Raw genomic sequence first — 57,671 nt, forward strand, 5'->3', positions numbered from 1 at the left:
TAAAAGTGCCTGTTACGTCTTTTGCCGCCCGCTCTTTGCTCACGTACTGTGCGGGTTCCCTATCCAGCCTATGCAACGGTGTTTTCATGTCAGATGAAGTTCGGCTTGTCGTGATTATCCATACCCAGCCCGGTAAAGGTTCGCAGCAGTTGGCCGCATTCGAAGGGCTGGCGCCCAAGGTCAGGGCCGAGCATGGCTGCCTGCAATATGATTTGCACCCGGTTGCGGGCAACCAAGACAGTTTTGTCCTGATCGAAACGTGGGCTTCCAGGGACGCACTGGATGCCCATCATCTGGCCGCCCATATGGTGGAAGCGGCCAGGCACAATCCCTCTTTTCGTGCCGGGCCCGCTACCGTTTTGATGTTAGACGCTGCGGTCTTGCCTGCATAAGGCGGCGTTCAGAGCTGCACCCGGCGTAACCGCCCACTCAATGGCACCACCGTGTTGTCGGGTGTGGGTATGCGCCGGCCGGCCAGCCCCATGCCTTCGCTCACTAACACCGCGCCTTGCACCACACACAGGTTGGACGGCGTATCCAGCCCGCGCGCCAATACTTCGACCGGCCCGGTGTGCAGGTTGCAACGCAACAATCGCCCACTGAATCGAGTAAAACCGCCATGCAGCGGCTCGCCGCTCCAGTCCGGCGGCAAGGGTTGTTGCAGGTGGTTGCATAGCTCCAGCACCAGCAGGTTGCCCTGCGGGCACAGCGCCAGGCCCGTGGGCAATTGCAAGCCGCGTATTACCACCTCAATCTGCCCGCTGGCCGGGTGCACTCGGACCACTTGGCCTGCGAAGTCGGCAAAGTCGATGCCCTTGCGCGCCGGGTCGCCGTGCAGCTCCCCGGAGAACAGGCTGATCAGCACCGCGTCTGTCTGCGGTTCATACACCAGGGTCACGGGGACGGCTTCCTGGCCCATGTCCAGTTCGGGCAATTGCACCAGCACCTGTTCGTCCTGGCCGTCGCGAAACTCCACCAGTTGGTTGGTATCGGGCTTGACCGCCAGCCAACTGTTGCGGGTCGGGTGATAACACAGCGCATTCAAATTGCCACGGCTGTGAAACACCGGTTCGGGCGGGCTGTATTGCAGGTCGAGCAGTTTGGAGCCGCCGACATAATCGGTCTGGCTGGCCAGGCAACGGCCGCCGCCGCAGGCAATGTCCGACAACCCCATGATTTCATCACGCAGCATGCGCGCCTGCATGTTCATGGCGCGAAAGCCTTGTGCGAGGGTCTCGCTGGGCAGATAGGCACCGGGCTGCAACGGGTCGGGTCGTAGCCGACTGACGCGGCCGCTGAACGGCTGGTCCGCCAGGCCTGAGCCGGCCTCGGCCAGTAGCAGGCTGCCATCGGCTTGCACGCACACACCGCGTGGGTTGAGCAGGCTCTCGGCGATCAGTGTACTGGGGCGCAGGTTTTCGATGGGCTGCGCCGGGATATGCAGGGTCATGGGCGTTGCTCCTATTGCGGCGGCTGCCACGGGCTGCCGGTGAGATAGGCGCGCAGCAGCGCCCGTTGGGCCGGCGACATCGAACGCACCACCGGCATGAACAGTGTGGTGCCTTTGTAGGCGTCCGAAGTGCGCGCGAGGATGGCGTTCTTCGCGCCCATGATCGCGTCGGGTTGGTTCAGCGGGATGTAGCGCGACATGGCGGGGAAGGCCAGATAGTGAAAGCGCAGCACGTTCGGGTACATCTGCTGCCAGGTGATGATGCTGCCCTTGGGAATGCCGAAGTCGGTCTGGGCATATTTGCGCAAGTTGGTGAAGAAGGCGCCGTCGTCCACGCCATTGGCCGTGCAGGTCAGCGCGACAAAGCCTGCCTGGCTGGCGCTGCCGGGTTTGAGGGTGACCGGAAAACTCACCGTCTGTTGGCCGGCATTGACGGTCAGTGACGTCGGAAAGTTGAGGAAGTCGGTGTATTGCTTTTGATCATAAACCCCAGGTGCGCTGGCCCCCAGGCTGACCTTGGTGGCGTTGGGCACCGGCCCGCCCAGGTAGCTGACCTGTAACGTGATGGTCAGGCCATTGGGGTAATCCTCCAGGTACACATTGCGCTGATCGGCGTATACCCGATAGGTCGATTCGGTCGCGTTGAGTTTTTGACCGTTCACCGGGTTGGGCGCGGTGATGTTCAACGCGGTGGTCTTAACGGCTTGCTGCTGGCTGGCATTGAGCGCCACGTCGACGATGCCGCCGTACACGTAGTAATTGACCAACGGGCTGGTGGTTGGGTTGAGGGTCATCAACGCGGCCGCGCCAGCGGAAATCGTCACCGGCCCGTAATTCGCATTCGGCCCGATAGGGCTGGTGATGTCGTCCCGCACGGCCCGGAAGGTTTGCTTGGGGATGACGTTGACCATATCGAGGCTCAGCAAGCCATTGTTGCCCAGGGCTGCATAGGCGGCATTGCCCGTGACCTGGTTGACCAGTTGCCGACCTGGCTGGCAGCCCGACGGCTCGCCGGCAAACGCCGGGGCCAGGGTACCGATCACGCGGCCGATGCTTGGGTTGGGCGTGTATTTGCCCGCCGCGTAATCGGCGTCCAGTTGCGCGGTGGTCATCTGCGGGCACATCTCGAACATCACGAAACGCAGGACAATGCCGGTCGCCCCCGGGGCCTGGATGATCGCCTTGAGGCCGCTGCTGTTTTGGTTCCAACTGACGATGCTGCTCAGCGGGAAGGTCAGCTGGAACGTGCCGCTGGCATGGAACGAGCCCGGCGCGTCCATCTTCGCCGGGTCGAGCACACGGCCGGTCACGTCGAAACTGCTGCACACCGCATTGCAGCGGATCAGCAACTGGATATTGTCACTGCTGCCGATTTGCAGGCCGCCGACGAATATCTGTGTGGTGGTCGACGCGCTGGGGTCGAGGTCTACCATCATCGGGCCGGACACCGGGCCTTGTCCGGTGACCGGGTCCACCGAGCCCAGCAGGTACACGGGCTGGCCGACCTGGTCGCCGGTGGTGCTGATGTTGCCCGGCGCACCTTGGGAACTGATCAAGGCGTTCTGCATGTCCACCACATGCTGGCCATAGTGGTTCCAGCCGCCAGCGGTGTAGTAGTTGCCGGCCGGCGCGTTGATCATGTTGTTCAACTGGTCATCGGTATACGGCTGCGCACCCGGCGCAAGGGTCGACGTGGTCAGGTCGAACAGCGGCCAGTTCGGGTTGCCGTTGAAGGGAATGGTCGGTGAGTTGTTCGGCAAACTCACGTCCGTGCGGATGCCGCCCCAGAAATTCAGTCGTGGTCCGTTGAGGATGCTCATGGTCTATTCCTTGTCCGTGGCGTGTGGGGTGACAGGCGAATTGGCGAATTTGAACAGGTAGGAGAAGTCGGATTTGAACGGGCTCTTCACCGGTGTCGCCATGGAGTGGCAGTTCATGCAACTGCTGTTGGGCTGGATGTAGCTTTCCATGGTCACGTTGGCCGACAGTGCCGGTGTCGGTTGGCCCAGCGGGTTACTCGGGTTGTTCGGCATCAATGGGCGCTGGGTGGTGATGAGCTGGTAGTACTTCAATACGCTGCGTTGCAGGCCGGGGTTGGCCTGGTAATTGGCGTTCACCCAGCCTGTGGCATCGGCAATCGGTGTCACGCGGTTCAGAGGGTTCGGCGTCTGGAACGTAGTGCCGGGTTTGGGCACGCAGACCAGTTGCGTGCCCTGGGTTTGCCAGTTGCACGGTGACTGGTTGAGCGTCGCGGCAGGCGCGAGCGGGCTGTAGTAGGAATAGGCGGTGCCGGTGACAGGCTGGTCGACCCATTGGCCATTGACCTTGGCCTTGGGCGGCACGTTTTCGATTTGCTCGAAGGTCGACCAGATCCACTGCGGGTAGCCATTGACCTTGGTGATGATATGCAGGCCCACCAGCCCGAGGTAAGCCTCGGTCACCCCGGTGCGTTGGCCCTGATTATTGAAGGTGGCCACGCGCGCGAACTGCGTCAGGTAATGGCTGGCGTTGTCCTTGGGCGTAAGCATGCGCCAGCTCGATTTGATCTCGATGACCCCGTTGGGGAAGCTGATGTTGCTGGCTTTGGACACCACGTTGGCGTTGTAGAAATTGTTGCCCACGATGTAGTTATAGGAAGCCAGGTTGGCCGAGATGTCGTAGTAGGTCGGGTTGCCCGCCTGGTCGATCAACCAGCCGCCGACGGCCTGGTCGATGGAGTTGACCAGTGAGCTGTTCTTCAGCGCAGCGATGTTGATGATGCCCAGGCTGCGAGCGGTCAGCGGGCTGTTCCAGGGCCCCGGGTTGGCGGCTCCCGGCAGGAAGATTTCGCTGACGGTTTTGTAGGTCTGCCACACCGTGTAGCCGGCATCGCCCGGTTGTTTGTTGCAGTTGGGCGTGCCGCGTTGCCCGTCCTGGGCAGGCCAGTTCAAGGCGATAAACATCTGCCAGCTGTATTGATCGAACTGGTCCTGCGGGGCAGTGGCGGCCGGTGCGCTGCTGGGCGGCTGGCAATTGAGCTGCGTGGCCAGCGTCGACGCCTGAGGCGCCTCCCGGGCCTGGGCCGACAGGCTGACCAGCCCGAGTAACATCACACTGAATAACGTTTTCATGGCGATCCGTCCTTGTAGGTCAGGGTTTGCGCTGCATGAGCTGGTTCCACTGCGCCTTGTGGCCGTTGCTTTGGGACGCCGGCGGTTCGAACAGCTGGCAAGGCGGCGGGTTCGACGGGCACATCGCGGCCACTTGGTCCCAGGTCTGTTTCGGGTCGGGTCTGGCGATACGGAAATTCGTGTAGTTCTGGCTCACGATGGGTGCATTCGCGACGCTGGCGTCCCCCGAAAAGAAGAATGACTGGGGCAAACGGTAGGGCGGTGACCCCGACTGTTGTTTGTTGAAGGCATACCCGAACAGGATCGGCCCCGCCGGTGATTGCAGGTCCAGCGCATAGGCCTGCACGCTGCCGTTGAGGTTTTTGCTGCGCGCGGCGCTGTACGGCAGGTGTTCGATAAAGCTTTGGCGTGGCGGATGATTCATCGGTGAAAACATGCAGCAGGCCGGCATGTCTTTCGGGCGGTCCTGCGGATACGTCAGGAAGTACGCCTTGTTGCCCAGGGACACGAACGAGCAGGTGTAGTTGTTGTTCTTGATCGGGAAGATCGGCAAGCAGTACTTCTCGTAGTGCTCCATCATCGCGCCGAAGCCGAAGCCGTCGCCGTCCGCTGGGATGTAGGCGGTGTCGTAGTAGCTGGTGCCCTTGGAAACGGTGTAATCCGCAGGCGTGAGGGTGGAAGGTGGATTGCTGTAGGGCGGCGGGTTTTTCTCGTAGTTGTTCATCACCCGGTACATTGTCCAGTCGCTGATCCATTGCGCCGGAAAAAACGGATCGGACGGGTCGCCGGGCGCGCGCTCGGCAATGCAGTTGCCGTTCTGTTGATTACATCCCTCGCTGTTGTGCACCCCGTTGGTGAAGTACACGGCGCCGCTGTCATCTGCGGCAAACGCGCCAGGGCTGAGCAGCAGTATCAGCAGCAACAGTCGGCTTAAGAGGCTGGTGTTCATAGGACACTCCTGTGGTGTGCCGGGTGATTGTTTCGCCACCCGGCGATCCTGTGTGTGGCTTAGTCGTAGTCGCTCATGCTGAGTGGAATGGGCGGGTAATTGCGTTTCACCAGGGCTTGCGCCCACAGCTCCAGCACCGCGCGACGGCTTTGCGGCATGTCCCGTGTGATGGGCATCGCCAGGGTGCTTTCCTCCTGGTATTCCTTACTGATCAACACAATCAATTGGTCGACGGCGCCCTCGATGCGCGTCAAGGAGTTGAGTGGCATGAACTTGCTCATGATCGGGTACAGGTAATAGAACGGCTGCAGGATGAAGGGGTAGATGAAGGTCTCCCAGATCACGGTGCCCGCGTCCTTGTTCATATAAATGCGGTTCCACGCATTGACGAAATCCTGCTGCAGCTGCGGCTCCAGCGGCAGTACGCGCAGCGGTGCGAGGAAGTCGGTGAAGGCCGTCGGGAGCGGGAAGCTGAACGGAATGGTGGGTGTTTGCTGACCTTCCTGCAGGAAAAAACGCAAGGTCGGAAACCCCGGTGCCAAGCCCGTGACGGTCAGGTTGGCGATGCCATTGGCGTCGGTCTGAATCTTGGTCAGGCTGTATTGCACCGTACTGTTGAGCGGGTCCTGCAACGTGCCCTGCATCGCGATCGGGTTGGCGAACTTAAGCGTCGGGCTCAAGGCGACAGCGGCGGGTGTCGGCAGAAATTGCTGATAGGTCACCGGCGTCATTTGATCCGCCGCCACCGCGAGCCGCGTAGCCATGAGCTGGCGGCCCGTGCCCTCGGTCACCTGGCTGAGCAGCGTCGATGCACCCTGGAATTGCGGCAGGTTCGCGCTGTTATTGGCCGGGTTTTGCGGGTCATTGTTGAAGAGCGTGAAGTTGGCCGGATTGCTGAATGCCAGGTAGTAATCGGTGGTGCACAGCATGTAGGCGTTGCCGTATTCCGCCACCCACAACGTGGTGCCGGCCGGTGCGGGCAGGCCGTCGTATTGCACCATGACCTGCAGCGTCCGGGTGTCGCCCACGTCGATAAAGCTGGCGCTCTCCACCACTTCGGCGGTCCACATCTGCTGGGTCGCGGCGGTGACGGCGGTGGCGCCCTGCAGTTGCAGTTCCAGGGTGCCGGTTTGCAGTTGCGTCTGTGCTTGTGCCGTCAGCGTCAGGTCGAGGATGCCGGAGCGCTTGTCGAACGCCGCCTGTTGATAGTCGTCATAACCGAAGCTGGCCAGCGGGCTGAACTGGCCATTCTGGCGAGTGCCAATCTGGTAGTTGCCGGCCTGGTACTTGGCGGCTACCGGTATGGCTGCGTTTCTGTCGATCGGATAGAACGGGAAGGCGTTGCTCAGGTCCAGCGACAAGGTCGCGCCATGGGCCTGGGCCGAGATCACACCCAGTTGCGCCGGTGTTGACTGAGCCGGCGTGGTTTTGTAGATGGGCACGGGGCTGGCGGGCAACAGGCGTCTGCCAGCGGGGGCGGTGGGGAACTCGTCTTCGAACCACAGGCCCAGGGTGCCCACCGTACGGCTGTAGGCGGGGTTGAAGAAAATATCGCCGACGTTGTCCAGACCCTGCTGATACATGGCCTGCACCTTGGCCTGGGCTGCCGCACTGGAACTGTGGGTGTCGATGGGCGGGTAATTGTTGAGGATGCCGTTCTTGTCGTAGCAGGTCAGGTAGGTGGAAAAGCGGAACATCAGGCCCTTGGCGTTTTGTTGCGCCATTTGCGTTTGCAGGTTTTGCAGCAAGGCCGAGTTGCCGATCACCCACTCCAGGTTTTCCTTCGGGAAACAGGTTTGCCAAGTGGTGGTGACATAGGCCAGGCCGCCCAGGTTGGCCCAGTTGAAGTTCAGGAAGCGGTCGAGCATGCGGAACTGGCGATTGAGCGTCAGGCCGCACTGCGCATTGCCCAGCACCAGCTTGTCGAAATACAGCGCGGTGAAGGTGTTCTGCCAAGGGCTCACGTCCACGAAGCGCGCCGGGGAGGAGGGGGCGCCGCCGAAGGGGTTGCCGAGCAACTGGAAGCTCTGGTTGATCAGCGGGTCCTGGCTCACATAGCCACCGTTGGGCAACTCGCCGCCGGTGACCACCGATTGGGTCTGGTTGTAGCTGACGGTGCCGCACGCGTTGTCGCCGAACAGGTTCCATTCGCCGGGAATCATCGGTGTGGTCAACTGCCCGGCATTGCCCGGCACCTGCATGACGTAGGGCGGTACGCTGGCGGGTGACAGCGGCGCGATTGTCCACGGCAGCAAGGTGCTGATGGCGTTTTCCGGGGTGATGTTGAAGGCCTTCAAAAACGGCCAGTTCATCTGCATTTTTACCGCGTCATAGAGCGGGTACATGTCGTTGTTGTTGGCGGTCGGCGGGTTCCAGAACATATGGCCGCCCAGGTAGATACGCGGGAAATTCAATACGCTCATGTGAGGCTCCTTAGCGTTGCCACTGGGCGCGTTTGAGCGACCAGACAAAGTCCAGTTTGTGGTAGCCGACAAAGTCTGCGGGCGGCAGTTCGGCCGTGGGGTACACGATGCCGCCCTGTTGTTTGAGGGCGAAATTGAAGTAGCCTTTTTTCGCTGAATACGCGGCGGTGCTGTGGCAGGCGAAACACGAAGACTCGCTCTGGAACGCCGACTCCAGCTGGGAGTTGGCGAGCAAGGTCGGCAGCGTGTTGGATTGCACGCCGATCAACTCGTACTGCGCCAGGGCCGGGAAGTTGGCCTGAAACGTCGTGTTCACCGGCTGCGCCGCCTTTGTGGGCCCGGTGCTGTTGGTCATCGGCGTTGCAGGCGTCGCGTTGGTCACCGTGTACTTGCTGTTGTTGCGGTTTTCGAAGGTGGTCCACACCCAGTCGGGGTTAAGTTTGTTGATCACATGCAAACCGCTGAGCGCGGCGTAGCCGACCAGGTATTTACCGTCCTGCTGATAGTAGGCCTGGGCAATGTAGTAGCCATCCTTGATCAGTTGCTGCTGATAGGTCGGGTTGTTGCCGATCCACAGCCAGGCAGCCTTCAACTCCCAGGCGGTGGAGGGGAACGACAGGTCGCTGGTCAGCGCGGCCTGGCCATTCACGTTGTAGACGTTCTGCTGCACGATGTAGTTGAAGGTGTCCTGGCCCATCAACAGTTGGAAACGTACCGGCTGGCCTTTTTGCGCCGCCGGCACCTGGCCGCCCATCTGCAGGATCAACCCATCCACTTGCTGCGTGGCATTGAGGTTGTGAAAGGTACGGTTGAGGTTCATGCCCAGTTTTTGTGCCTGTGCAATCACCTCGATCGGTACGCGCTCGCGCTCGGCATACGGCAGGGGCTGAGCGCCATTGCTCAGGTAGACCTGATCCGAAGGCTTCATGGTCTCCCAGACCCGATCCGGGCTTTGCGCGGAGACGTTCTGGTTCAGGCAGGCAAACCAGTTCCAGGCGAGCGTGTCGCGGCTTTGCACGAAGGCCGCGCGGGTCTTGTCGAGGTTGCCTCCAAACTGCAGGAACTGGGTGCAGTCGAAGGGGGTGGTGCCTTGGGCATGGGCCAACCCGGCCAATGCACTCAGGACAGTTATAGATAAGGCTCGCCGCATGGAAGCTCCTTGGCTGTGGCCAGTTCGAGGTGTGGGCGCCCCAGGAAGTGTTCCAGGAGCAGTTGCTTCACTGTCGTCGCCGCAAGGTGTTGCGGTAGCGCCAGTGCGCAATTGGTGATCAGCAGCGGGCCGGTCTGTACGCTGCTGGGTAAGCGACCATGGCTGCCGCGTACCAGGGTGGTGTCCAGTGGGATGAGGTCCATGTAGTAGCGAAAGCCGAGCTTCTTTTGCAGCAGGCGGCGCGCCACTTTCAATGTGGGGAAACGAATCGCCGGGTCGATAAACAGCTCGGCCGGGTCGTAACCGGGCTTGCGGTGGATGTCCACGGTGCGCGCGAAATCCGGTGCGTTGCGATCATCCATCCAGTAGTAATAATCGAACCAGAAACCGGCGGCGGCCACGGCCACCAGCTCGCCGCTGCGCGGGTGGTCCAGTTGCCAGGCGCGTTGTTCGGCCTTGTCCAGCACCTGCTCGATGCCGGGCTGGCGTTGCAGCAAGGCTTTGACCCGCGGGATGTCCTGCGCCTGCTTCACGTAGACATGCGCGACCTGATGGTCGGCCACGGCAAACGCCGCGCTGGCGCCGGGGTCGAGCAATTCCCAGCTCAGGGACTGGCGCACCTGCAACAGGCCTTCGGCGCGCAACACACGGTTGATCGACACTGACTGCTCGACGGCTTCGATGCCATATTCGGACAGCAGCATCACTGCCGCGCCTTGCGCTTGGGCAAAGGTCAGCAGGCGACCCACTTCACTGTCGATGGCCCGTACTTCACCAGCAATCGAGGGATGATCGGGCCCCACGCGCTGCAAGCTGTAATCGAGGTGCGGCAGGTAGATCAACTGCAAGTGAGGCCGGTTGATCTGGAACTCGACCATCGCGCAATCGACGATCCAGCGGCTCGATGCAATCCCTGCCGCCGGGCCCCAGAACCCTGGAAACGGAAACTCGCCAATCTGCCGTTCGATCTGTTCGTGCAGCCCGGGTGGCGACGAATACAGACCGAATTGTTTGCGACCATCCGCCGGGTAGTGCGGGCGCGGGGTGATCGCGGCGTCCACGTCGGCGTACATGTTGTACCACCAGAACAACTGGCTGCAGCGAAAGCCCGGGAGCTCGCGCTTGAGCGTGTGCCAGACTTTTTCACCCTCGATCAGCGCATTGGGTTGCAGCCAGAACCGCACTTCGGCCTGGTCGCGAAAGTACCAGCCATTGCCGACGATGCCGTGTTGCGACGGCGGCGCGCCGGTGAGGATCGAGGCTTGTACCGTCGAGGTGACGGCGGGGAACACCGGTTGCAAGTAGGCCATCTGCGCGGTCTTGAGCAGGGCATTGATATGCGGCGTTGCCTCACCCAGCAGCGATGGCGTCAGCCCGACCACATTGATCAGCAGCAGCGGTTGTTCAGAGCGCATGGGCGTACGCCTCGTGCTTGAGGGAAAGCAGCAGATTGCGCTGGCGCAGTTGGTCCTCAACCCAGCGCAATTCGGCGGCGATCCCTTCCAGTTGCGCCCGCTCGGTGGTGGGCCGCAGTTGCGCGGGCAGCACCCCCCAGCTGTAGGTTTCCACTTCCAGCACCGGGCGGAAGTCACCATGGGCCGCCAGGTAATCGAAGGTCTGTGCCAACGCGGCCTGGCTGCCGCTGAGTTCGGGCAACAGCAAGTGTTCGCTGAACAGCGGGATATGGAAATGAATGCGCAGTTCACGCAAACCGCTGCAGTCGGCGAGCGCGGCCGGCAGGTCCGGCCAGCTGATAATGCGGCCGAGAGGGTCGAGCGCTTTTACCTGATGCAGGTAGGTGGTTTCGGCGAAGGTGCTCAGGGTCTCGAGCACGTGTTCGCGGCGATGCGCGTCCTCAGTTGGCAAGCGGCAGATCATCGCGTTGGACAGCTGGATCTTGCCCACGGGCACCTGGGCTTGACGCAGCCTGGCCAGCGACTGATAGCAATCCTCGAACATTACCGCCTGGTGGCACACATCAAAACACAGGGCCAGGTAAGCATGGTTCGGGTCCAGGCGCTGCCGACGCTGGAAGAACGCGATGGCCTGCTCGGTGTTTTCCAGCACGCAATCGGGCTCCATCTCCAGGCAGAACACGATCTGCTTGCCGGTTTCCCGGTGCAGGTTGGCGAGTGCCGCAGTGAGTTGGTTGAGGTGCTCGTCGGCGCGCGCCTGCAATGGCGCGGTCCAGGTGGCGGCATAGCCCAGCGGCACCGTGGAAATCACTCCTTGGTGGCAGTCGACCGGCAAGGCCTGCGCGAGGATGCGCGCCAGGTTCAGGCTGTAGGCCAGCCGCTGGGGGTCGGCCCAGTGGGGTAAATACACCTCGGCTTTCACTGCGCCCTGATGGAATTCGCCATAGGGAAAACCATTCAGCGACGTCAGCCGCAAGCCGGTTTGATCGAGCAACTCGAGGAATTGCGTGCACGCCGATGCCTGTTGTAATTGCGCCGCAGCGTGAGCGCAGATCCACAAGCCGCTGTCCTGTTCGTGCAGCCCGCGCAGGTGTCGCACGCCCTGAAAGTGCTGCTCGATGGAGGTGCGTAACCCGGCCAGGTCACGGGTCGGGTGCACATTGCTGCAATACCCGACCTGGGGCGCCGTCCAGCCGCTACGGGGGCTCATTTAACCACCGGTTCCTGGCCGCGCAGGGCCGAGTTTTCCTGCCATTGCTTGCGTTGGTCGATGGGCAGCGGGGTGCTGACCAAGCTCTTGTCCAGCTGGCCGCTCTGGGCAAAAAAGTCCACCGGATTGTGGAACAGCACCTGTTCTACCTGGGCTTCAGTAAAGCCCGCTGCCAACATCGCCTGGCCGGTCTTGGGCACCTTGAGCGGGTCGCTGATGCCCCAGTCGGCGGCGCTGTTGACCACCATTTTTTCGGTGCCGTATTCCTTGAGCAGGGCGACCATGCGCTGCTCCGACATCTTGGTGTTGGGGTAAATGGAATGGCCGCGCCAGCACTCGCTGTCCAGCACCAGCGGCAGGGTCAGTTCGTTGAGGTGGTCAATAATCACCAGGTGCTCGGCGATCCCCACGTCCCGGATCACCGCCAGTGTGCGTTTGGTGCCACCGATCTTGTCGCGGTGTGGCGTATGCACCAGCACCGGCAGATTTAATTGTTTCGCCAGCTCAAGCTGCGCCGCGAGAAAGCGATCCTCTTCGGGGGTGATGTCGTCGTAGCCGATTTCGCCCACCGCCACCACGCCGTCCTTCACCAGATAGCGCGGCAGGATCTCCAGCACTTCGTTGGCGATCGACAGGTCATTCGCTTCTTTGGGGTTAAGCCCGATGGTGCAGAAGTGATGGATGCCGAACATGCTCGCGCGAAAGCGTTCCCAGCCCAGCAGCGTGTCGAAGTAGTCGACGAAACTGCCGACGCTGGTACGCGCCTGGCCTTGCCAGAACGCCGGTTCGATCACCCCGGTGATCCCGGCGGCGGCCATGTTCTGGTAGTCGTCGGTGGTGCGGCTGACCATATGAATATGCGGATCGAAGTACTTGAGCATGGTGAATCCTCGTCAAGGGCAGGCGGTGTGCATCAGTTCAAGTAGGCGTGCCATTCCGGCGGCAGGCGCAGGCCGCGCAGGCGCTGGTGTTGCGCCTGGCTGAGCAGGTCAAAGGCGATCACTCGGGGCAGGCCGGGGGACACAGTGCGTTCGGCCGCCAGTTGTTCATCGAGCAGGTCGAGCGCCAGTTGGTTGAGGCTGACGCTGTGGTGCTGCGTCAGGCCAACCAGGCGCCCGACGTCGAGGCCCATGCCGAGTGCCTTCAACACCAACTGGTGAAAGGCGCGCTCCGGGTAATGACGTGACGGGTAGGCCGTGTCGAGGGCGAGGGCGGCGAATACCTGGGGGTTACTGGTGCGCCCGGCCTGCAAGGCCAGCTCCAGGCACACCCCGTCGCTGTCGAGCCAGTCGAGGGCGCCAAGCAGGGCGATTTTTTCCTGATCGTCGCCCCACAGGAACAGCTGGCGCAGCAGCGGCAATTGTTCGTCCACCGGGGTATGTTCCAGCGCATTGGCCAACACCAACGCACGCGCCAGCTCGACGGCATGGCCCGGCAACTGACGCTTGCACTGGCCGCTCAACAGCGCCGCGGTGGTGGCGTCCGGTTGTTGCGCAAGCTGTGCCTGAGCCTGCTGCCACCACTGCAGTTGGGCAGCCGCCAGTTGTTGGGTCAACACGTGGCGGTGTTCGGTGAGGCAATCCTGGCGCATGTTCATGTCGGCTTGATCCAACGCTGAAAGTGGGGGAGCAGGAAAAACACCAGTACACACAGCAGGCTGCCCAACGGCTGATTGGCCACGGCCAGCACCAGCGCATCAAACAGTGGCAAGGCGGCCAGGCCCGCCCCGATAAACGCGCGCACCTTGCGCTGTTGCGGGTTGGCCAGGTACTTCCAGTAGTGCCAGCCCAACCACCCCAGCCAGAGCAGCAGCACCGGCCAGAACCACAGGTTATTGGAGTAGATCGCCAAGGCCAGCGGGCTCAGCATCAACAGCAACGGCAGGCGGCTGATCAGTTGGTTGCGGTGCTCCTGACGGGCCAGGTAGGTCAAACCGCTGATGTACACGCCGAGCAGGATTGCGCACAGCCAGATCGGCTCTGGCGGCACGGCCAGGCTGGCGGCCGCCGTGAGGTACAGCGCCGAGCGGCAGGCGCCCATCAGCCAGACGCTGTGGGCGTATTTCTTGTGCAGCAGGTTGTAGCCGAAGATGCAGCCCACCAGCAGCACCACACTGCCGAGCAGCCAGTGCGGTTCGTCGATCAGCCGGCTCAGGCCCAGCACCGCCGCCGCAGCGAGTATCAGCAACAGCGCCGTGGCCAGGCCCACGTGCTGACGGCTGGCCAGGCCCAGGGTGATCGGTCGCGGGTTGTGGTGTTGCTGGTCCCAGTCGGCGTCCAGCCAGTCGTTGAGCAGCATGCCGGCCAGGTACAGCAACGACAGCGTGATCAACAGCAGCACCCACACCAGTGACGACGGCGGCGCCATTGCCCCGGCACTGCTGGCGAGCAGGGCGGCGGCCAGGGTGTTGGTCCACACCGTGGGCAGGTTGGACACCCGGCCAAGCGTCATCCAGGTTTTCATCGGGCTCATTGCGCGTAACCCTCGCCCAGGGGCACTACCGCATCGCTGCGGGTCGACAGCCGTAGCAGCGCCGCTTGCATTTTCGCGCCGTCGATTTCATGCAGGTCCACCGACTGGCCGATGCGGTTGAGCATGGGGATCGACAGCTGCCCACCCAAATGCTGGCGAAATTCCTCCAGGCCGAGCAACAGCGGTGAGCGGCCCTGCGCATCCTGCAAGCTCAGCTCCGGTGGGCACAAGTTGAAGCCCAGCTTGCGCAACAGGCTCATGACCCGTTGCGTGTCGGCGTCGCTCAACAGCCCGAGTGCATTGGCATACAGCCCGTCCAAGGCCATGCCCACCGCAACGGCTTCGCCATGGCGCAGCCGGTGGTGGCTGAGGTTTTCCAGTTTGTGTGCGGCCCAGTGCCCGTAATCCAGGGGCCGGCCGTTGCCGCGTTCGAACGGGTCGCCGGCGCCGGTGATGTGCCCAAGGTGCAGCTCGGCGCAACGGCGAATCGCATAGCGGCTGGCCGCGTGGTCGAAGTGGGCGAGGGCGTCGGCGTGCTGTTCCATCCACTCGAAGAATGCCTGGTCCTTGATCAACGCTACTTTGACCGCTTCGGCCAGCCCGGCGATCTGGTCGCGGCGGGTCAGGCTGGTCAGCAACTGGAAGTCATTGATCACCGCCGTGGCGGGGTAGAAGGCGCCCAGCAGGTTCTTCTGGCCGAAAGCGTTGATGCCGTTTTTCACGCCGATGCCGGCGTCGTTCTGGGCCAGCACGGTGCTGGGGATACGGATCAGGCGAATGCCCCGGTGGAAGGTGGCGCAGGCGTAGCCCACCGCATCCAGTACCGCGCCGCCGCCCAGCGCCAGCACGTAGCAATGCCGGTCCAGGCCGTGTTGCAGCATGTCGGTGTAAAGCTGCTCCAACACCTGTGAGGTTTTGCTCAGTTCACCGGCCGGTACTGCGAGGGGGGCGGTTTGCAAATGCAGGTCGGCATGGGCGGCGAAATAGGCGTCGATCTGTTCGCGCAACTGGGGCGCGCTGTGCAGCAGTTGCTCATCGGCGAACACCATCACCGTCACGGGGGTGTGGTGCTGCGCGGTAAGCGCGCGGTGCAGGCAAGGGTTGAGCGGGTCGAACAGGTGGTCGGTGAAGATCACCGGGTAGTCGTAACTGACCTCGAACCGCCCGCGCAGAGGCGGCTCCACACGGGGCTTGCGCTTGAGCAGGCTGTAGCCGGCAACAAATGCGACCGGCAATACCATACTGGCGAGGATGGTCACCAACAGCGCGTTCTGCTCGATCAGGAACGTGCCGATGGCCGTGTAGGCCAGCGCGAGACCGGCATTGGCCAATGTGGTAATCAGCAAAAAAGCCCGCAGCGGATAGCGTTGCATCCCGGCGGCCACCACCGAGGTTTCCGCCAACACCGGCACGCCGCGCAGGCAGATCAACGACAGCGTGCCCAGCCGATACCCCAACTGCCCAGGCGAACGTTGATGCAAGCCCAGGCGGCCGGACAACAGCCGAAAATAACCGGCGCCCAACGCATACCCCAACCCGGCGCCCAGGCACAGGCCGATAAAAATCACCAGGTAACCACCGAGGCTGCCGAGCATGGCCACTGCCAGCAAGGCGACCATGCTGGAGGGCACCGGTAGCACCACGTCGAGGGAGAGCAGGGCGATCAGCAGCAGTGCAAGGTTGAGGGTCTGGGCCGGCGTGGAAGGCTGGTACAGGTTCAGATGAATCAGGAAGTCCTGGATTTGTTGTTCAAACAACAGAAAGCTGGCAATCACCAGTACAGAAAAGCACAACAATGACAGCCAAAAATGTTCGGCTGGCCCCTTTTTCGAAAACGCACGATACCACCGGCTGCGCTTCATCAAAGCATCCCTTTTGAGTGTTAAGACTTAAGTTCCGTGTCAGTGTCCGGGGCTGTTTTTAGAGCAATAAAATCCCTCGCCTGGTGGGCTGGTTTTATGCGTAATGGCTGATGGCTTTCACGGTATTCATGAACTTAGCCGGTTGTGGTTTTTTTGCAAGTTTGCGAATGAAGGAGTTTTAAACGGGGGCTTTAACGAGGGGGGCGTCACGCAACTTATCCAAATTTTACAATTAGTTGTATGGCTTTTTGCGAGGCGTCAAGAACGCGTTGGCGGCGCTTTGCATACGTATCAAGTTGATGACAAATCCTGTGTGTTCGTTATGTGGGTTATTGCCGCTGGCTATAAGTATTGTATTGATTTTAGGTTGTCGAGAATGACTCCACTTAACCCGTATGAATACGGTTAAGACTTACCCCGTCAACCTGAAGCCGCCGGACAACTTATCCTTTAGATAGCTCACTAACGTACTGACCGACTTGGGTACATGAGGCGAGTAGGGGCGTATCAGGTAAATCTCATCGGCAAATGCGCCTTTGAGTGTCCACCCCTTGAGCACCTGTACCAGTTTGCCGCTGGTGAGCGCGGCATGGGCGCTGAAATCCGGGAGCAGGGCGATGCCCAGGTGGTTGAGCGCCGAATCACGCAAGGCTTCGCTGTTGTTAGTGGAAAAGCTGCCGGAGATCGGTACGGTGACGCGTTCGACCTTTTTGCCGCCGCGTTCGAACGTCCACGCGGGTTGGTCGGTGCCCCGTGGGTAATAGAGGCAGTTGTGTGCGGTGAGATCGCCGGGCTCGCGCGGTTCTCCGTGGTGTTGCAGGTAATCCTGTGTGGCGACCAACACCGACGTGGTGTCGCACAACTTCCACGCCACATGGGTTTCCGGCACCTGGAAGCCGTGCCGCACCGCCAGGTCGTAACCTTCGGCCGCCAGTGAACTCAAGGCATCCGACACATCCAACTGGATACGCACCTGCGGGTATTGCTGCAAGAACGCCGGCAGGTGCGGCACCAGTTGCTGCCGCGCAAACGCCACCGGCGCGGTGAGGCGCACCAGCCCGCGAATCTCACCGGCCGAGTCGCGCACCGAGGAAAAACTGCGGGCGATATGTTCATAGGCGCTGCGCACTTCCCGGGTCAAAGACAGCCCTGCATCGGTCAGCCGTACGCTGCGCGTGGTGCGGGTGACCAACCGCGTGCCGGTGGCCTTTTCCAGGTCCGAGATGCGCTGGCTGACAGCGGATTTACTCACCCCCAGGCGTGCGGCGGCGGCGGTGTAGGTGCCTTGTTCTTCCAGCACTGACAGCCAATGAATGTGGGTCCACAACCCTTCGATCTCAGCTTTTTCCATGGTTCTATTGTTCGCATATGAGGACAATCAGTTCTGGATTCTGCTCTGGTTTGGAACAAACCGAAAGCCTATCGTGTGTTCCAACGTTACCGACCCAGGGGCCACTGCCATGACTGCAACGATCGAACATTACATCAACGACCAGCGCGTGAGCCGCGATGACCGCTATCAGGACGTTTATAACCCGGCCACCGGCGAAGTGACCGGCCGCGTCGCCCTGGCCAGCCGCCAGACCGTTGGCGAAGCCGTCGCTGCCGCCCAGGCCGCGTTCGCCGGCTGGGCTGACACACCGCCGATCCGCCGCGCCCGCGTACTGTTCGAGTACCTGCACCTGTTGCGTGAACGCAAGGACGACTTGGCGCGCATCATTGTCGCCGAACACGGCAAGGTCTTCACCGACGCCCAGGGCGAAGTGGACCGTGGCATCGACATCCTTGAATTTGCCTGCGGCATTCCCAACCTGCTCAAGGGCGAACATTCCGACCAGGTTTCCCGTGGTATGGACAACTGGACGATGCGCCAGCCCCTGGGCGTGGTGGCCGGCGTTACGCCGTTCAACTTCCCGGTGATGGTGCCGATGTGGATGTACCCGATCGCCATCGCGGCGGGCAACACCTTCATCCTCAAGCCAAGCCCGACTGACCCAAGCGCCTCGCTGTTCATGGCCGAGCTGCTGCGTGAAGCCGGCTTGCCCAAAGGTGTGTTCAACGTGGTGCAGGGCGACAAAGAGGCGGTGGACGCGCTGATCGAACACCCGGACGTCAGGGCCGTGAGCTTCGTCGGCTCCACGCCGATTGCGCAATACATCTACGAAACCGGCGCCCGCCACGGCAAGCGCGTCCAAGGCCTGGGCGGCGCAAAAAACCACATGGTGGTGATGCCCGACGCAGACATCGAAAAAACCGTCGACGCACTGATGGGCGCCGCCTACGGCAGTGCCGGCGAGCGTTGCATGGCGATCTCGGTGGCGGTGCTGGTGGGCGATGTGGGGGACAAGGTGATTGCCGCCTTGACCGCGCGCGCTAAAGAACTGCGCATCACCGATGGCCGCGACTTGAAGGCCGAGATGGGCCCGATCGTCTCGCGTGCTGCGCTGCAACGCATCAGCGGCTATATAGAACAGGGCGTGCAAGCCGGCGCGCAACTGCTGCTCGACGGGCGCGACTATGTGCCCACCGAACCCGGCCTGGAGAATGGCTTCTGGCTTGGCGCAACCTTGTTCGACCACGTGACCCGAGACATGAGCATCTACCGCGAAGAAATCTTCGGCCCGGTGCTGGCCTGTGTGCGCGTGGATGACTTTGCCGAAGCGATCAAGCTGGTCAACGACCACGAATTCGGCAACGGCGTCAGCTGCTTTACCCGCGACGGCAACATCGCCCGCGAATTTGCACGGCGTATCGAAGTGGGCATGGTCGGCATCAACGTGCCGATCCCGGTGCCGATGGCCTGGCATGGCTTTGGCGGTTGGAAGAAGAGCCTGTTCGGCGACATGCATGCCTACGGCACTGAAGGTGTGCGCTTCTACACCAAGCAGAAGTCGATCATGCAGCGCTGGTCGGAGAGCATCGAGCAGGGCGCGGAGTTTGCGATGCCGGTGTCCAAATAACCCAAGAACGCTGTAGATCAACTGTGGGAGCGGGCTTGCTCGCGAATACGGCGTATCAGTCAACACATGTAGCGACTGGCACCCTGCATTCGCGAGCAAGCCCGCTCCCACATTTTTTACCGCGTTTCAGGTTTCAGGCATTCGATCGAGCGATCCACCGTGGTCTTGGCCATCTCCAGCAAATGCCACACCGCCAGAATCTTCGCCCGTTCGGGACTGGCAAGCTTCTCACTGCAACTGAGCGTCGTGGCCGAAGCGCTGTCGAGCAAGCTGGCGGTGTAGAGCAAGGCATCTTCGAAGCTCAAGTCTTCGATTTGAACACCGTGGGTGGGCAGGTAATGGTCGATGGCGCGGTTGAACGCGGCGCGGGCTTTGGCTGAGCTGAGGGGTGGGTCGGGGACAATTTTATTCATTGTTTAGCTACCTTTTAGATTCAGGGAGCCGAACCTTTCGCGACTAAACGTAGGGTGGCGGCTGTACGCAGGTTAGTCGACCGGCCCAAAAGGCAAAATCCGGCGCACCCGAGGGCGCCCTGCGCACAGCCACCATAGAACCTCATGGAGGGCCATGCGCCTTTTGGGATACCGGGCGACTAAACCCGATCACTGATGAGCAGTGACGGATCGCAGACTAGCCATCGATTCCAACAGGCACAAGGCGGCAGGGATTGTCTAGGAAACGTCCTGCAATTAAAAGGGACACGGCTTGCTGGCCCTTTACAAACCATGACCAAACGCCATCCACCGAGCGCTCAACAGTCCCGTGCACCGACAGCTCTGTTCTGCTCAACGTCCACGCTGTGCGGTGTAAAAACAGCAGGTAACAAACGCAACTTCTATTGAAGGAACTTATTCGATTGTCGGTACGACTCATTTGATTGCTGGTGTAAGAAGAATGCCAAGTGGCAAAAACACACCCGTGTCTGGCTCCCCCGTTCATTTAATTTAAATACACAGTGACAGGTGTTTAATTCACTGCCGTGCTTGGAGTGTTGGGGCTGTAAATATCCTGCAAAGAGTACCCTGATAATGAGTTTGCATTCGTTTCCATTAATACAAGCTGCCATCACGACCGCCCTGAATCCAGTGACTGATACACCGAGCTCAGATGCTGTTGGAACCGTCAGTTCCTCGGCAGGCGGCATCATTGCTGCTGTTGGCATTGCGCTGCAAGTGACAGTTGCTCCCGTGTCACAAGATGTTTTTTACAAGTCGGTCATTTATGGTGCAGCCAACGTTTCTCCGCCCACGGCGGTCTATACACAAGCTGAGCGGATGCAGCGAATCAATGACTATGCTGATCGTGTCGTCGCGTCGATCAATAACATAGAAAGTGGCAGCGAAGGCGAACGCAACATAAAATTCCAGCAGACCCGCCAATTCCTCGAGCCGGCGGGTTACTTCAGTGGTGGGTTACTGGCCGCAGGGTATGACCCGCATGAAAAAATCACGGTGACGTTCAATTCATACGTAGGCCGTGGAACCCCCGACACGTTGACCAACAGCACGCAGCGCACCTTCTTTGCATGGGAAATAGCCGCGGGTGCGCTGGCGCACGATAAAGTCGAGCGAGGCGGCCCGATCAACTTCCAATCGATGCATATCGAACAGCAGGATCGCAACAAGGTCGCGCAGCTGGAGTCGATGGGCAACAACCTTCAGCGTCATTGGGAAAATGAAGCCTCCGAGCCCATGCGCGACACTGCGGGAGCACTGGCGCACCGTTCAGGGAAAGCGGACGCCTATGGGGTACGGGGTACTTTGCAAAGCCTGGCTAATGACAAGGACGGTTTTGAACGGTTAAGTCATGATGCTCAAGAGGCCGTCAAGCGTACATTACACAGGAATGGGCAGGTCATTATTCCTAATATTTATGGCTATCCTCTGGCAGGGTATGCCTTTGTTCCGTTTCTCCCGTTTAACGGTAATGTGGAACGTAGACCCGATAAAGGTGTGATGATCGATCTGAAGAACGGCACGGTCACTGAAATATGGGACGAAAGTGACTTTGCGGGCTGGGCTAAAAAAAACCGTGATCATGTGCTGCGTAGTTTTAATGGCAGCGACAGGCAAGGCGGCAGAGATGCGCATTGGCCCAAGGCGGGTGATGTGCTGGATAATTTGATTGCGGGTAATCATTCCAGCTACCCTGGATATCAAAGTCTCACCAAAGATCAAGCGGTGCCCGTGTGGGAGACATTTAATTACACCCAATCGCGAGATACCGGTTATCGGTTGAAGTACGGCAACCTGAATTCCAGTATTGCCGCCCACTTCCAGACGCTGAATGCCAACAACGCAGTGTGGTCCGATCAAACTGAAGTGTTTGGCTCCTCGCAGCAAAATTGGAAGGCCGCGAAAGACCTATGGGGCAATACCTTCGGTTATTTTCCCGTCCTCGGCAACACGGGCAATATTGTCTTCGGCATCCATGACGCCATTGATGGTATGACGGCAGCTGATCGTCTTGGTGGCAGTGCTGCAGCGGTGGTATCAGCCTTGCAGCTGGCACACGAGCTGGCTCCAACCTTGGCAGCGGCTGCGTTAGCAGAAGTTCCCAGGGGGGCTACCTCAGCCCTGGCCAAACACTACACCTGGAGCCCGAACGCTCTGGAAAGCGACTTGGAACTGGTGCGAGCCCCCAAGGCTTCGGACGATAGCACTATAGTCTCGGCTGCGAACGACCACGAGCCTGGCAATAAGGTGCCGGGCGCAAACGATAATGAGCCGGGTAATAAGGCACCAAGTGCAAACGACAAAAAGCCTGATGTTTCAGGCCCCCGGCAAGGGGGTCATATCAACGAGCAGGCGGTGCCCGATGGCGAGCAGCTTATTGAAAAGGCGACGCGTAATGCAAAGGGCATTTACCAGGTCAAGGACGCAAACACCGGCGTAGACCAATGGTTTATCCGCTATACCGACGCAACAGGTGTACCTGGGGTGTATGAGATCAGGGGCGATTTCAAACTCAATGATGAGTATGTGCAGATCATTAATCGCAATACGGGTAGACCGATAATGACTGTATACGTTGATGGAAAAGGCGGGTGGGGGCGTGTTGCGCTCAGGGGAGGGGTGAACTCGCTGACGGACGGGCCACCGTTTGAACCTGTTCGTCTGAAGGAGCGTATTGCAGGTTCCACGATGCAGAAACCCGCCACGCCTGAACAAATAGTGGAACTTAAGAAACGCCCCAATGGAGTGTATACACTCATGACCCAGGATTCGAAGGGCGCCGCGCCTTATATGATGGATGGCGCATATGCATTCGTTGTACGTGCGGACGAACCCAACACGGTATACCTCGGTTCAATGAACGGTGGGCTCACTCCGGAAGGCAAGATCTACCCCTTCAATGCTCAGACTAATGCGGAGTGGGTGGAGGGACATTCGGCATTGGCTAACGGGCTGAGATCACTGAAAGGTGGCACGACCGATGTGCTGTTTGCAGGCACTGTTTACATCGAGAAGGGTGAGCCGACGTTTTGGACGAATTCGAGTGGTCATTACCAACCGCCCGCCGAATTACGCAGGACCAACCTTACCCCAACTGTTAAGAATCTACTGCCTGAAGGGCGGTTTGTGGAGGAGGACAAGCTGACGGCTGCCCAACAAAAATCGTGGCATGAAAGCACGCATATGTCGCACGAGGAGCAAGCTTTCAATGATGATTACATGAAAGAGAAGTTCGGTGTGGGTAGCTATTCCGATAGCAGCGACAACGAAATCAGTGACGATGACTGAAATACTTCATTAACACGCATAGGCATGTTGCAGTTCGAACGCTCCCAGCCCTGTGAACGATCTGATAAAGCCACTCACATGAGTGGCTTTCTTACGCCTGGGGTTCAGTGTTCATATCGAGCATTCTGTGGTGATACCGCGAGGGTTCAATTGACGGCGAGGGCTCAACCGTAGCGAGCGTTTTACCCCGTTGCCACGTCCTTTAGAACGTTGCCTTCACCTGCAGTCCGACAACCAGCGCGTTGTCGATGTTTTCGCCCGAAAACGCCCCCGGCTCAATAATGTATTGCACATCCGGGCGCACGGTCAGCCACGGTGTGGCCTGGTAGCCATAACTCAACTCAATCAACTGCTCGGCATTATTCAAGTTGGGGTAGTCCGTCCCCGCGTTAAACGCCGCCAATTCCTGCGCATCACGACTGCGCGGGTTTGGCACTGCGCGGCCATAACCCAGGACGAAGGTGTCGCGTGCGCGACCTTCAAACGGCTTGTACAGCACCACACCCGCGCCATGCTACTTTGTGAACGGCGAGGCCGCTTCACTGGCTGCCGAGTATTGGCCGAAGGCGTGCAGCACGCTGCCCGCAGACGAGCCAAGTAACTCAAGGACGCTGTAGATCAACTGTGGGAGCGGGCTTGCTCGCGAATGCGGCGTATCAGTCAACACATGTAGCGACTGGCACCCTGCATTCGCGAGCAAGCCCGCTCCCACATTTTTTACCGCGTTTCAGGTTTCAGGCACTCGATGGAGCGATCCACCGTGGTCTTGGCCATTTCCAGCAAATGCCACACCGCCAGAATCTTCGCCCGTTCGGGACTTGCAAGCTTCTCACTGCAATTGAGTGTCGTGGCCGAAGCGCTGTCGAGCAAGCTGGCGGTGTAGAGCAGGGCATCTTCGAAGCTCAAGTCTTCGATTTGAACACCTTGGGTGGGCAGGTAATGGTCGATGGCGCGGTTGAACGCGGCGCGGGCTTTGGCTGAGCTGAGGGGTGGGTCGGGGACGACTTTATTCATGGTGTAACTCCTCGTGTGAATTAGGAGCCAACACCTGTCGCGACTAAACGATGGGTGGAGGCTGTACGCAGGTTAGTCGACCGGCCACAAGGTAAATCCGGCGCACCCGAAGGTGCCCTGCGCACAGCCACCATAAAACTTCATGTGACCATGCGCCTTGTGCCATCCGAGCGACTAAACCCGATCACTGATGAGCAGTGACGGATCGCAGACTAGCCATCGATTCCAACAGGCACAAGGCGGCAGGGATTGTCTAGGAAACGTCCTGCAATTAAAAGCGACGCGCCTTGCTGGCCCTTTACAAATCATGACGAAAGGCCAGCAATGCACCGTCTTCGCCTGATGCATTGAGGCCCCACTGTGGGAGCGGGCTTGCCCGCGATAGCGCAGGGTCAGTCAGCGCTTCGGGCACTGATAGGCCGCAATCGCAGACAAGCCAGCTCCCACATTGTTTACCGCGTCAGGCCGCTAGAACACTGCCTTGACCTGCAACCCCAGCACCAACGCGTCATCGATGCTCTCACCCGAAAACGCCCCCGGCTCGATGATGTATTGCACATCCGGGCGCACCGTCAGCCACGGCGTGGCCTGGTAGCCGTAACTGAGTTCGATCAGCTGCTCGGCGTTGTTCAGGTTCGGGTACTCCGTGCCCGCGTTGAACGCGGCCAACGCCTGCACATCGCGGCTGCGCGGGTTCGGCACCGCGCGGCCATAACCCAGGGCAACGGTGTCGCGTGGGCGGCCTTCAAACGGTTTGTACAGCACCATGCCCGCGCCATACCACTTTGTGAACGGCGAGGCCGCTTCACTGGCTGCCGAGTATTGGCCGAAGGCGTGCAGCACGCGGCCCGCAGACGCGCTGGACGCCCACACCGCCTGGTCGATCAACAGGTAGTGGCCGCCGCGACCGCTGACGTCTTTGTTGCTGCCGATCCGCTTCACGTCGGAACTGTCGTAGTAATACCCCAGCTTGTATTCACCCGGCAGCGGGCCGGCGTGTTTGTAGACCAGCTCAATCGGCACCACGGTGCCGGTGGTGCGCTTGGGGTTCAAATGCCAGGCGCGGCTAGAGTTGCCGTTACTGTCCGGGTCGACGTTGAACGCCGCCACGCGCAGTTGCCACGACGGTGAAAAGTCGTATTTCACCCGCGCGCCCAGGCGTGCATTTGGGTAGTTGGTCCAGCCGCTGCCGCCGGACATGTTCAGCGGGTGCCCGCAGAAACCGGCGTTCATGAAGTTGCACAGGATGCCGCTGTCGAGGCCGCCGAGGTCGTTGCCCATCGCCATATAGCCCAGCTTGACGTTCAGCGCGGGAGTGAACAGCGTGCGCTCGTAGCTCAGTTCGGTGAGGCGCGTGTAGAGGCCACCGTAGTTTTCCTGGATCGGCAGGCGGTTGCCCACCAGGTCTTCGGAGGCGCTGGTGCCGCGCCGGTCGTTGATGGTCAGCTGGATGCGGTCGCCATTTTTGAAGCCGTAGAGCTTGCCCAGGTCGACCTGCACACCGAGCTTGATGTTCTGCGAGTAGCGCGCTGCGCGGTGCTGGCCGCCGTCGGCGTTGTAGGCGGTCTCGCCGCTGTAGTCGCCGGTAAAGCGCACGCCTTGCTCGTCGAGCTCACGGCGCAGGCCACCCCAGTCGCCGGTCAGGGTGGTGTCGTCGGCTTGAACGGGCAGGGCGGCAGCAAAGGCCAGGCCCAGCACCAGGCGCCCAAACGGTAGATGAGAAGTGGAGGTCATGCGGGATTTTCCAAACTGCCTGTGTAGAAGGAACGCGCGGTGCGGGGGCACCGCGCGAACAGAGGGTGGTTACGGCAGGGCGTAGGCGATTACGTAGTCGCCACGGTCAGTGGACTGGCGTGCGCCGCCGGCAGTGATGACGATGTATTGCTTGCCGGTTTTCGGCGAAACGTAGGTCATCGGGCCGCCTTGGCTGCCCACTGGCAGGCGGGCTTTCCAGACTTCATCACCGTTGCCGCTGTTGAAGGCGCGCAGGTAGAAGTCCTGGGTGCCGGCGATAAAGATCAGGCCACCCTGGGTCGACAGGGTGCCACCGAGGGTGGGCAAACCGACCTTGATCGGCAGGTGCATGCGAATGCCCAAGGGGCCGGTGTCTTCCACCGTGCCGACCGGCACTTGCCAGGCGATCTGCTGGGTCTTCATGTCGATGGCGGTGAGGGTGCCGAACGGCGGTGCCTGGCACGGAATGCCGGCCACCGAGAGGAAGCGGTTTTTGTTCACCGCGTACGGCGTGCCCTTGAGCGGCACAGCGCCCATGCCGGTGTTCAGCGCTTCACCGCCGGACGAGGCCTGGGCCTTGTTCTGCGACGGCACCATCTGGATCCACAGGCCCAGGCGCATGTCATTGACGAAGATAAAACCGTGCACCGGGTCAGTGGAAATACTGCCCCAGTTCATGCCACCCAGGGAGCCCGGAAAGCTCAGCGATTTATCGGTGCCCGGCGCGGTGTACAGGCCTTCGTAGCGCATGCCTTTGAAGTCGATACGGCACAGCAACTGGTCGTACGGCGTGGCACCCCACATGTCCGATTCGCTCAGCGTCTGCGCACCGATCTGCGGCATGCCAACCGATTTTGGCTGGGTCAACGAGTAAGGCTCGTTAGGGATGTTCGCGGCTTTGACCGGGACTTCCTTGACGTCGGTCAGCGGCTTGCCGGTGGCGCGGTCGAGCACATAAATCTGCCCGGCCTTGGTGCCGATCACCACTGCCGGCACGGCCTTGTCGCTGCCCGGCGGGGTGAAGTCGATCAGGCTTGGCTGCATCGGCAGGTCGAAGTCCCAGAGGTCATTGTGGACGGTCTGGTACACCCACTTTTCGGCGCCGGTGGAGGCGTCCAGCGCCAGCACCGAGGCGCCGTATTTGTGATTGAGCTGGGTGCGTTCCACGCCGTAGATGTCGGTGGATGAGCTGCCCATTGGCAGGAAAACAGTGTTCATCAGCGGGTCGTAAGACATCGGCGCCCAGCTGTTCGGCGTACTGCGCACATAGGTGCTTCCGGCGGCAGGGGCTTGCTTGTCTTGCGGGTTGCCCGGGTCGAAGGCCCAGCGCATTTGCCCGCTGATCACATCGAAACCACGGATCACGCCGCCCGGCATGTCGGTTTGCACGTTATCGGCGACACGCCCGCCAACCACCACGGTGGTGCCGGCGATCAACGGTGCCGAAGACAGTTGGTAGTAGCTGTCCGGTACATCGCCCAGGCCGGCTTTCAAATCGACTTGGCCATGGGTACCGAAGTCTTCGCAGAATTTACCGGTGTCGGCATCCACGGCGATCAGGCGTGCGTCGATGGTGTTGGTCAGCAGACGGCGCTGGCATTGCGCACCGGCAGGCACGCTGGCGGCAATGATCGGCGAGCTGTTCGGTTGGGTCGGCTGGGCGATCGGCGCGGTGGCGTCGAAATAGGCCATGCCGCGGCAACGCTGCCATACCGCCGACTTGGCGTTGACCTCGTTCTTCCACAGCTCTTTGCCGGTGTCGGCGTCCAGGGCGATCAGGTTGTTATGCGGCGTGCAGATGAACACTTTGTTGCCGATCTGCAGGGGCGTCAGTTGGTCTTCGGCACCGTTGCCGTCGCTGATGGCCACGTCGCCGGTGTGGTAGGTCCACGCCACCTTGAGCTTATTGACGGTGTCGCGATTGATCTGGTCCAGCGCCGCAAAACGGCTGCCGCCTTCGGTATTGCCATAGTGCGCCCAGTCTTTCTGTGCATCGGCTGCGGCGACCGGCGTGATGCCAGGGCCGGCGCCGGTTGGGGCCACGCTAGGGTGGGCGACGAACATATTGCCCGCCGCGACCGCTACGCCGACCGCCATCACGGCGGCGATGCCATACGCGCCGCGCGCAGGCCGGCCCACCAGCAGCGGATACACCAGCGCCACCATCAGGCCGATCACCGCAAACATGAACACCCGCGAGAACAGCGGCCAGAACACCAGCCCCACATCCGCCACCGCCCAGACAGCCGTGCCGACCAGGAAGGCGGCGAACAGCCACGCGCCAGCCGGTTTGCGACGCGCGATCAGCAAGCCGGAAATGGCCATGGCCACCCCGCCGATCAGGAAGTACCAGGAACCGCCCAGGCTGACCAGTTTGGCGCCGCCAACGGCCAGGGCCACGCCGAGCACCGCAATGACGATGCCCAGGCCCAGCAGCAGATATCTTGAGGCGCCAGCGGCGCGGGATGCTCGTTTCATGTCGACAGGACTCGAAGGTGAGTGACTAAAGGTCGAATGTTAGCAAGATAAGTAACTGGTTAGTACATTACGCTCGGTAATAGTCTGTTACAGGCTGGGTGATGATTACGTGAGTCAACTACCGGCGCAGCGCGCGGGCCCGCCACACAACATCCGGTCTCACTTCGACTATCTATTCCAAGGTCGGCGGCGCTGGCACTCGGCATTGTGGTGGTGATTGGGTGCAAGGCCAGCGGCGTTCGAGCGAGCTCAAGCCAAGGCATCACGCTGCATCGACTGCAGGTTCTTCTCGATGGTTTCGCAGATAGTCTCCATCTGGATCTGGTGTTCGCTGGAGTGAAACGGGCTTTGCAGGTCGGTGCCGATGCGTTCGATTGCCAGCAGCATGAAGCCCACCACCGTCGACGCCAGTGGGGTGAACCAGCCCAGGGACTCCACCAAACCTACCGGCACGATCAGGCAGAACAGCGAAATAAACAGCCGTGGAAAGTACACGTAGGGGTAGGGCAGTGGCGTGTTGGCGATACGTTCCATGCCGCCCTGGGCGTTGGACAGGTCCACCAGGGTCGATTCCAGCCGTGCCAGGCGAATGCTGTCCAGGTGGCCGGCCTTGTATTCATGCGCCAATAACGTCGCCGAGCTGGTAAGGATGTCATTGGCAAAGTTGTTGGTAGCGCCGTTGCGCGCGAACTCTTCGGCCGGGATAAACGCGCGCACTTCGTCCGGGCAGGGCTTGCCCCTGAGGTGCGCCGCCAGGCAATTCACGTAGGCCACATGGCGGCGCAGCAGAGTGGCTTTGACCGGGTTTACTTCGCCGTCCGCATCATCCAGCAGGGTCAGCACCTGGCGTGCAAAGCTACGTGAATTATTCACCATCGCACCCCACAGCGTGCGCGCTTCCCACCAGCGGTTATAGGCGCTGCTGTTACGAAAACTGATCAGCACCACCAGCGCCGAACCCAGCAGTGTAAGGGGCATCAGCGGCAGATTGATCTTGGTGGTCAGGAACAGCATGAAATCCACCGTGACGGCGACATCCCACAACAATAGCCAGAACAGGGACCAGCCCACATAGCCCATGGTCTTGATGACCAAGCGGTACTTTTTGATGATGGCGGCTTTCAAACGTGAACCTCGCGGCGGGCGATAAGCAACAGTGCTTAAGCTCGGACGCCCGTTTGCGGAGAAAGGTTCGCCTGGGGCCTGAATCGTTTAAGTTGCGGTGTATCAGGTTTCAAGCGCTCATCGAGAGGCGGGGGCGGTGGCGGCTGGCGTGATTATTTCGAAGCGAAGACTTTGTTGATTTTTACACTGCGAAAAACCCAGTGATTTGGATGACAGTGAGGGTTTTATTTCCCCGTTGCATAAGCGAGTCTTGAAAGGGCGATCCTGTTATCTGATCGAGGTGCCAACCACAAATGCCTCCTGACTCTTGAAATTCAAGATGCGCCTGGCGGCAGACACTGCATGGTTGGAGAGCGCTTCCATGCGTGGCGATTGCAGGGCCCAGGCGTGCCAATACAACGCAACCTCGGTGAAATGGCCAGGGTCCAGATCCACCAGATCTCCACTTTTAAGCAAGGTACTGGCTTTCATCTGTGGAACCATGCCGTAGCCGAGGCCATGACGTATCGCCCGAAAGCGCGCTTCGGGGAGCGACAGGTAGTGGCTCGGAAAGGCATCTGCATGCAAGCCTAAGCGCGACTGTAAAAATTCTGACTGCAATGTGTCTTTGCGAGAGTAGGCAAGCACCGGTGCCTTGCGTGCGGCGTCGCGTGTCAGCCCTGACGGGAACCATCGCTCCTGAAACGCCGTCGATGCCACCAATTGGTAGCGAACCAACCCTAGCGGTTCTGCAAAGCAACCACGCATCGGCACTGGGCGCGTGCCTATGCAACCAATGACTTGCCCACTCTCCAACAGGGCGTACGTATGATCCTGATCATCGACCACCAGCTCCAGAAGAATGTTTTCGCTGATAAAAGTATCTGCCAATGCCGGGAAAAACCATGTGTTCAAGGTGTCGCCGTTGACGCCTATCACCAAGCGTAAATAGTCCTCTCCGTTTCCTTCTATATCGTTGAGTAGTTCTTCCTCCAGCACGGTCGCGCGACGGAGGTAATTCATCAACTTTCTCCCTACCTGAGTCGGCTCGCACGGCCGGCCCCGCACCACCACTGAACTACCCAGACGCGCCTCAAGTGCATGTATTCGCTGCGAGACTGCCGACGGAGTCACGTTCAGGTATTCCGCAGCCTTTTCGAAACTGCCACCTTCGATGACGGCCAGAAATGCCTGCATTTGCTTCGCATCGAGCTTCATTGTCAAACTCCTGATTAAGTATTTCTTATCGGTACTGAAATATACTTCGTTTAACTTCACTTTTACTTCGATGCATCCCATGATGGCCTCAGGGCGACAGACGGTGAGTTTCGCCCATGCAGTGCCCGACCCGATCGTCGTCCACAGTTGAAGGGCGGCGCAGTGGACGTGCTGGTTTACCGCAGGAGTTAACCATGAGATGTCTGTTGGTGATGTTGCTCACGTTGATGCTGTGTGCGTGCACAACATCGGTTCGTAATTGGACCAGAGTAGACGGGCGCACGACTGATAGTGCGCACGACAAGGCTCAGTGTCAGTACGAGGCCAAAGCAGCGACGGCAAGTTATCACTCTTCGCCTTCGGCTAATGACAAAACCTCCGGCATGGGCAATGCCGTGGGTGACGGGATTGTTATTGCGCAAAAACAGATTGAACTGATGAACGACTGCATGCGTTTAAAGGGTTATGTCGGACAGTAAAAAATAGACACAGGGTGGGCCGTTGATAGCCGCCTTGCTGTTCTATTGCGTTGTTTGCCAGTGGTTTGATGCCGTCAATGTTTTCCTGATTATTCAAGAAGAAGGTGTTTGGTTTCCAGCAAAGCACAGTCAAATTTATTTGTCAGTGCTCGCGTTATCGGCCGTCTTGACTTTGCATATATGTTTGTCATGGAAGTTTGCCTCCAAAGGACTTTAGAGAAAGTAGTTGTAAAAGGTGTTTAAAAATGAAAACCGAAAAAGTTCTGGTTCTGCGAACATGCGCTAATAATATGGCCGACCACTGTGGTCTGATCTGGCCTGTTTCAGGAGTGGTCGAATGCAAGTTTTGGGAACCCACCATCAAGCTTGAAAACGGGTTGGCTGGCGTATTGTGGGGGCAAGGCGCGAGTGCGCAGTTGAGCCCGCAGGCAGACGCGAAATGGGTTGTGTGTGAAGTGGCAGTGGGTGAGCTGATTTTCCTCGAAGAGGATGAAGGCGTAAAATTTTCGCGTGCTGAAGTTGTTCACGTCGGCACGCGAAGCAGTGCACTGGACTTTATTTATAACAATGCTTGCAAGTATGAAGCCTCCACGACAAATTTGATTGAGGCATTTGTTATTCCTGACGCGCAATCAGCGACGACGTCTGTCCTTCCCGTCCTGCCGGTTACTACTAACACTGCTCCCGATGTCGTCATTCGCCGTACCACTGTGCGTCATCCACAAACGCTGGAAACGGCCGTGTATGGCAGTACGCTCACTGGCGCTAATCAGAGCCAACTCATTGCCGGCTACGGCAGCACTGAAACTGCCGGAGACAGCAGCACACTTATTGCAGGCTATGGCAGTACCGGAACGTCGGGTTCTGATAGTTCGATCATTGCCGGCTACGGCAGTACACAAACCGCCGGCGATGAAAGCTCCCTGATGGCGGGGTACGGCAGTACACAAACAGCCAAGGTAGGCAGTGATCTCACCGCAGGCTATGGCAGCACCGGCACCGCCGGCTCCGACAGCTCGCTGATTGCCGGGTATGGCAGCACGCAAACGGCCGGTGGCGAAAGCTCCTTGACCGCCGGTTACGGCAGCACCCAAACGGCTCAGGTAGGCAGTGATCTCACCGCCGGCTACGGCAGCACCGGCACCGCCGGCTCCGACAGTTCGCTTATTGCCGGGTATGGCAGCACGCAAACGGCCGGGGGCGAAAGCTCTTTGACCGCCGGTTACGGCAGTACCCAAACGGCTCAGGTGGGCAGTGATCTCACCGCCGGCTACGGCAGCACCGGCACCGCCGGCTCTGACAGTTCGCTCATCGCCGGGTATGGCAGCACGCAAACGGCCGGGGGCGAAAGCTCCTTGACCGCCGGTTACGGCAGTACCCAGACGGCTCAGGTAGGCAGTGATCTCACCGCAGGCTATGGCAGCACTGGCACCGCCGGTTCCGACAGTTCGCTCATTGCCGGGTATGGCAGCACGCAAACGGCCGGTGGCGAAAGCTCCTTGACCGCCGGTTACGGCAGTACCCAAACGGCTCAGGTAGGCAGTGATCTCACCGCCGGCTACGGCAGCACTGGCACCGCCGGCTCCGACAGTTCGCTGATTGCCGGGTATGGCAGCACGCAAACAGCCGGGGGCGAAAGCTCCTTGACCGCCGGTTACGGCAGCACCCAGACGGCTCAAGAAGGCAGTGATCTCACCGCCGGTTATGGCAGTACGAGCACCGCCGGCTCCGACAGTTTGCTGATCGCTGGCTACGGGAGCACGCAAACGGCCGGCGGAGAAAGCTCTCTGACCGCAGGGTATGGCAGCACCCAAACAGCCCGCAAAGGCAGTGATCTCACCGCTGGTTACGGCAGTACAAGCACTTCGGGCTCCGACAGCTCGCTGATCGCAGGTTACGGCAGTACGCAGACTGCCGGCACAGACAGCTCCCTGACAGCCGGTTACGGCAGTACCCAAACGGCTCAAGTGGGCAGTGATCTTACGGCCGGTTACGGCAGTACGAGCACTGCGGGCTCCGACAGCTCACTGATTGCCGGTTATGGCAGCACGCAGACTGCCGGGGGAGACAGCTCCCTGACTGCCGGTTATGGCAGTACGCAAACAGCTCAATTGGGCAGTGATCTCACCGCCGGTTACGGCAGCACGAGCACTGCGGGCTCCGACAGTTCGCTGATCGCCGGCTACGGCAGCACGCAAACTGCTGGCACAGACAGCTCCCTGACTGCCGGTTATGGCAGTACGCAAACAGCTCAATTGGGCAGTGATCTCACCGCCGGTTACGGCAGCACGAGCACTGCGGGCTCCGACAGTTCACTGATCGCGGGTTATGGCAGCACCCAAACTGCGGGGGGAGAAAGCTCCCTGACTGCGGGTTACGGCAGTACTCAGACGGCTCAGGAAGGCAGTGACCTGACTGCCGGCTACGGCAGCACGGCCACCACCGGACCTGGCAGTATGGTGACTGCCGGTTACGGCAGTTCGCAGACCGCCGGTCACGCAAGTGCGTTGATTGCAGGTTATGGCAGCACCCAGACTGCGGGTTACAAAAGCATTCTGACTTCGGGTTATGGCAGCACTCAGACCGCCCAGGAAAGCAGTGATCTCATCGCCGGCTACGGCAGTACTGAAACCGGTGGTTACGACAGTTCGTTGATCGCCGGTTACGGCAGTACCCAGACTGCCGGTTACGGAAGCATTCTGACTGCCGGATACGGCAGCACGCAGACGGCACAAGAAGGCAGTTCACTCACCGCAGGTTATGGCAGTACGAGTACCGCCGGCGCTGACAGCTCGCTGATCGCAGGCTACGGCAGTACTCAGACCGCAGGACACGAAAGTACACTCACTGCGGGCTACGGCAGCACCCAAACCGCTCAGGAGGACAGTTCGCTGACTGCGGGATATGGCAGTACCTCAACTGCCGGATTCAACAGTTCATTAATCGCCGGCTACGGCAGTACGCAAACATCGGGATATGAGAGCACCCTGACTGCCGGCTACGGCAGTACCCAAACGGCCCAGGACAATAGCTCGCTCACCACGGGTTACGGCAGTACCTCGACTGCGGGTTATCAAAGTTCGTTGGTCGCGGGTTACGGCAGCACCCAGACCGCTGGCTATGAGTCTACGTTGACAGCGGGTTACGGCAGTTGCCAGACGGCTCAGGAGCAAAGTTGGTTAACTGCCGGCTACGGAAGTACATCGACAGCCGGCTATGAAAGCAGGCTGATTGCCGGCTATGGCAGTACGCAAACCGCCGGCTACAAAAGTACCCTGACCGCAGGCTATGGCAGTACCCAGACCGCCCAGGAAGAAAGCTCGCTGACGACCGGTTATGGGAGCACTTCAACGGCGGGCTACAACAGTACGTTGATCGCTGGTTACGGCAGCACTCAAACTGCCGGCTACAACAGCAGCCTGACGACGGGTTATGGCAGTACTCAGACTGCGGGTTACGGCAGTGTCATGACCGCGGGTTATGGCAGTACGCTAACTGCTCTGGACAGCAGTACGCTAACCGCCGGCTATGGCAGCACGCAAACAGCCGGGTTTAGCAGTTCGTTGATGGCCGGCTACGGCAGTTCGCAGACCGCCGGTTTTGAGAGCACATTAACGGCGGGTTATGGCAGTACCCAGATGGCGGAGCGCGACAGCACGCTCACCGCGGGTTATGGCAGCACCGGGATTGCAGGGCAGGACAGCTCGCTGATTGCCGGTTATGGCAGCAGCTTGACCAGTGGCACGCGCAGCTGTTTGACCGCGGGTTATGGCAGCACACTCATCAGTGGACTGCACAGTGTACTGACGGCGGGCTACGGCAGCAGTCTTACCTCAGGCATGCGCAGCAGCCTGACGGCGGGATACGGCAGCAACCAGATTGCGAGCCATAAGAGTTCGCTGATTGCGGGCCATGAGAGCACTCAGATTGCAGGGCACAAAAGTATGTTGATCGCCGGCAAAGGCAGTTCGCAAACAGCGGGTTCTCGCAGCACGTTGATCGCCGGCGCTAACAGTGTCCAGATGGCGGGCGACCGCAGCAAGCTGACTGCCGGTGCAGACAGCACCCAGACAGCGGGCGATCGCAGCAAGCTCCTGGCCGGCAGCAACAGTTACCTGACTGCTGGCGACCGGAGCAAACTCACTGCCGGCGACGATTGTGTACTGATGGCCGGGGATCGTAGCAAGCTGACGGCTGGCAAGAACTGCGTATTGACCGCAGGCGCTGACAGCCGGCTTATAGGGAGTCTCGGCTCGACGCTTTCCGGCGGAGAGAACTCGACACTGGTTTTCCGCTGCTGGGACGGTAAGCGTTACACCAACGTGGTCGTCAAGACGGGCATCGACGGTGTAGAAGCTGATGTTCCCTATCAAATTGACGAGGACAGCAACGTTCTGATCAAGGCTGAGGACAACAGCCACAGTGAGGCGGACCCGTCTCAGCTTCAGCCATGAAATTTCTCTCTAAAACAGCCTGAGGCCGAGTGCTGAAAACTTACCCCCCCAGGCGCTATCAATCATGCTGGTGAAGGGAAGCATGCCCGGGTTGACGCTGTGACAAGGCCCTGATGAAGGCCAATGCAAAACGCCCCGACTTGTTTGGGGCGTTTTGTTATCAATCGGCGACAGGCCGGTCGAGGCAGCGAACGCGGTGATCCTCGTAGTCTGCACTCTTCTTCAATGAATATGCAGTTGTGCATTTATATGTTTGCGTTAATGCATATTCACGCCTAGGGTTACCTCGAGCCAGATCGGAACGCGCCCTCGAATACGGGCATCCCGGAACGTCGATAGCTCAGCAACACCGCTGCACCTTTACACGCTGGACGCGTGTTTTCATTCATGGAGGATTGAAAAATGTTAACCCCTGAAACAACCCGATTCACCGGCGACACACAGCCCAACTGCCTGATCGGTCATCTGCTCGACCCGCAATTGGTCGAAGTCGAAGCGGCTCATCAGCCTAAGGCAATGGCTGCCGCCAGCCTGAATTTCAGCATGCAGAAACAAACCCAGACCAACTGGTGTTGGGCGGCTGTTTCCGCGTCGGTCGGCAACTACTACGGCACCGGGTCCTGGACCCAGTGCGGTGTCGCCAGCAACGCGCTGGACCGAAACTGCTGCAACCAGCCGGGACCGTGCAACGTCTACGGCTACCTGGATTCCGCCCTTCGGATCACGCGCAGTTACAACGGCATGAATCAAGGCTCGCTGCAGATGTCGGCCATCCAGAACCAGCTCAACATGGGCCGCCCCATCGGTTTGCGTTGCGCCTGGTACGGTGGCGGCGCGCACTTTCTGGTGATCTATGGCACCAACGGCAACTACCTGTTGATCGCAGATTCGATCTACGGCTATTCGACTCGCGCATTGAACTCGTTCCCCGGTTCGTACAACGGCGGCGGCAATTGGACCAACACTTACTTCACCGTAAAAAACTGAGGAGGGCTGCATCATGCAACTGACTTATCCAAAGGCGCCTTCCAACGGCGTACAGGTACTGCGTCCAGCGCTGCAAGCCGCGCTGCAAACCCAGGGCTTCGGCATCAATCGCCAATTCGCAGCCGCCGTGCCGGGCCAAATCAGGCTGAGCGAAGGCTATCGTGGCTACTCGCTCAGCCTGGAGGACCTGAGCCTCGGTAAAGGCCTGAAAGACGCTGAGGTCGGCGATTGGCATTACCTGGTATTTGCCGATGGCGCGACGATTGCCGACGCGCAATTGGCCGACGTACGCGGCCATGTCGAGTTCGCGTCGCTCAACCACGGGACGTTGGCAGCCGCGACGGTGGATGCGCTGAAGCTGGCGGAACAGTCGCCGCAATTGCAGGGTAAAACCGTGGAGCTGCGCGTGTTATTCATCTCGGCACTGCACGTTGTGGCCATCTGGCTGCACGCCGACGGCGAAGAGCTGCTGATTCCGATTGAGCCGACCCCCAAGGAACTGGCGGTCACTCAGTTGTACAGTGAGGCGGCGCTGCTCGCTTTGCTCAAGCCGGCGGCTGATCAGGCCCGTCAGCGCTTCGACGCAGACACCCGTGGCGAGTTGGGCAGTTGATAAAACCCTAGGGTAAGAAAACCCGGACAGTGTCCGGGTTTTTTATCGAAACGAGTCAGCTAACGCAGGTCCGTCAGGCGTGATAAGGACCCAGAGGCGGGCGGAGTAAAAAACTCACATAGGTTTTTTGAGATTATCTGGCGGGTTTTTTCTACTGGACTCAGCCAATGCTTTTTCTTTTTGCCACTGACGGCGCAAAGAGCGTATTTTCTGAAACGCACGCTGGGTGGTATTGATCCAGCCAGTGGGCCTGGGGTCTACCAGCATACTCAGCGCCCGCGCATAATCGAGTGCCAGGCCTGGCGTCCAAGCCATGGTTTGCGCGCGTTTACGGATTTGAATGGCCACCCATAATTCCGGCGTAGTGAATATTTTTCCCAGAATACGGTAGAGGCCGTAATGCCCCCAGATACGCCCTAAAGACCCTTCCAGAGCCGCTTCAAGCACCTGAATGACGCTGCTGGAACAATTGCGGTGCGTGAGGTTATAGGTGGTGTCTTTACGGTATGTCTCCCAAAAGTCATGCAAGTGCTGTGGGTCATAGTTACGCAGGTGTACTTGAACGGTAGACGGGCACCATGCCTGCGATTCCGTGAGGTAATCGGACTGAAACTCTCCCGGCATGTTGTTATCGTCGGTGGCCCGCAACAGGCGCATGAACTGGTCGGGCGAATGGTCGATGTCCTCCGCTGGGTAAAGGCTCACGTACAGCCCATCCGGCGCTTCCAGTGCGGCGTGCCCCGTTGATATCACCCCATTCTTGTCCACGGCGGCGATATACCGTTCTATCAACGGGCGGCGCACAACTTCAGCATTCGCTACACCGAGGGGCGTCCATATATGGACGATAAGGGCCTGGGCATTGTCGCCTGTCGCACTGTCCCGCTCGGTTGGCTTTTTGTGACTTGGCCCAGGAATGGGACTCTGCGCATCACCCTCCAGCGCAGGGTTGGAGACCATTCGGCGGGCGCGGCCAGCAACAAGCAACATATTCCAACCTGCAAAAAACAATCCCAGCCCGAGGCAGTAGGGGACCGTGCCGATATAGTCTGTCGGGTAGGGTTGAAAGAAGAAGATGGCCAAAGCGATTTCGACCCCGCCGCCGAACATTGCGATGCGCCAGGTTCGGTAGCGGACAACATAAGCGGACACGATCTGCAGTAAGCCGTCGGCTAAAAACAGCGTGCCGAATATCATCGAAAGAATAAAGTTGCCGTGGTGGTGGCCCGCCAGGATCAGTGATGCCGCCAGCACAAAAGAGAAGCCTTTGAGGTAGCGCAGCTTGCGCTGCCCGACGATCCCACTGTGAGCGACGATCAACGTCGCACTGCCTTCGAGCAACAATAACCAGGCGAAGGGGTTTATCGGGAAGTACAGTGCGTCATCCAGAGCATCAATAAACACGATGCTCCCGGCAAGGATGCCGACAACCCCAATGACTGTCAGCGTGCGCCAATATGACCGAAGGTAATCAACCCCTAATAGCAGTATGACAAGCCTGACCATTGCATCATCCTCTACCTTTCAGACAGGCGTGGAGGGCGCCACGACGTCATGAATGCCGTGGTACTGCGAGCGTCGTCTGCGCATGGCCGGTTCCTCGAACTGCCCCCCTGAGCGTAGACGATGGATTTACAGCGGGGTCAGCACATTCATCACGGTGTCCAGCGCCACGCGGGTGTCATCCAGCTGCACCAGCGAGGCGTGCCGGGCGCCGAGGGCGTCACGGTTCTGGATGGCGGTGAGGATGGCCTTGTGGCGGGGCAGGCTGAGGCCCTGGATGTCCGGGCGGCGGTTGGTGATGTTGATCGACTCGCGCAATGGCAGCGACAGCATGTTGCACATATAGGCCAGCAAATCGTTGCGAGTGGCGTCGGCAATCGCCCGGTGAAAGTCCAGGTCGGCCTGCAACAGGTCGTCGTGGGTCTTCGCGGTTTCCATGCCCACGTAGGCTTTTTCGATAGTAGCGATGTCTTCGTCGGTGGCGGTGGTCGCGGCCATGGCGGCGATTTCCGGTTCGAGGATGCGCCGCACACCGGCCAGGGTGTTGAAGAACTCACTGTGGGGCGTGGACTGCATCAGCCAGGACAACACGTCCGGGTCCAGCAGGTGCCATTTCAAGCGTGGCCGCACCACCGCGCCCACCCGTGGCTTGGAATACACCAGGCCCTTGGCGCTGAGCACCCGCGTCGCCTCACGCAACACCGAGCGGCTGACCTTGTACTCCTCGCAGAGCGTGGCCTCCATGGGCAGGCGTTCTTCGGGTTTGAAGCGGCCGGAAACGATGTGCATGCCCAAGTCCTGAACGATCTGGGCATGCATGCTCTTGCGCGGCTTGGGCGGCTGGTGATCCATAACGAACGGGAGGCTCTGGCTAAATAGGCGGCATCATAGCATCCCAATTAGTGGGAATGACGCGGGACTTCAGCCCCACGGCAGCCCACCAGGAAGTCAAAGTCGCAGCCTTGGTCCGCCTGCAGCACGTGGTCGATGTACAGCTGACGGTAGCCCCCGACGATCAGCTTCTGCGGTGGCGCCAGGTCGGCCATGCGCGCGGCCAGCTCTGCGTCGGGGATGTCCAGGTGCAGGCGGCCATTGGCGCAATCGAGTTCAATCCAGTCGCCTTCCTTCACCGTGGCCAGCGGGCCGCCGGCAGCGGCTTCCGGCGCCACATGCAGCACCACCGTGCCGTAGGCGGTGCCGCTCATGCGCGCATCGGAAATACGCACCATATCGGTCACGCCCTGGGCCAGCAGTTTGGCCGGCAAACCCATGTTGCCGACTTCGGCCATGCCCGGGTACCCCTTGGGCCCGCAGTTTTTCATGACCAGGATCGAGTTGGCATCCACGTCCAGCGCCGGGTCGTTGATGCGCGCCTTGTACATGTCGAAGTCCTCGAACACCACCGCACGGCCTCGGTGCTGCATCAGCTGTGCGCTGGCGGCCGATGGTTTGAGCACGGCACCCAACGGGGCCAGGTTGCCGCGCAGCACGCAGATGCCGCCATCGGCGCGAATCGGGTTGTCGAGGGTGCGGATCACTTCGTCCTGGCCATAGATCGGCGAGTCCTTGGTGTTCTCGCCCAGGGACTTGCCGTTGACGGTCAAGGCATGCGGGTGCGGGATCAGGTTGGCTTCGCCCAGGCGGCGCAGCACGGCAGGCAGGCCGCCGGCGTAATAGAACTCCTCCATCAGGAAGCGCCCCGAGGGTTGCAGGTCGACGATGGTGGGTATGCCACGGCCCATGCGTGTCCAGTCATCGAGGTCGAGCTCGACGCCGATACGCCCGGCAATGGCTTTCAAGTGGATCACCGCGTTGGTCGAGCCGCCGATGGCCGCATTCACGCGGATCGCGTTTTCAAACGCTTCCTTGGTGAGGATCTTCGACAGCTTCAAGTCTTCGCGCACCATCTCCACCGCGCGCATGCCGGACATGTGCGCCAGCACGTAACGCCGCGCATCCACCGCCGGGATCGCCGCGTTGTGGGGCAGGGAAGTGCCCAGTGCCTCGGCCATGCACGCCATGGTCGACGCGGTGCCCATGGTGTTGCAGGTGCCCGCCGAGCGCGACATGCCACCCTCGGCCGCGAGGAAATCGTCCAGGGTAATCGTGCCGGCCTTGACCTGTTCGCTGAGCTGCCACACCACGGTGCCCGAGCCGATGTCCTGGCCCTTGTGCTTGCCGTTGAGCATCGGCCCGCCGGTGACCACGATGGCCGGCACGTCGCAACTGGCCGCGCCCATCAGCAAGGCCGGGGTGGTTTTGTCACAGCCGGTCAACAGCACTACGCCGTCGATGGGGTTGCCGCGAATGGCTTCTTCCACATCCATGCTCGCCAGGTTGCGGGTGAGCATGGCGGTGGGGCGCAGGTTGGATTCGCCGTTGGAGAACACCGGGAATTCCACGGGGAAGCCACCGGCCTCGATCACTCCGCGTTTGACGTGCTCGGCAATCTGGCGGAAATGCGCGTTGCACGGGGTCAGCTCAGACCAGGTGTTGCAGATACCGATGATCGGTTTTCCGTGGAACTGATGGTCGGCGATGCCCTGGTTCTTCATCCAGCTGCGGTACATAAAGCCGTTCTTGTCGGCGGTGCCGAACCACTGGGCGGAGCGGAGGGCGGGCTTTTTATCAGGCATGATGACTTCTCTTATTGTATGACTATATGTTCTATATGTGGCTAAACATAAGCGCAAAATCGAGGCTTTGGAAGTGTTGTTTTGTAAATAGTCCTACTATATAGTCCGTCTTAACTGAGGCATGGCCCTGGCGGATTTTCGCGAGAGGCAGCCCCCGAGCTTCTATAAAAACAACAATCGGAGATCGACCCCATGAGCCAGGAACTGCGGCTTATTCGGCGCATCACGCTGAAACTGATTCCCTTCCTGATCCTGCTGTACCTGGTCGCCTATGTGGACCGCTCGGCAGTGGGCTTTGCCAAGTTGCACATGGGCGCCGACGTCGGTATCGGTGACGCCGCGTATGGTTTGGGCGCGGGGCTGTTCTTCATTGGCTACTTCCTGTTCGAGATCCCCAGCAACCTGATGCTCGACCGCTTCGGTGCCCGGCGCTGGTTTGCCCGCATCATGCTCACGTGGGGCGCCATCACCATCGGCATGGCATTCGTGCAGGGCCCCCACAGCTTCTATGTGATGCGCTTTTTGCTCGGTGCGGCGGAAGCCGGGTTCTTTCCGGGCGTTCTCTACTACATCACCCAATGGTTTCCGGTGCGCCATCGCGGCAAGATTCTCGGGCTGTTCATCCTGTCCCAACCCATCGCGATGATGATCACCGGCCCGGTGTCCGGCGGCTTGCTGGGCATGGACGGCATTCTTGGACTGCACGGCTGGCAGTGGCTGTTTATCGTGATCGGCACCCCGGCGCTGCTGCTCACCTGGCCGGTGCTGCGCTACCTGCCGGACGGTCCCAAACAGGTCAAGTGGATGAGCGAGGACGAAAAGACCTGGCTCACCGGCGAACTCAATAAAGACCTGCAAGCCTACGGCCAGACCCGCCACGGCAACCCACTGCATGCGCTGAAAGACACGCGCGTGTTGTTGCTGGCGCTGTTCTACCTGCCGGTGACCTTGAGCATTTATGGGCTTGGGCTGTGGTTGCCGACGTTGATCAAGCAGTTCGGCGGCAGTGACCTGGTCACCGGGTTCATCTCCGCGGTGCCGTACATCTTCGGCATCATCGGCCTGCTGATCATCCCGCGCAGTTCCGACCGTTTGAACGACCGCTACGGCCACCTCGCCGTGCTCTATGTGCTTGGCGCCATCGGCCTGTTCCTCAGCGCCTGGCTGAGTGTGCCGGTGCTGCAAATGGCCGCGCTGTGCCTGGCGGCGTTTGCGCTGTTTTCCTGCACGGCGGTGTTCTGGACCTTGCCGGGCCGGTTCTTTGCCGGTGCGAGTGCGGCGGCGGGCATTGCGCTGATCAATTCGGTGGGCAACCTCGGCGGCTACATCGGCCCGTTTGTGATTGGTGCACTCAAGGAATACACCGGCACCCTGGCTTCCGGTTTGTACTTCCTGAGCGGGGTGATGGTGTTCGGGCTGGTGCTGACCGGCGTGGTCTATCGCCTGCTGGAGCGCAAGCACGTGCTGCCTGTCGACCAATTCGCCGCCAGCGCGCGTGGCGCCACACGTACTTAATCGAGGAGTCACTTCATGCGTTTAGTTCAGTTCGAGTTACGTAACGGCGAGCGCCGCGTCGGCGTGGTGGAAGGCCGCACATTGCGCGAAGTGCAGAGCGCCCGCAGCGTGCGCGAGTTGGCGCTGGCCGCTATCGAAGCCGGCGAGGGCCTGGCGCAACAGGTCAAGCGCCTGGGCCTGGGTGACAGCTACGACTACGCGGCCCTGTTGGCCGACCTGAAAATCCTGCCGCCACTCGACCACCCGGACCCTGCGCACATGTTGATCAGCGGCACCGGCCTGACCCACCTGGGCAGTGCTTCGGCGCGAGACAAGATGCACAAGCAAGTCGGTGACGACAGCGCGATGACCGACACCCTGCGCATCTTCAAATGGGGCGTGGAGGGCGGCAAACCCGCCGCCGGCCAAGCGGGCGTACAACCCGAATGGTTCTACAAGGGCGACGGCAGCATCGTCGTGCGCCCGGGCGCAGCATTCCCGGTGCCGCCGTTTGCCGAAGATGCCGGCGAAGAGCCGGAGATCGGCGGCCTCTACGTGATCGGCCACGACGGCAAGCCTTATCGCCTTGGCTTCGCCGTAGGCAACGAGTTTTCCGACCATGTGATGGAGCGCAAGAACTACCTGTACCTGGCTCACTCCAAACTGCGCAGTTGCAGCTATGGCCCCGAATTGCGCGTGGGCGAGTTGCCCCAGCACCTGGCGGGCACCAGCCGCATCCTGCGCGACGGCGAAGTGATCTGGCAGAACGAATTCCTCAGTGGCGAGGCCAACATGTGCCACAGCCTGGAAAACCTCGAATACCACCACTTCAAATACCGCCAGTTCCTCACGCCGGGCGATGTGCATATTCACTTCTTCGGCACCGCCACCTTGTCATTCGCGGACGGTATACGTACCCAGCCGGGGGATGTGTTCGAGATCAGCCAAGCCGAATTTGGCGCGCCGTTGATCAACACAGTCGGTAAGGCAGACGCGGTGTTCGAACCCGGCAATGTCATCAGCCTTTAAGGAGAACAACATGACTTCGTTCCTCGGCCACAACTACATCGGCGGCCAGCGCAGTGCCAAGGGCAGTGTCACGCTCAACAGCGTCGACGCCAGTACCGGCGAATCCTTGCCCCAGGCCTTCTATCAGGCCACGCCCGAGGAGGTCGACGCCGCCGCCCGGGCCGCCGCCGCCGCTTACCCGGCGTACCGCACGTTGAGTGCCTCACGTCGCGCGCAATTCCTGGACGCAGTGGCCGACGAGCTGGAGGCGCTGGGTGATGATTTCATTGAGTTGGTCTGCCGCGAAACCGCATTGCCGGCTGCGCGTATCAAAGGCGAGCGCGGGCGTACCAGCGGGCAGATGCGTTTGTTTGCCACGGTGTTGCGCCGTGGTGACTTCTACGGCGCACGTATCGACAACGCCTTGCCCGACCGCCAGCCGCTGCCGCGCCCGGACCTGCGCCAATACCGCATCGGCCTCGGCCCGGTCGCAGTGTTTGGCGCGAGCAATTTCCCCTTGGCATTTTCCACGGCGGGTGGCGACACCGCTGCCGCGCTGGCGGCGGGTTGCCCGGTGGTGTTCAAGGCCCACAGCGGGCATATGGCGACCGCCGAGCGCGTTGCCGATGCGATCATTCGGGCGGCCGAGGCCACCGAGATGCCGGCGGGGGTATTCAACATGATCTTCGGCGGCGGCGTCGGCGAAGCGCTGGTCAAGCACCCGGCGATCCAGGCGGTGGGTTTTACCGGCTCGCTCAAGGGCGGTCGCGCGCTGTGTGATATGGCGGCGGCCCGCCCGCAGCCGATCCCGGTGTTTGCCGAGATGTCGAGCATCAACCCGGTGATTGTCTTGCCCCAGGCGTTGCAGGCTCGCGCGGAAACAGTCGCCCGCGACCTGACCGCGTCGGTGGTGCAGGGCTGTGGTCAGTTTTGCACCAACCCCGGCCTGGTGATCGGCATCGCCTCGCCGCAGTTCACAGCATTCACCCAGCAAGTGGCACAACTGATCGGCGATCAACCGGCGCAAACCATGCTCAACGCCGGCACCTTGAGCAGCTACGGCAAGGGCTTGGAAAAACTGCTCGCACACCCTGGTATTCAGCACCTGGCGGGTAATGCCCAAACTGGCAATCAGGCGCAGCCGCAGGTGTTCAAGGCCGATGTGCGTTTGCTGATCGACGGCGATGAAGTGCTGCAGGAGGAAGTGTTTGGCCCGACCACCGTATTTGTCGAAGTGGCCGACCAGGCCCAACTCAGCAAGGCTTTGCACGGCCTGCATGGGCAACTGACGGCGACGATTATCGGCGAGCCCACTGACTTTGCGCAGTTCGCTGAACTGACGCCGCTGTTGGAACAAAAGGTCGGCCGCATCCTGCTTAACGGTTACCCAACCGGTGTTGAAGTGTGCGATTCGATGGTCCACGGTGGCCCATACCCGGCGACCTCCGATGCCCGTGGCACCTCGGTCGGTACCCTGGCCATCGACCGTTTCCTGCGCCCGGTGTGCTTCCAGAATTACCCTGATAGCCTGTTGCCCGACGCGTTGAAAAACGCCAACCCGTTGCGTATTCAGCGGCTGGTGGACGGCACGCCTTCCCGCGACCCGCTGTAACACGTACCTGAGAACCCTGCTCCAGGAGGCAACATGCCGTGTACCGCAGTCACCCCGCACCGTGCGCAGTTGGGCGAAGGCCCGTTCTGGGACGTGCCGACCCAGGCGCTGTATTGGGTCAATATCGCCGGCAAACAGGCGCTGCGCCTGATGGGCGGGCAATTGCAGGTCTGGCAGTTGCCGGAGCATGTTTCGGCATTCATCCCGTGTGAAAGCGGCGATGCGCTGGTGACGTTGAGCAGCGGCGTGTATCGCCTGAACCTGGCAACCGAGGCCTTGACCCTGCTCTGTGTCGCCGACCCGCAACCCGGCAACCGGGGCAACGAAGCGCGCTGTGATGCTCAAGGCCGACTGTGGCTGGGCACCATGCAGAACAACATCGGCGAGCAAGGTGAGGACCTGCCCATCACGCGGCGTTCCGGTGGCCTGTTTCGCATTGATGCCGACGCGCAGGTAACGCCGTTGCTGCATGGCCTGGGCATTCCTAACACCTTGCTGTGGAACGAGGACGGCACCCAGGTGCATTTCGGCGACAGCATGGACGGCACGTTGTATCGGCATTCGATCCAGGCGGATGGCCAACTCGATCCGGCACAGGTGTGGTTCGGTCCACATGCTCGTGGCGGCCCGGACGGCTCGGCGATGGACCGCGAGGGCTATATCTGGAATGCGCGCTGGGACGGCAGTTGCCTGCTGCGCCTGACGCCCGAAGGTGAGGTGGACCGCATCCTCGAACTGCCTGTCAGCCGGCCCACCAGTTGCGTGTTTGGTGGCCCCGACCTCACCACGCTGTATATCACCAGCGCCGCCAGCCCCTTGGACCATCCGCTGGATGGCGCGGTATTGGCCATCGAGGTCGATGTGCCAGGCAAACCCTGTCACCGCTTTGCCGGTTAAACCCAAGACTTGAAAAACAACAACAAGGAGTCACCCCTATGAATCGTCGTCGTGGTATCCGTTCCCTGTGCTGTGCCGCTGTCGCGGTGTCGGCCCTGAGCTTGAGTGGCCTGTTGCTGGCTGCTGAAGAAGTGAAGATTGGTTTCCTGGTCAAGCAGGCCGAAGAGCCCTGGTTCCAGACCGAATGGGCCTTCGCTGAAAAAGCCGGCAAGGAGCATGGTTTCACCGTGATCAAGATCGCCGTGCCCGATGGCGAGAAAACCCTGTCGGCCATCGACAGCCTGGCTGCCAACGGCGCCAAGGGCTTTGTGATCTGCCCGCCTGACGTGTCCCTCGGGCCTGCCATCGTTGCCAAGGCCAAGGCCAACGGCCTGAAAGTGATTGCGGTGGATGATCGCTTCGTCGACGCCAAGGGCAACTTCATGGAAGACGTGCCGTACCTGGGCATGGCGGCCTTCGAAGTCGGCCAGAAGCAGGGCGCCGCGATGGCGGCTGAGGCGAAAAAACGCGGCTGGGACTGGAAGGAAACCTACGCGGTGATCAACACCTTCAACGAACTCGACACCGGTAAAAAACGCACCGACGGCTCGGTCAAATCCCTGGAAGACGCCGGCATTCCCAAGGACCACATCCTGTTCACCGCCGCCAAGACCCTCGACGTACCGGGCAGCATGGACGCCACCAATTCGGCGTTGGTCAAACTGCCCAGTGGCGCCAAGAACCTGATCATCGGCGGCATGAACGACAACACCGTGCTGGGCGGCGTACGCGCCACCGAAAGTGCCGGCTTTGCCGCGGCCAATGTGATTGGCATCGGCATCAATGGCACCGACGCCATCGGCGAATTGAAGAAACCCAACAGCGGCTTCTTCGGCTCGATGCTGCCGAGCCCGCACATCGAGGGCTACAACACCGCGAAGATGATGTTCGACTGGGTTACCACCGGCAAGGAACCGCCGAAGTACACCGCCATGGACGAAGTCACGCTGATCACCCGCGAGAACTTCAAGCAGGAGCTGGAAAAAATCGGTTTGTGGAACTGATGCATTTCCTCGGCGGCCCCGGCAGCGGGGCCGCCTGATCCGTGTGACGAGGTGGTTATGCACGCGCAAGTACAGACACACAACGTCGCTGCCCGGTTGTGCTTTAACGGCATCGGAAAAACCTTTCCCGGGGTCAAGGCGCTGGACGGCATCAGCTTCACCGCCTACCCGGGACAGGTGCACGCCTTGATGGGCGAAAACGGCGCAGGCAAGTCGACGCTGCTGAAGATTCTCGGCGGGGCCTATGTGCCCAGCAGCGGCACGTTGCAGATTGGCGAGCAGGTAATGGCGTTCAAATCCGCCGCCGACAGCATCGCCTGCGGCGTCGCGGTGATTCACCAGGAATTGCACCTGGTACCGGAAATGACGGTTGCCGAGAACCTGTTTCTGGGGCATTTGCCGTCACGCTTTGGGGTAGTCAATCGCGGCCTTTTGCGCAAGCAGGCATTGGCGTGCCTGAAAGGCCTGGCCGATGAAATCGACCCTGAGGAAAAACTCGGTCGCCTGTCCCTCGGCCAGCGTCAACTGGTGGAAATCGCCAAGGCGCTGTCCCGTGGCGCGCGCGTGATTGCTTTCGATGAGCCGACCAGCAGCTTGTCGGCACGGGAAATCGATCGGTTGATGGCGATCATCACGCGCCTGCGTGACGAGGGCAAAGTGGTGCTCTACGTGTCGCACCGCATGGAGGAAGTGTTCCGTATCTGCAACGCCGTCACGGTGTTCAAGGACGGCCGCTACGTGCGCACCTTTGACGACATGAACGCGTTGACCCATGACCAGTTGGTGACCTGCATGGTCGGTCGCGATATTCAGGATATCTACGACTACCGTGCGCGCGAACATGGCGAGGTCGCGCTCAAGGTTGAGGCGCTGCTGGGCCCGGGCTTGCGTGAGCCAGTGAGCTTTGAGGTGCGCAAGGGCGAGATTCTTGGCCTGTTCGGGCTGGTGGGCGCGGGGCGTACCGAGCTGTTTCGGCTGCTCAGCGGGCTGGAGCGCGCCAGCGCCGGCCACCTGCAACTCTGTGGGCAACCACTGCAGTTGCGCTCACCGCGCGATGCCATCGCAGCCGGTGTGCTGCTGTGCCCGGAAGACCGCAAGAAGGAGGGCATCATCCCGCTCGCCAGCGTCGCGGAAAACATCAATATCAGCGCACGCGGTGCCCACTCTGCGTTCGGTTGGCTGTTGCGCGAGGGCTGGGAAAAGGGCAATGCCGACCAGCAGATCAGCGCCATGAAAGTCAAAACCCCGAACGCGGCGCAGAAAATCATGTACCTGTCCGGCGGCAATCAGCAAAAGGCCATTTTGGGCCGCTGGTTGTCGATGCCCATGAAGGTCTTACTGCTCGACGAGCCGACCCGTGGCATCGACATCGGTGCCAAGGCCGAGATCTACCAGATCATCCACCACCTCGCGGCGCAGGACATTGCGGTGATTGTGGTGTCCAGCGACCTGATGGAAGTCATGGGCATTTCCGACCGCATCCTGGTGCTGTGCGAAGGCGCCCTGCGCGGCGAACAACGCCGTGAACACGCCACTGAATCCAACTTGCTGCAGCTGGCCTTGCCACGCGGCCCGGCGAACTGAGAGATGACGATGACAACCCAACACAACGCGTTGCCCACGGCACGCAAACCCCTCGATGTGCGTGCGCTGCTCGATAACTGGGCAATGTTGCTGGCGGCGATAGGGATCTTTGTCCTGTGCGCCTTGCTGATCGACAACTTCCTCTCGCCGCTGAACATGCGTGGGCTGGGCCTGGCAATTTCCACGGTCGGTATCGCCGCCTGCACCATGCTGTTTTGCCTGGCGTCGGGGCATTTCGACTTGTCGGTGGGCTCGGTGATTGCCTGCGCCGGGGTCGTGGCGGCCATCGTGATGCGCGATACCGACAGCGTGATGCTGGGCATTGGCGCAGCGCTACTGATGGGGCTGATCGTCGGCCTGATCAACGGCATCGTGATCGCCAAGCTGCGGGTCAATGCGTTGATTACCACCCTGGCAACCATGCAGATCGTGCGCGGCCTGGCCTATATCTTTGCCAACGGCAAGGCTGTGGGGGTGTCCCAGGAGCAGTTTTTCATCTTCGGCAACGGCCAGTTGCTGGGGGTGCCGGTGCCGATCCTGATCACCATCGTGTGTTTCCTGTTTTTCGGCTGGCTGCTCAACTACACCACCTATGGGCGCAACACCATGGCCATCGGCGGCAACCCGGAAGCGGCGTTGCTGGCCGGGGTGAATGTGGACCGCACCAAGATCCTGATCTTTGCCATGCATGGCGTGATTGGTGCGCTGGCGGGGGTAATCCTGGCTTCACGCATGACCTCCGGCCAGCCGATGATTGGCCAGGGTTTCGAGCTGACGGTGATTTCCGCCTGCGTGCTCGGCGGGGTGTCGTTGAGTGGCGGGGTGGGCATGATTCGCCACGTGATTGCGGGGGTGTTGATCCTGGCGATTATCGAGAATGCGATGAACCTGAAGAACATCGACACCTTTTACCAGTATGTGATTCGCGGTTCGATCCTGCTGTTGGCCGTGGTCATCGACCGCATGAAACAACGCGGATAGCCCGGTTCTGTGAAGGTCAAAAGTGTGGGAGCGGGCAAGCCCGCTCCCAGCGTTTACTTGGCGGTGAACTTCAGGATGGTGTTTTGGCTGTAGGTCTGGCCCGGGTTCAGGCGTGTCGACGCAAACTTCGGCTGGTTAGGCGCATCCGGAAAGTGCTGGGTCTCCAGGGTGAAACCGCTCCAGTGCTGGTAAGTCTTGCCGGCCTTGCCCTTGACCGTGCCGTCGAGGAAGTTGCTGGTATAAAACTGCACGCCAGGCTCGGTGGTGTAGAGCTGTAAATGCCGGCCAGACGCTGGGTCGTGTACTTCAGCGGCGAGTTTTTTGATATCGCCCTGGGTGTCCAGCGCCCAGTTGAAGTCAAACCCGCCCTGTTTCGGCTCGGCGAATTTGAGCTGCGGATGGTCGTCCTTGATGTGCTGGCCGATCGGCGTGGGTTTGAGGAAGTCCATCGGCGTGCCCTTGACCGGCGCCAGTTCGCCGGTAGGGATCAAGGTGGCATTCACCGGCGTGTAGTGGCTGGCGTGCAAGGTCGCGACGTGCTTGAGGATGTCGCCGTTACCCGCGCCGGCGAGGTTGAAGTAACTGTGGTTGGTGAGGTTGAGCACCGTGGGTTTGTCGGTGGTGGCCGTGTAATCGATGTGCAGTTCGTTGTTGTCGTTGAGGCTGTACGTGACCTCGGTTTTCAGGTTGCCGGGGAAGCCCATCTCGCCGTCCTTGGACAGGTAGGTGAGGGTCACGCCGACCGAGTCCTTGCCCTTGACTGGCTTGGCTTGCCACACGTGCTTGTCGAAACCCTGTGCGCCGCCATGCAGCGAGTTGGGGCCGTCGTTGAGCGGTACCTGATAGCGCTTGCCGTCGAGTTCGAAGGCGCCGCCCGCGAGGCGGTTGCCAAAGCGCCCGATGGTCGCGCCAAAAAATGCGCTGCCGGCCTGGTAACCCTGTACATCGTCAAAACCGAGCACCACGTCCTCGGCCTTGCCGTTTTTATCCGGTACTTTCAGCGACTGCAACACGCCGCCGTAGGTGATGACCGTGGCTTGCATGCCATGGCTGTTGCGCAACACGTACTGTTCGACGGCGGTGCCGTCATTGGTTTTGCCGAAGGGTTTTTGCTCGCTGGTGAGGCCTGCGGCCTGGACACCGCCGCTGGCAATCATCATGGAAAGGGCAAGGCCGGAAAGCAGGTGACGAGGGTGCTTCATGGTCGAACTTCCTTTTGTTGTTTTCAGTGGAATAGTTCTACTAATGTGCGATATTTTGTCGATGGAACAGCAGATTTATAGCCTTTTACTGCCTTTTTGCAAAATAAAATAAGACTAATTGAGTGAGGCAATCGTTATATGAATATTCCGCAGGCTGTGTATCCCGACCTCAAGGGTAAGACCGTGCTGGTCTCTGGAGGTGCCTCGGGCATTGGCGAATTCATGGTCCGGGCCTTCGCCGCGCAGGGCGCCAGGGTGGGCTTTGTGGACCGCGCGCAAAGCCAGGGCGAGCGATTGGCGGCGTTATTAAGTTCCCAGGGGCACACCGTGCAATTCGTGCAGTGCGACATCACCGATGAAATCGCCTTTCAGGCAGCGATAGAGCGTTTCGAACACTCGCTCGGCCCCATCACCGTGCTGGTCAACAACGCCGCCAATGATGTGCGCCACACTCTGGAAGAAGTTGATTCGGCCATGTTCGACAGGTTGATCGCGGTCAACCTCAAGCACGCCTTCTTCGCCGCCAAGGCGGTGGTGCCGATGATGAAAAACGCCGGCGGCGGGGCAATCATCAATTTGGGTTCGGTCGGCTGGATGATGGCCTCTGCGGGCTACCCGGTATACGCGGCCAGCAAGGCCGCCGCCCATGGCATGACGCGGGCGCTGGCACGGGAGCTGGGCCCCAGCCGCATCCGGGTCAACACCCTGGTGCCCGGCTGGGTCATGACGGAAAAACAACTGGCGATGTGGGTAGACGACGCGGCCCGGGAGCTGATCAGCCGCAGCCAGTGCCTGCCGGGCAGTGTGCTGCCGGAACACATCGCCAATATGGCGTTGTTTCTCGCCTCCGATGTGTCGGCGATGTGTTCGGCGCAGAACTTTATTGTGGATGGCGGTTGGGTGTAGATCCGTTATTCGATCGGGTAGTTGCGAAAGGCCGGATGTTGCTCGAGCCGACTGGCATGGCGTTGCAGGTTGGGAAACGTATCGACCTCGAGCACCGTCGGCAGTTTGAGCTGGGTGAACGACCAGGCGACAGCGGCGGTCAGTGCAGCCTGGGTCAACGGTTCGTCGGTGGGTTGGGCGAGGTGTTTTTCCAGCAGCGAATAGGCCGCCACCAACTGCCCGGTCACGCGCTCGATCCACGGCTCGTGCAGTTTCTCCGCTGGGCGCAGGTGGTGTTCATAGACGATCTGCACGGTTTTCTCACACGCTGCCAGGGCCAACCCGAGCACTTGCAGCGCGTGGGCGCGTGCCTCGGCGTGTTGGGGCAAGAGCTTCTTGTCGGCCGGCGCGAGGGCTTCGAAATAGTCCAGGATCAGGCTGGAATCCATCAGCACCGTGCCATCCTCCAGCACCAGGCTGGGCGCCTTGACCACCGGGTTGATCCGTGCGAATTCGTTGAAGGTGCTGAACACGGACAAGGGTTCATGCACAAAGTCTACGCCGTACAACTCCAGGGAAATTGCCACGCGGCGAACGTAAGGCGAATCCAGCATACCGACCAGTTTCATGCAGCCTCCATTGCTATCAGGATCATTGGCTCAAGAGAGTAAGGGCGCTTGATCGGCGTGCGCAATGGCCTGACGCAACTGCCCATAGGCGCTCACCAATTGCTCCAGGCTGAACGCCAGGTTGCGCCCACTGGGGTTGGGCAATACCCATACCGATGCATCGCCCAATAATTGCGCTTGCAAGCCCCAGGCTATCTCGCGCTGGCCAGACAGCGCGCTGTAACCGGCCTTGCCGAGAAATGCCACGACGCGTGGCCGGTAGTGGCGGATTTTCTGCTCAAACGCTGCCGCCGCTTCCTTGAATTCATGCCGTGCCAACTCGCTCGCACTCGCCGTCGGGCGCTCCACGACAGTGGTCAAGCCGCAGTGGTAGTGCAGCAAGGTGTGACCGTCCTCGGGAAGTATTTCATGGGGCGTGAAACCGGCCAGGTGCAGGGTGCGCCAGAAGCGGTTGCTGCGGTTGGCAAAGTGCTGGCCGACCGCGGCAGAACCCTTGCCGGGGTTGATCCCGCAAAACACGACGGTCAGGTGCTCGGCAAGGATGTCTTCGAGTCGTTCGCTCATGTCGGGTCTGCCTGTAAATGGGTCAGCAGCCATTCGGTAAAGCGCCGCGCCTGCGGGGCATATTCGCTGTCACGATGGGTCAGCAGCGCCCAGTTTGGGCCACGAATGGTGGCATCTACCAATGGCGTGAGCAAGCCATCTGGCTGAGCAATTGGCTGATGGCCTAGGCACCGGCATCATGACCGAAAGCAGTTTGATCAACCGCAACCGCAACCCTGGCTGGAGCAAGGTTATCAATGCGATTGCAGCGGGCGGTGGTGGTATCCACTGCGTGACAAGCCATCAGCCGATGGCTTAGACGTCCTTGGCCAACAGGGGCTGGCACACTCGGCGGAGGCGATAACGTCCAGGCCCGGTGCAGTTCACGCAGGCGCACCTGCAAAACCCGCAATTACGCGCTAATGTGGGCCTGATCAAGGCGCTGGGTGGCGGCTGGAACGTGGCCCGATTGGCTGCGTCGAACCGTATTGAAACCAAGGAGAATTAAGCATGACCGATTACGTACCCCCGAAGGTGTGGACCTGGGACACCGAAAGTGGCGGCACCTTCGCCAGCATCAACCGGCCCATTGCCGGTGCGACCCATGACAAGGCATTGCCGGTCGGCAAGCACCCGCTGCAACTGTATTCCCTGGCCACGCCCAATGGGCAGAAGGTCACCATCCTGCTGGAAGAACTGTTGGCCCTGGGGCATACCGGTGCGGAATACGACGCCTGGCTGATCAAGATCGGCGATGGTGACCAGTTCGGCAGCGGGTTTGTTGCGGTCAACCCGAACTCCAAGATCCCGGCATTGATGGACCATAGCGCTGACACACCGATTCGGGTGTTTGAGTCTGGTGCGATCCTGCAATACCTGGCGGAGAAGTTCGGGGCGTTTTTCCCGACTGAGCCTGCGGCCCGTGCTGAGTGCCTGTCGTGGCTGTTCTGGCAGATGGGCAGCGCGCCGTATCTGGGCGGGGGCTTCGGGCATTTCTATGCGTATGCCCCGAGCAAGATGGAGTACCCGATCAATCGGTTTGCGATGGAAACCAAGCGCCAGTTGGATGTGCTGGATCAACGCCTGGCGGTGAGTGAGTACATTGCCGGGGATGAATACACCATCGCCGATATTGCGATTTGGCCCTGGTACGGTGGCTTGGTTAAAGGCCGCTTGTATGGGGCGGCAGAATTCCTTTCGGTGCAGGATTACACGCATGTGCTGCGTTGGGCTGAAGCGATTGAAGCGCGACCGGCGGTGCAGCGCGGGCGCAGGGTGAATCGGGTTTCCGGGGAACTTGCGGAGCAGTTGCCGGAGCGGCATGCCGCAAGCGACTTGGACTGATTGCAGTCACCCTGGCGGCCTTCGGGCCGTCCTTTGCGATTGCCAGGGCGTATGGCCGACCAGCTCGGAGCGCTGGCCGACCGCACACCTGCGGCTTAGCTCAATGCGTCTTAACTTAACAGCCCGGTGCTGACTGCGACGATCAGGAAGATCCCCAGCAGCGCGCGGTAGATCACGAACGGCCAGGTGGAGAACCGCTCCAGGAACTTCATCAGGCCCCAGATCGCGAAGAACGCCGAGACGCTGGCAACCACCAGGCCGAAGATCAAGTGCGACCAGGCGTGAGCGGGCAGGTCGGCGTGCAGCAGCACCCACAGCTCTTTCAAACCGGCGAGGGCGATGGCCGGCAAGCCCAGCAGGAAGGAAAAGCGCGCGGCTTCTTCACGTTTGAAGTTGAGGAACAGTGCGGCGGTCAGCGTGGAGCCCGAACGCGAGACACCGGGAATCAGCGCGCCAATCTGTGCAATGCCGACAATCAGTGCATCGCGCAGGCGCATTTCGCTCATGTCCCGCGTGTGGCGTGCCCGCACTTCGGCGACTGCCAGCAACACCGCCATGACGACACAGGAAATGCCGATCACCATCAGGCCGCGCAACGGCGAGTTGCAGGTGTTGAGGGTCGAGGACAAGGCCAGCCCGGCAATCCCGATCGGGATGGTCGCCAAAACAATCGCCACCGCCAGCTTGAACCACCGGTCGTTGTAGTCACCCCGGCGCACCGCGCTGATGCTACCCGTGGTCACCTGGCGCACATCGCGCCAGAAGTAACTGACCACCGCTGCCAGCGCCGCCAACTGCATCGCAGCCGAAAACGCCGAGCCCGGGTCTTGCCAGCCGAGCAGGGCAGGCACCACGCGCATGTGGGCAGTGGACGACACGGGCAACAGTTCGGTAATGCCCTGGATCACGCCCAGGATGAAGATCTGCAGGTAATCCAGGGAAGCAAAACCCACATCCAGGCCGGCGGAACAGACGTTTGTCAAAGTACATGTCCTTGAAAAAATAGGGGAGAGCGAGCAAAGTTTATTCTAAATGTTTCAGGATTTTGGACGGGCCCCGACAAATCCGCAATCGGTTCAGCAAACAGAAAGGTTAGGCAATGTATTGGCCTGCCGCCGTGTTTTGTGAACAATGGCGCCCTGCTTTTTCTGACCGAGAGCCTCATGCCTGAAACCACCGTCGAATTGATCCAGACCGGCCCCGAAGCGTCTGAGCTGATCCGCAATCTTTACCAGTACTACGCCTACGAGTCGTCGGACTGGGAGCAGGAAGATGTGGAGGCGGACGGCCGTTTCTACATCCATGACGAGCACCTGACGCGCTATTGGCAGGACCCGCTATGGAGCGCCAATCTGCTGCTGGTCGATGGGTATATCGCCGGCTTCCTGTTGATCGAAGGCAGCGAACTGCCCGGCATCAATGCCCTGGAACTGGCTGACCTGTTCATCCTCAAGCGCTATCGCCGCAAAGGCATCGGCCGCGCCATCGCGACCCAGGTGTTGAGCAGCGGCCAGAACAATTGGCTGGTGCGTTTTTACGATCAGGATGAAGTGTCCCAGGCGTTCTGGCGCGCCGTGCTGGACGACCTGCCACGCCCGGCGCAGACCATTGAGCTGGATGATGACCCGCAGTTGGTGAATTACTTGATTACGCGGGCGGCGCTGCATTGAACGCTTGCTGCATCGCCTGAGGCGGCTGCCCGAACGCGCGCAGAAACGCCTGGCGCATACGCTCGCGATCACCGAAGCCGGTTTCGCGGGCCACCACTTCGACCGGGTGACGGCTGGTTTCCATCATTGCCCGGGCGGCTTCCACGCGCAGCGATTCGATGGCCTTGGCGGGTGTTTGCCCGGTTTCTTCGCGAAACACTCGGCTGAACTGGCGCGGGCTGAGCCGGGCCACATCGGCCAGGGCCTCCACTGACAGGTCGTGGGTCAGGTTTTCGCGGGCATAGGCCAATGCCAGTTGCACGCGGTCTGACTTGGGGTCCAGTTCCAACAAGGCCGACAATTGGGATTGCTCACTGCCTCGACGTTGGGCAATCACCAGTTTGCGCGCAATACGCCGGGCGAGGTCGCTGCCCAGGTCGGCTTCTACCATCGCCAGTGCCAGGTCCACGCCGGCGCTCATGCCGGCGCCCGTCCATACCTGGCCGTCGACCACGAACAACTTGTCTTCTTCCAGGTGAATATCCGGGTAGCGTTTGCGAAATGCGGGCGCGTGAATCCAGTGGGTGGTGGTGCGCTTGCCTTCCAGCAGGCCCGCTTCGGCCAGCACGAAGATGCCCATGCACAAGGAGGCGACCCGCCGTGATTGAGCGGAGGCGGCCTTTACCAGTTCCAGCAGGTTGGCCTCCGGCAGACGAAACTCCAGATAGCCGCTGACAATCAGCGTGTCATAGCCCTGCGGCCGGATGGGCGTGGTATTCACCGAAAAGCCCTGGGACGTCATGACGGCACCGCCGCTCTCCGAAACCAGGTGGAACTCATAGGCCGACTCACCCCTCAGCAGGTTCGCGCACTCGAACACCGAACCCAGGCTGAGGCTCAGGGACTGGAAGTTCGGGTAAACCATCAGCGCAACGCTGTGCATCGTCATTCTCCAAGGGGGCGGGAGAGCGGATTGTCGGCGGGTGTCGGCGAAACGGCAACCGACTTTGCGTCATGTCCGGAATCCTTGCGGATATGACATTGTTGAAGTTTTTCTCGACGCCTAACATTCCCTCAACGAACTAGACGACTGGTCTAATCGGACGGGAAGAACAATGAATAACGACACTAAAAGTACAAGGCAGGCAATCCTGGATACGGCGCAATTAATTGTCGGCCGCAAAGGGTTTTCTGCGGTGGGTTTGAACGAAATACTTCAAGCCGCTGAAGTACCGAAAGGCTCGTTTTATCACTACTTCAACTCTAAAGATGCCTTCGGTGTTGTCTTGCTGGATACCTACTTCGATCACTATGTGAAGGGCATTGAGCAACTGTTCCAACAACCCGAACTGTCCGGCTGCGCCAAATTGATGCGCTATTGGCAAACCTGGGTCGACAACCAGACCGGCTGCACCGATGCGGGCAAATGCCTTGCCGTCAAACTCGGTGCCGAGGTGTCAGACCTTTCAGAGCCCATGCGTTTGGCCCTGGATCGAGGCACCGCACGTACGATTGCTTTGCTTGCGCAAGCCTTGCTGCAAGGCGTCGAAGACGGCTCGCTGACGGTTCAGCAACCCCCGCAACGCCTGGCCCAACGCCTGTATGCGCTGTGGTTGGGGACCAGCGTGATGAGCAAGATCACCCGAACATCCGCGCCGTTTGACGAGGCGCTGCTTTTGACCCGACACCTGTTGGGTTGCCCTGCACACACCGACGCTTACACCTACTGAAACCCATCGATCGAGGCACTGGAAAATGAAAGTATTAATGGTACTGACCTCTCACGACCAGCTTGGCGATACCGGCCGTAAAACCGGCTTCTGGCTTGAAGAGTTT

Annotated in this window: 46 protein-coding genes and 3 pseudogenes (1 of these 49 only partly in view); 20 read left to right on the top strand and 29 right to left on the bottom strand. The window is 60.4% G+C overall.

The annotated features are described in order from the left end of the window. Positions 1-86 precede the first annotated feature (86 nt). Complete coding sequence (locus ACLBW8_RS16110; RefSeq protein ID WP_447805809.1) at positions 87-392, top strand: putative quinol monooxygenase; 306 nt, start codon at positions 87-89, stop codon at positions 390-392. An 8-nt stretch (positions 393-400) separates the two neighbouring features. Here the strand turns inward: ACLBW8_RS16110 and ACLBW8_RS16115 are convergent, their stop codons facing one another. From ACLBW8_RS16115 to ACLBW8_RS16175, 13 genes are all read right to left on the bottom strand, one after another. Then, complete coding sequence (locus tag ACLBW8_RS16115; protein ID WP_064452844.1) at positions 401-1,450, bottom strand: hypothetical protein; 1,050 nt, start codon at positions 1,448-1,450, stop codon at positions 401-403. A gap of 11 nt (positions 1,451-1,461) precedes the next feature. After that, positions 1,462-3,270 (bottom strand): hypothetical protein, encoded by a 1,809-nt coding sequence (locus ACLBW8_RS16120; protein WP_064452843.1) that lies wholly within the window; start codon positions 3,268-3,270, stop codon positions 1,462-1,464. A gap of 3 nt (positions 3,271-3,273) precedes the next feature. Then, a complete protein-coding gene (locus tag ACLBW8_RS16125; RefSeq protein WP_447805810.1) occupies positions 3,274-4,560 on the bottom strand; it encodes a hypothetical protein in 1,287 nt (428 codons plus the stop codon). Positions 4,561-4,579: 19 nt separating this feature from the next. Further along, positions 4,580-5,509 carry a hypothetical protein gene (locus ACLBW8_RS16130; RefSeq protein ID WP_447805811.1) on the bottom strand — a complete coding sequence of 310 codons (930 nt, stop codon included), beginning with the start codon at positions 5,507-5,509 and terminating at the stop codon, positions 4,580-4,582. Positions 5,510-5,568: 59 nt separating this feature from the next. Continuing rightward, the gene (locus ACLBW8_RS16135; protein ID WP_447805812.1) at positions 5,569-7,932 is read right to left on the bottom strand and encodes a hypothetical protein; all 2,364 of its coding nucleotides are present in this window, start codon (positions 7,930-7,932) and stop codon (positions 5,569-5,571) included. A gap of 10 nt (positions 7,933-7,942) precedes the next feature. Beyond that, on the bottom strand, positions 7,943-9,082 hold the full coding sequence (locus ACLBW8_RS16140) for a hypothetical protein (RefSeq protein WP_064452839.1): 1,140 nt from the start codon (positions 9,080-9,082) through the stop codon (positions 7,943-7,945). Continuing rightward, complete coding sequence (locus tag ACLBW8_RS16145; RefSeq protein ID WP_447805813.1) at positions 9,061-10,497, bottom strand: alkaline phosphatase family protein; 1,437 nt, start codon at positions 10,495-10,497, stop codon at positions 9,061-9,063. The genes ACLBW8_RS16140 and ACLBW8_RS16145 overlap by 22 nt, the downstream gene beginning before the upstream one ends. Continuing rightward, positions 10,487-11,707 (bottom strand): metabolite traffic protein EboE, encoded by a 1,221-nt coding sequence (gene eboE, locus ACLBW8_RS16150; protein WP_432750650.1) that lies wholly within the window; start codon positions 11,705-11,707, stop codon positions 10,487-10,489. The genes ACLBW8_RS16145 and eboE overlap by 11 nt, the downstream gene beginning before the upstream one ends. Then, positions 11,704-12,588 carry a TatD family hydrolase gene (locus ACLBW8_RS16155; RefSeq protein ID WP_447805814.1) on the bottom strand — a complete coding sequence of 295 codons (885 nt, stop codon included), beginning with the start codon at positions 12,586-12,588 and terminating at the stop codon, positions 11,704-11,706. The genes eboE and ACLBW8_RS16155 overlap by 4 nt, the downstream gene beginning before the upstream one ends. A 32-nt stretch (positions 12,589-12,620) precedes the next feature. After that, complete coding sequence (locus tag ACLBW8_RS16160) at positions 12,621-13,304, bottom strand: EboA domain-containing protein (protein WP_447805815.1); 684 nt, start codon at positions 13,302-13,304, stop codon at positions 12,621-12,623. Further along, positions 13,301-14,170, bottom strand: coding sequence for a UbiA family prenyltransferase (locus ACLBW8_RS16165; RefSeq protein WP_064452834.1), 870 nt, complete (start codon positions 14,168-14,170; stop codon positions 13,301-13,303). The genes ACLBW8_RS16160 and ACLBW8_RS16165 overlap by 4 nt, the downstream gene beginning before the upstream one ends. A gap of 5 nt (positions 14,171-14,175) precedes the next feature. Continuing rightward, a complete protein-coding gene (locus tag ACLBW8_RS16170) occupies positions 14,176-16,041 on the bottom strand; it encodes a 3-dehydroquinate synthase (RefSeq protein ID WP_447805816.1) in 1,866 nt (621 codons plus the stop codon). A 412-nt stretch (positions 16,042-16,453) separates the two neighbouring features. Then, entirely contained in the window at positions 16,454-17,392 is a 939-nt protein-coding gene (locus ACLBW8_RS16175; protein ID WP_128588043.1) for a LysR family transcriptional regulator, read from the bottom strand. A 109-nt stretch (positions 17,393-17,501) separates the two neighbouring features. Between ACLBW8_RS16175 and ACLBW8_RS16180 the strand changes: the two genes are divergently transcribed. Further along, positions 17,502-19,001 carry a CoA-acylating methylmalonate-semialdehyde dehydrogenase gene (locus ACLBW8_RS16180; RefSeq protein WP_432750648.1) on the top strand — a complete coding sequence of 500 codons (1,500 nt, stop codon included), beginning with the start codon at positions 17,502-17,504 and terminating at the stop codon, positions 18,999-19,001. Between the two features lie 116 nt (positions 19,002-19,117). Here the strand turns inward: ACLBW8_RS16180 and ACLBW8_RS16185 are convergent, their stop codons facing one another. Then, positions 19,118-19,414 (bottom strand): DUF6124 family protein, encoded by a 297-nt coding sequence (locus ACLBW8_RS16185; protein WP_447805817.1) that lies wholly within the window; start codon positions 19,412-19,414, stop codon positions 19,118-19,120. A gap of 615 nt (positions 19,415-20,029) precedes the next feature. Between ACLBW8_RS16185 and ACLBW8_RS16190 the strand changes: the two genes are divergently transcribed. Continuing rightward, positions 20,030-22,744 carry a hypothetical protein gene (locus tag ACLBW8_RS16190; protein ID WP_447805818.1) on the top strand — a complete coding sequence of 905 codons (2,715 nt, stop codon included), beginning with the start codon at positions 20,030-20,032 and terminating at the stop codon, positions 22,742-22,744. A gap of 202 nt (positions 22,745-22,946) precedes the next feature. Here ACLBW8_RS16190 and ACLBW8_RS16195 read toward each other — a convergent pair. From ACLBW8_RS16195 to argP, 6 genes and pseudogenes are all read right to left on the bottom strand, one after another. Continuing rightward, a pseudogene (locus tag ACLBW8_RS16195) lies at positions 22,947-23,336 on the bottom strand (carbohydrate porin); the annotation flags it as partial. A gap of 125 nt (positions 23,337-23,461) precedes the next feature. Then, a complete protein-coding gene (locus tag ACLBW8_RS16200) occupies positions 23,462-23,758 on the bottom strand; it encodes a DUF6124 family protein (RefSeq protein ID WP_447805819.1) in 297 nt (98 codons plus the stop codon). A gap of 468 nt (positions 23,759-24,226) precedes the next feature. Continuing rightward, on the bottom strand, positions 24,227-25,492 hold the full coding sequence (locus tag ACLBW8_RS16205) for a carbohydrate porin (RefSeq protein ID WP_447805820.1): 1,266 nt from the start codon (positions 25,490-25,492) through the stop codon (positions 24,227-24,229). A 69-nt stretch (positions 25,493-25,561) separates the two neighbouring features. Continuing rightward, the gene (locus ACLBW8_RS16210) at positions 25,562-27,970 is read right to left on the bottom strand and encodes a glucose/quinate/shikimate family membrane-bound PQQ-dependent dehydrogenase (protein ID WP_447805821.1); all 2,409 of its coding nucleotides are present in this window, start codon (positions 27,968-27,970) and stop codon (positions 25,562-25,564) included. Between the two features lie 249 nt (positions 27,971-28,219). After that, positions 28,220-29,095 carry a bestrophin family protein gene (locus ACLBW8_RS16215; protein WP_064452827.1) on the bottom strand — a complete coding sequence of 292 codons (876 nt, stop codon included), beginning with the start codon at positions 29,093-29,095 and terminating at the stop codon, positions 28,220-28,222. 267 nt (positions 29,096-29,362) lie between these two features. Continuing rightward, complete coding sequence (argP, locus tag ACLBW8_RS16220) at positions 29,363-30,292, bottom strand: HTH-type transcriptional regulator ArgP (protein WP_064454956.1); 930 nt, start codon at positions 30,290-30,292, stop codon at positions 29,363-29,365. Positions 30,293-30,486: 194 nt separating this feature from the next. On the opposite strand from argP, the gene ACLBW8_RS16225 reads away from it, so the two are divergent. The 4 genes and pseudogenes from ACLBW8_RS16225 to ACLBW8_RS16240 all read left to right on the top strand — a co-directional run bounded on the left by ACLBW8_RS16225 (position 30,487) and on the right by ACLBW8_RS16240 (position 36,825). Beyond that, positions 30,487-30,771, top strand: a complete 285-nt coding sequence (locus ACLBW8_RS16225; protein WP_069553840.1) for a hypothetical protein — start codon at positions 30,487-30,489, stop codon at positions 30,769-30,771. A 743-nt stretch (positions 30,772-31,514) separates the two neighbouring features. Continuing rightward, positions 31,515-35,225, top strand: a pseudogene (locus ACLBW8_RS16230) (beta strand repeat-containing protein); the annotation flags it as partial. Between the two features lie 402 nt (positions 35,226-35,627). Beyond that, complete coding sequence (locus ACLBW8_RS16235) at positions 35,628-36,212, top strand: papain-like cysteine protease family protein (protein ID WP_221295006.1); 585 nt, start codon at positions 35,628-35,630, stop codon at positions 36,210-36,212. A 13-nt stretch (positions 36,213-36,225) separates the two neighbouring features. Continuing rightward, on the top strand, positions 36,226-36,825 hold the full coding sequence (locus ACLBW8_RS16240; RefSeq protein ID WP_447805822.1) for a hypothetical protein: 600 nt from the start codon (positions 36,226-36,228) through the stop codon (positions 36,823-36,825). 114 nt (positions 36,826-36,939) lie between these two features. On the opposite strand, the gene ACLBW8_RS16245 is transcribed toward ACLBW8_RS16240, so the two are convergent. From ACLBW8_RS16245 to ACLBW8_RS16255, 3 genes are all read right to left on the bottom strand, one after another. Beyond that, entirely contained in the window at positions 36,940-38,331 is a 1,392-nt protein-coding gene (locus tag ACLBW8_RS16245; protein WP_447805823.1) for an HdeD family acid-resistance protein, read from the bottom strand. Between the two features lie 126 nt (positions 38,332-38,457). Continuing rightward, positions 38,458-39,180: a FadR/GntR family transcriptional regulator gene (locus ACLBW8_RS16250; RefSeq protein ID WP_064452821.1), complete on the bottom strand. Its 723-nt coding sequence runs from the start codon at positions 39,178-39,180 to the stop codon at positions 38,458-38,460. A 47-nt stretch (positions 39,181-39,227) separates the two neighbouring features. Beyond that, positions 39,228-40,964: an IlvD/Edd family dehydratase gene (locus tag ACLBW8_RS16255; protein WP_447805824.1), complete on the bottom strand. Its 1,737-nt coding sequence runs from the start codon at positions 40,962-40,964 to the stop codon at positions 39,228-39,230. 192 nt (positions 40,965-41,156) lie between these two features. Here ACLBW8_RS16255 and ACLBW8_RS16260 point away from each other — a divergent pair, with 192 nt between their 5' ends. From ACLBW8_RS16260 to araH, 7 genes are read left to right on the top strand one after another with little or no spacing between them, the layout of a single operon-like run. After that, entirely contained in the window at positions 41,157-42,479 is a 1,323-nt protein-coding gene (locus tag ACLBW8_RS16260) for an MFS transporter (RefSeq protein WP_064452819.1), read from the top strand. 15 nt (positions 42,480-42,494) lie between these two features. Then, positions 42,495-43,487: an AraD1 family protein gene (gene araD1, locus ACLBW8_RS16265; RefSeq protein ID WP_064452818.1), complete on the top strand. Its 993-nt coding sequence runs from the start codon at positions 42,495-42,497 to the stop codon at positions 43,485-43,487. A gap of 10 nt (positions 43,488-43,497) precedes the next feature. Then, positions 43,498-45,078, top strand: coding sequence for an aldehyde dehydrogenase (NADP(+)) (locus ACLBW8_RS16270; RefSeq protein ID WP_447805825.1), 1,581 nt, complete (start codon positions 43,498-43,500; stop codon positions 45,076-45,078). A 33-nt stretch (positions 45,079-45,111) separates the two neighbouring features. After that, a complete protein-coding gene (locus tag ACLBW8_RS16275) occupies positions 45,112-45,975 on the top strand; it encodes an SMP-30/gluconolactonase/LRE family protein (protein ID WP_447805826.1) in 864 nt (287 codons plus the stop codon). A gap of 38 nt (positions 45,976-46,013) precedes the next feature. After that, positions 46,014-47,018, top strand: a complete 1,005-nt coding sequence (locus ACLBW8_RS16280; protein ID WP_064452815.1) for a substrate-binding domain-containing protein — start codon at positions 46,014-46,016, stop codon at positions 47,016-47,018. Between the two features lie 57 nt (positions 47,019-47,075). Then, positions 47,076-48,602: an L-arabinose ABC transporter ATP-binding protein AraG gene (araG, locus tag ACLBW8_RS16285; RefSeq protein WP_447805827.1), complete on the top strand. Its 1,527-nt coding sequence runs from the start codon at positions 47,076-47,078 to the stop codon at positions 48,600-48,602. Positions 48,603-48,611: 9 nt separating this feature from the next. Next, positions 48,612-49,583, top strand: coding sequence for an L-arabinose ABC transporter permease AraH (gene araH / locus ACLBW8_RS16290; protein WP_064452813.1), 972 nt, complete (start codon positions 48,612-48,614; stop codon positions 49,581-49,583). A gap of 53 nt (positions 49,584-49,636) precedes the next feature. Here the strand turns inward: araH and ACLBW8_RS16295 are convergent, their stop codons facing one another. Further along, on the bottom strand, positions 49,637-50,785 hold the full coding sequence (locus ACLBW8_RS16295) for an aldose epimerase family protein (RefSeq protein ID WP_447805828.1): 1,149 nt from the start codon (positions 50,783-50,785) through the stop codon (positions 49,637-49,639). Between the two features lie 138 nt (positions 50,786-50,923). Between ACLBW8_RS16295 and ACLBW8_RS16300 the strand changes: the two genes are divergently transcribed. Beyond that, positions 50,924-51,691 carry an SDR family NAD(P)-dependent oxidoreductase gene (locus ACLBW8_RS16300; protein WP_407016809.1) on the top strand — a complete coding sequence of 256 codons (768 nt, stop codon included), beginning with the start codon at positions 50,924-50,926 and terminating at the stop codon, positions 51,689-51,691. Positions 51,692-51,696: 5 nt separating this feature from the next. On the opposite strand, the gene ACLBW8_RS16305 is transcribed toward ACLBW8_RS16300, so the two are convergent. The 3 genes and pseudogenes from ACLBW8_RS16305 to ACLBW8_RS16315 all read right to left on the bottom strand — a co-directional run. Continuing rightward, a complete protein-coding gene (locus tag ACLBW8_RS16305) occupies positions 51,697-52,299 on the bottom strand; it encodes a glutathione S-transferase family protein (RefSeq protein ID WP_447805829.1) in 603 nt (200 codons plus the stop codon). Between the two features lie 30 nt (positions 52,300-52,329). Continuing rightward, the gene (mug, locus tag ACLBW8_RS16310) at positions 52,330-52,863 is read right to left on the bottom strand and encodes a G/U mismatch-specific DNA glycosylase (protein ID WP_432750639.1); all 534 of its coding nucleotides are present in this window, start codon (positions 52,861-52,863) and stop codon (positions 52,330-52,332) included. Next, positions 52,860-53,012, bottom strand: a pseudogene (locus tag ACLBW8_RS16315) (LysR family transcriptional regulator); the annotation flags it as partial. The pseudogene ACLBW8_RS16315 and the gene mug, both read right to left, overlap by 4 nt. Before the next feature lie 206 nt (positions 53,013-53,218). On the opposite strand from ACLBW8_RS16315, the gene ACLBW8_RS16320 reads away from it, so the two are divergent. Both ACLBW8_RS16320 and yghU read left to right on the top strand, forming a co-directional pair. Further along, positions 53,219-53,350 carry a hypothetical protein gene (locus ACLBW8_RS16320; protein WP_447805830.1) on the top strand — a complete coding sequence of 44 codons (132 nt, stop codon included), beginning with the start codon at positions 53,219-53,221 and terminating at the stop codon, positions 53,348-53,350. 2 nt (positions 53,351-53,352) lie between these two features. After that, positions 53,353-54,186: a glutathione-dependent disulfide-bond oxidoreductase gene (gene yghU, locus ACLBW8_RS16325; protein WP_447805831.1), complete on the top strand. Its 834-nt coding sequence runs from the start codon at positions 53,353-53,355 to the stop codon at positions 54,184-54,186. Between the two features lie 110 nt (positions 54,187-54,296). On the opposite strand, the gene ACLBW8_RS16330 is transcribed toward yghU, so the two are convergent. Further along, a complete protein-coding gene (locus ACLBW8_RS16330) occupies positions 54,297-55,169 on the bottom strand; it encodes an undecaprenyl-diphosphate phosphatase (protein ID WP_064452807.1) in 873 nt (290 codons plus the stop codon). A 180-nt stretch (positions 55,170-55,349) separates the two neighbouring features. Between ACLBW8_RS16330 and ACLBW8_RS16335 the strand changes: the two genes are divergently transcribed. Next, positions 55,350-55,856 carry a GNAT family N-acetyltransferase gene (locus ACLBW8_RS16335; RefSeq protein WP_237140851.1) on the top strand — a complete coding sequence of 169 codons (507 nt, stop codon included), beginning with the start codon at positions 55,350-55,352 and terminating at the stop codon, positions 55,854-55,856. Here the strand turns inward: ACLBW8_RS16335 and ACLBW8_RS16340 are convergent. Further along, positions 55,834-56,778, bottom strand: a complete 945-nt coding sequence (locus ACLBW8_RS16340) for a GlxA family transcriptional regulator (protein ID WP_064452805.1) — start codon at positions 56,776-56,778, stop codon at positions 55,834-55,836. The two genes, ACLBW8_RS16335 and ACLBW8_RS16340, sit on opposite strands and share 23 nt — an antisense overlap. Before the next feature lie 172 nt (positions 56,779-56,950). Here ACLBW8_RS16340 and ACLBW8_RS16345 point away from each other — a divergent pair, with 172 nt between their 5' ends. Beyond that, positions 56,951-57,565 (top strand): TetR/AcrR family transcriptional regulator, encoded by a 615-nt coding sequence (locus tag ACLBW8_RS16345; RefSeq protein WP_447805833.1) that lies wholly within the window; start codon positions 56,951-56,953, stop codon positions 57,563-57,565. A 25-nt stretch (positions 57,566-57,590) separates the two neighbouring features. Continuing rightward, positions 57,591-57,671 carry the beginning of a type 1 glutamine amidotransferase domain-containing protein gene (locus ACLBW8_RS16350; protein ID WP_128588082.1) on the top strand. It continues 597 nt past the right edge of the window, so 81 of the gene's 678 nt are visible here — the first part of the coding sequence; it begins with the start codon at positions 57,591-57,593; its stop codon lies beyond the right edge, outside the window.

This window comes from Pseudomonas sp. M5A4_2d, assembly GCF_053345295.1.

Coding starts and splice junctions, on each gene's coding strand:
- ACLBW8_RS16110 (WP_447805809.1), top strand. CDS start 87: ATGTCAGATGAAGTTCGGCTTGTCGTGATTATCCATACCCAGCCCGGT.
- ACLBW8_RS16115 (WP_064452844.1), bottom strand. CDS start 1,450: ATGACCCTGCATATCCCGGCGCAGCCCATCGAAAACCTGCGCCCCAGT.
- ACLBW8_RS16120 (WP_064452843.1), bottom strand. CDS start 3,270: ATGAGCATCCTCAACGGACCACGACTGAATTTCTGGGGCGGCATCCGC.
- ACLBW8_RS16125 (WP_447805810.1), bottom strand. CDS start 4,560: ATGAAAACGTTATTCAGTGTGATGTTACTCGGGCTGGTCAGCCTGTCG.
- ACLBW8_RS16130 (WP_447805811.1), bottom strand. CDS start 5,509: ATGAACACCAGCCTCTTAAGCCGACTGTTGCTGCTGATACTGCTGCTC.
- ACLBW8_RS16135 (WP_447805812.1), bottom strand. CDS start 7,932: ATGAGCGTATTGAATTTCCCGCGTATCTACCTGGGCGGCCATATGTTC.
- ACLBW8_RS16140 (WP_064452839.1), bottom strand. CDS start 9,082: ATGCGGCGAGCCTTATCTATAACTGTCCTGAGTGCATTGGCCGGGTTG.
- ACLBW8_RS16145 (WP_447805813.1), bottom strand. CDS start 10,497: ATGCGCTCTGAACAACCGCTGCTGCTGATCAATGTGGTCGGGCTGACG.
- eboE (WP_432750650.1), bottom strand. CDS start 11,707: ATGAGCCCCCGTAGCGGCTGGACGGCGCCCCAGGTCGGGTATTGCAGC.
- ACLBW8_RS16155 (WP_447805814.1), bottom strand. CDS start 12,588: ATGCTCAAGTACTTCGATCCGCATATTCATATGGTCAGCCGCACCACC.
- ACLBW8_RS16160 (WP_447805815.1), bottom strand. CDS start 13,304: ATGAACATGCGCCAGGATTGCCTCACCGAACACCGCCACGTGTTGACC.
- ACLBW8_RS16165 (WP_064452834.1), bottom strand. CDS start 14,170: ATGAAAACCTGGATGACGCTTGGCCGGGTGTCCAACCTGCCCACGGTG.
- ACLBW8_RS16170 (WP_447805816.1), bottom strand. CDS start 16,041: ATGAAGCGCAGCCGGTGGTATCGTGCGTTTTCGAAAAAGGGGCCAGCC.
- ACLBW8_RS16175 (WP_128588043.1), bottom strand. CDS start 17,392: ATGGAAAAAGCTGAGATCGAAGGGTTGTGGACCCACATTCATTGGCTG.
- ACLBW8_RS16180 (WP_432750648.1), top strand. CDS start 17,502: ATGACTGCAACGATCGAACATTACATCAACGACCAGCGCGTGAGCCGC.
- ACLBW8_RS16185 (WP_447805817.1), bottom strand. CDS start 19,414: ATGAATAAAATTGTCCCCGACCCACCCCTCAGCTCAGCCAAAGCCCGC.
- ACLBW8_RS16190 (WP_447805818.1), top strand. CDS start 20,030: ATGAGTTTGCATTCGTTTCCATTAATACAAGCTGCCATCACGACCGCC.
- ACLBW8_RS16200 (WP_447805819.1), bottom strand. CDS start 23,758: ATGAATAAAGTCGTCCCCGACCCACCCCTCAGCTCAGCCAAAGCCCGC.
- ACLBW8_RS16205 (WP_447805820.1), bottom strand. CDS start 25,492: ATGACCTCCACTTCTCATCTACCGTTTGGGCGCCTGGTGCTGGGCCTG.
- ACLBW8_RS16210 (WP_447805821.1), bottom strand. CDS start 27,970: ATGAAACGAGCATCCCGCGCCGCTGGCGCCTCAAGATATCTGCTGCTG.
- argP (WP_064454956.1), bottom strand. CDS start 30,292: ATGAAGCTCGATGCGAAGCAAATGCAGGCATTTCTGGCCGTCATCGAA.
- ACLBW8_RS16225 (WP_069553840.1), top strand. CDS start 30,487: ATGAGATGTCTGTTGGTGATGTTGCTCACGTTGATGCTGTGTGCGTGC.
- ACLBW8_RS16235 (WP_221295006.1), top strand. CDS start 35,628: ATGTTAACCCCTGAAACAACCCGATTCACCGGCGACACACAGCCCAAC.
- ACLBW8_RS16240 (WP_447805822.1), top strand. CDS start 36,226: ATGCAACTGACTTATCCAAAGGCGCCTTCCAACGGCGTACAGGTACTG.
- ACLBW8_RS16245 (WP_447805823.1), bottom strand. CDS start 38,331: ATGGTCAGGCTTGTCATACTGCTATTAGGGGTTGATTACCTTCGGTCA.
- ACLBW8_RS16250 (WP_064452821.1), bottom strand. CDS start 39,180: ATGGATCACCAGCCGCCCAAGCCGCGCAAGAGCATGCATGCCCAGATC.
- ACLBW8_RS16255 (WP_447805824.1), bottom strand. CDS start 40,964: ATGCCTGATAAAAAGCCCGCCCTCCGCTCCGCCCAGTGGTTCGGCACC.
- ACLBW8_RS16260 (WP_064452819.1), top strand. CDS start 41,157: ATGAGCCAGGAACTGCGGCTTATTCGGCGCATCACGCTGAAACTGATT.
- araD1 (WP_064452818.1), top strand. CDS start 42,495: ATGCGTTTAGTTCAGTTCGAGTTACGTAACGGCGAGCGCCGCGTCGGC.
- ACLBW8_RS16270 (WP_447805825.1), top strand. CDS start 43,498: ATGACTTCGTTCCTCGGCCACAACTACATCGGCGGCCAGCGCAGTGCC.
- ACLBW8_RS16275 (WP_447805826.1), top strand. CDS start 45,112: ATGCCGTGTACCGCAGTCACCCCGCACCGTGCGCAGTTGGGCGAAGGC.
- ACLBW8_RS16280 (WP_064452815.1), top strand. CDS start 46,014: ATGAATCGTCGTCGTGGTATCCGTTCCCTGTGCTGTGCCGCTGTCGCG.
- araG (WP_447805827.1), top strand. CDS start 47,076: ATGCACGCGCAAGTACAGACACACAACGTCGCTGCCCGGTTGTGCTTT.
- araH (WP_064452813.1), top strand. CDS start 48,612: ATGACAACCCAACACAACGCGTTGCCCACGGCACGCAAACCCCTCGAT.
- ACLBW8_RS16295 (WP_447805828.1), bottom strand. CDS start 50,785: ATGAAGCACCCTCGTCACCTGCTTTCCGGCCTTGCCCTTTCCATGATG.
- ACLBW8_RS16300 (WP_407016809.1), top strand. CDS start 50,924: ATGAATATTCCGCAGGCTGTGTATCCCGACCTCAAGGGTAAGACCGTG.
- ACLBW8_RS16305 (WP_447805829.1), bottom strand. CDS start 52,299: ATGAAACTGGTCGGTATGCTGGATTCGCCTTACGTTCGCCGCGTGGCA.
- mug (WP_432750639.1), bottom strand. CDS start 52,863: ATGAGCGAACGACTCGAAGACATCCTTGCCGAGCACCTGACCGTCGTG.
- yghU (WP_447805831.1), top strand. CDS start 53,353: ATGACCGATTACGTACCCCCGAAGGTGTGGACCTGGGACACCGAAAGT.
- ACLBW8_RS16335 (WP_237140851.1), top strand. CDS start 55,350: ATGCCTGAAACCACCGTCGAATTGATCCAGACCGGCCCCGAAGCGTCT.
- ACLBW8_RS16340 (WP_064452805.1), bottom strand. CDS start 56,778: ATGCACAGCGTTGCGCTGATGGTTTACCCGAACTTCCAGTCCCTGAGC.
- ACLBW8_RS16345 (WP_447805833.1), top strand. CDS start 56,951: ATGAATAACGACACTAAAAGTACAAGGCAGGCAATCCTGGATACGGCG.